50 protein-coding genes (2 of these 50 running past the window's edge) are annotated in these 57671 nt (G+C 39.1%); 6 read left to right on the forward strand and 44 right to left on the reverse strand.

The window, feature by feature from the left end; translation table 11 throughout:
* The 4 genes from ACVAMZ_RS05830 to budA form a co-directional block, all read right to left on the reverse strand.
* A protein-coding gene (locus ACVAMZ_RS05830; protein ID WP_036754586.1) for an ABC transporter ATP-binding protein crosses the window boundary here: on the reverse strand, nucleotides 1-1111 show its 5' portion. Its footprint begins 47 nt before the window's first position; 1111 of the gene's 1158 nt are visible here — the first part of the coding sequence; its start codon is at nucleotides 1109-1111; its stop codon lies off the left edge, out of view.
* A 134-nt stretch (nucleotides 1112-1245) separates the two neighbouring features.
* Complete coding sequence (gene murB / locus ACVAMZ_RS05835) at nucleotides 1246-2151, reverse strand: UDP-N-acetylmuramate dehydrogenase (protein ID WP_461684301.1); 906 nt, start codon at nucleotides 2149-2151, stop codon at nucleotides 1246-1248.
* Nucleotides 2152-2270: 119 nt separating this feature from the next.
* The gene (locus tag ACVAMZ_RS05840) at nucleotides 2271-3020 is read right to left on the reverse strand and encodes a YhfC family intramembrane metalloprotease (protein WP_461684302.1); all 750 of its coding nucleotides are present in this window, start codon (nucleotides 3018-3020) and stop codon (nucleotides 2271-2273) included.
* Between the two features lie 12 nt (nucleotides 3021-3032).
* Nucleotides 3033-3761 carry an acetolactate decarboxylase gene (gene budA, locus ACVAMZ_RS05845; protein ID WP_461684303.1) on the reverse strand — a complete coding sequence of 243 codons (729 nt, stop codon included), beginning with the start codon at nucleotides 3759-3761 and terminating at the stop codon, nucleotides 3033-3035.
* Nucleotides 3762-3894: 133 nt separating this feature from the next.
* On the opposite strand from budA, the gene ACVAMZ_RS05850 reads away from it, so the two are divergent.
* Nucleotides 3895-5223: an aminotransferase-like domain-containing protein gene (locus ACVAMZ_RS05850; RefSeq protein WP_461684304.1), complete on the forward strand. Its 1329-nt coding sequence runs from the start codon at nucleotides 3895-3897 to the stop codon at nucleotides 5221-5223.
* Nucleotides 5224-5341: 118 nt separating this feature from the next.
* On the opposite strand, the gene ACVAMZ_RS05855 is transcribed toward ACVAMZ_RS05850, so the two are convergent.
* From ACVAMZ_RS05855 to ACVAMZ_RS05975, 25 genes are all read right to left on the reverse strand, one after another.
* Complete coding sequence (locus tag ACVAMZ_RS05855; RefSeq protein ID WP_254804356.1) at nucleotides 5342-6157, reverse strand: ABC transporter substrate-binding protein; 816 nt, start codon at nucleotides 6155-6157, stop codon at nucleotides 5342-5344.
* 157 nt (nucleotides 6158-6314) lie between these two features.
* On the reverse strand, nucleotides 6315-6968 hold the full coding sequence (gene phoU, locus ACVAMZ_RS05860; RefSeq protein WP_414268321.1) for a phosphate signaling complex protein PhoU: 654 nt from the start codon (nucleotides 6966-6968) through the stop codon (nucleotides 6315-6317).
* Nucleotides 6969-6978: 10 nt separating this feature from the next.
* Nucleotides 6979-7737, reverse strand: coding sequence for a phosphate ABC transporter ATP-binding protein PstB (gene pstB, locus ACVAMZ_RS05865; RefSeq protein ID WP_461684305.1), 759 nt, complete (start codon nucleotides 7735-7737; stop codon nucleotides 6979-6981).
* 12 nt (nucleotides 7738-7749) lie between these two features.
* A complete protein-coding gene (pstB, locus tag ACVAMZ_RS05870) occupies nucleotides 7750-8553 on the reverse strand; it encodes a phosphate ABC transporter ATP-binding protein PstB (protein ID WP_461684306.1) in 804 nt (267 codons plus the stop codon).
* A gap of 10 nt (nucleotides 8554-8563) precedes the next feature.
* A complete protein-coding gene (gene pstA / locus ACVAMZ_RS05875) occupies nucleotides 8564-9448 on the reverse strand; it encodes a phosphate ABC transporter permease PstA (RefSeq protein WP_461684307.1) in 885 nt (294 codons plus the stop codon).
* Nucleotides 9438-10355 (reverse strand): phosphate ABC transporter permease subunit PstC, encoded by a 918-nt coding sequence (gene pstC, locus ACVAMZ_RS05880; RefSeq protein ID WP_461684308.1) that lies wholly within the window; start codon nucleotides 10353-10355, stop codon nucleotides 9438-9440. The genes pstA and pstC overlap by 11 nt, the downstream gene beginning before the upstream one ends.
* On the reverse strand, nucleotides 10355-11233 hold the full coding sequence (locus ACVAMZ_RS05885; protein WP_461684309.1) for a phosphate ABC transporter substrate-binding protein PstS: 879 nt from the start codon (nucleotides 11231-11233) through the stop codon (nucleotides 10355-10357). The genes pstC and ACVAMZ_RS05885 overlap by 1 nt, the downstream gene beginning before the upstream one ends.
* 109 nt (nucleotides 11234-11342) lie before the next feature.
* Nucleotides 11343-12656 carry an RsmF rRNA methyltransferase first C-terminal domain-containing protein gene (locus tag ACVAMZ_RS05890; RefSeq protein WP_461684310.1) on the reverse strand — a complete coding sequence of 438 codons (1314 nt, stop codon included), beginning with the start codon at nucleotides 12654-12656 and terminating at the stop codon, nucleotides 11343-11345.
* Nucleotides 12657-12662: 6 nt separating this feature from the next.
* A complete protein-coding gene (locus ACVAMZ_RS05895) occupies nucleotides 12663-13430 on the reverse strand; it encodes an inositol monophosphatase family protein (RefSeq protein ID WP_461684311.1) in 768 nt (255 codons plus the stop codon).
* Entirely contained in the window at nucleotides 13420-13698 is a 279-nt protein-coding gene (locus ACVAMZ_RS05900) for a UPF0223 family protein (protein ID WP_004252549.1), read from the reverse strand. The genes ACVAMZ_RS05895 and ACVAMZ_RS05900 overlap by 11 nt, the downstream gene beginning before the upstream one ends.
* The gene (locus ACVAMZ_RS05905) at nucleotides 13699-14100 is read right to left on the reverse strand and encodes a Spx/MgsR family RNA polymerase-binding regulatory protein (protein ID WP_373115371.1); all 402 of its coding nucleotides are present in this window, start codon (nucleotides 14098-14100) and stop codon (nucleotides 13699-13701) included. It lies immediately after the preceding gene.
* Between the two features lie 146 nt (nucleotides 14101-14246).
* Nucleotides 14247-14870: a TIGR01906 family membrane protein gene (locus tag ACVAMZ_RS05910; protein ID WP_461684312.1), complete on the reverse strand. Its 624-nt coding sequence runs from the start codon at nucleotides 14868-14870 to the stop codon at nucleotides 14247-14249.
* Entirely contained in the window at nucleotides 14860-15633 is a 774-nt protein-coding gene (locus ACVAMZ_RS05915) for a TIGR01457 family HAD-type hydrolase (protein ID WP_414257231.1), read from the reverse strand. Before ACVAMZ_RS05915 ends, ACVAMZ_RS05910 begins: the two co-directional genes overlap by 11 nt.
* Nucleotides 15634-15643: 10 nt before the next feature.
* Complete coding sequence (locus ACVAMZ_RS05920) at nucleotides 15644-16381, reverse strand: acyl-ACP thioesterase domain-containing protein (RefSeq protein WP_461684313.1); 738 nt, start codon at nucleotides 16379-16381, stop codon at nucleotides 15644-15646.
* A 4-nt stretch (nucleotides 16382-16385) separates the two neighbouring features.
* Entirely contained in the window at nucleotides 16386-17516 is a 1131-nt protein-coding gene (gene hemW / locus ACVAMZ_RS05925) for a radical SAM family heme chaperone HemW (RefSeq protein WP_414277949.1), read from the reverse strand.
* Between the two features lie 85 nt (nucleotides 17517-17601).
* Entirely contained in the window at nucleotides 17602-17997 is a 396-nt protein-coding gene (locus ACVAMZ_RS05930; RefSeq protein ID WP_414277950.1) for a YtxH domain-containing protein, read from the reverse strand.
* A 14-nt stretch (nucleotides 17998-18011) separates the two neighbouring features.
* A complete protein-coding gene (locus ACVAMZ_RS05935; protein ID WP_414253492.1) occupies nucleotides 18012-18395 on the reverse strand; it encodes a DUF948 domain-containing protein in 384 nt (127 codons plus the stop codon).
* 1 nt (nucleotide 18396) lies between these two features.
* A complete protein-coding gene (gene lgt / locus ACVAMZ_RS05940; RefSeq protein WP_414277952.1) occupies nucleotides 18397-19185 on the reverse strand; it encodes a prolipoprotein diacylglyceryl transferase in 789 nt (262 codons plus the stop codon).
* Nucleotides 19178-20113: an HPr(Ser) kinase/phosphatase gene (hprK, locus tag ACVAMZ_RS05945; protein ID WP_074324899.1), complete on the reverse strand. Its 936-nt coding sequence runs from the start codon at nucleotides 20111-20113 to the stop codon at nucleotides 19178-19180. Before hprK ends, lgt begins: the two co-directional genes overlap by 8 nt.
* Before the next feature lie 190 nt (nucleotides 20114-20303).
* Nucleotides 20304-22142 (reverse strand): LPXTG cell wall anchor domain-containing protein, encoded by a 1839-nt coding sequence (locus ACVAMZ_RS05950; RefSeq protein WP_461684314.1) that lies wholly within the window; start codon nucleotides 22140-22142, stop codon nucleotides 20304-20306.
* A 244-nt stretch (nucleotides 22143-22386) separates the two neighbouring features.
* Nucleotides 22387-22563 carry a 30S ribosomal protein S21 gene (rpsU, locus tag ACVAMZ_RS05955; protein WP_000048054.1) on the reverse strand — a complete coding sequence of 59 codons (177 nt, stop codon included), beginning with the start codon at nucleotides 22561-22563 and terminating at the stop codon, nucleotides 22387-22389.
* 110 nt (nucleotides 22564-22673) lie between these two features.
* A complete protein-coding gene (locus ACVAMZ_RS05960; RefSeq protein WP_320693568.1) occupies nucleotides 22674-22997 on the reverse strand; it encodes a hypothetical protein in 324 nt (107 codons plus the stop codon).
* Nucleotides 22998-23029: 32 nt separating this feature from the next.
* Nucleotides 23030-23659 carry a class I SAM-dependent methyltransferase gene (locus ACVAMZ_RS05965; protein WP_049495523.1) on the reverse strand — a complete coding sequence of 210 codons (630 nt, stop codon included), beginning with the start codon at nucleotides 23657-23659 and terminating at the stop codon, nucleotides 23030-23032.
* Between the two features lie 101 nt (nucleotides 23660-23760).
* Entirely contained in the window at nucleotides 23761-24468 is a 708-nt protein-coding gene (locus ACVAMZ_RS05970; protein WP_049495524.1) for a glucosamine-6-phosphate deaminase, read from the reverse strand.
* 149 nt (nucleotides 24469-24617) lie between these two features.
* Entirely contained in the window at nucleotides 24618-27515 is a 2898-nt protein-coding gene (locus ACVAMZ_RS05975) for an LPXTG cell wall anchor domain-containing protein (RefSeq protein ID WP_461684315.1), read from the reverse strand.
* A 261-nt stretch (nucleotides 27516-27776) separates the two neighbouring features.
* On the opposite strand from ACVAMZ_RS05975, the gene ACVAMZ_RS05980 reads away from it, so the two are divergent.
* Nucleotides 27777-31889, forward strand: a complete 4113-nt coding sequence (locus tag ACVAMZ_RS05980) for a glycoside hydrolase family 66 protein (RefSeq protein ID WP_461684316.1) — start codon at nucleotides 27777-27779, stop codon at nucleotides 31887-31889.
* A gap of 146 nt (nucleotides 31890-32035) precedes the next feature.
* Here ACVAMZ_RS05980 and ACVAMZ_RS05985 read toward each other — a convergent pair whose 3' ends face one another.
* The 7 genes from ACVAMZ_RS05985 to ACVAMZ_RS06015 all read right to left on the reverse strand — a co-directional run bounded on the left by ACVAMZ_RS05985 (nucleotide 32036) and on the right by ACVAMZ_RS06015 (nucleotide 46580).
* Nucleotides 32036-38851, reverse strand: a complete 6816-nt coding sequence (locus ACVAMZ_RS05985) for an SspB-related isopeptide-forming adhesin (protein ID WP_461684317.1) — start codon at nucleotides 38849-38851, stop codon at nucleotides 32036-32038.
* 379 nt (nucleotides 38852-39230) lie between these two features.
* Entirely contained in the window at nucleotides 39231-42407 is a 3177-nt protein-coding gene (carB, locus tag ACVAMZ_RS05990) for a carbamoyl-phosphate synthase large subunit (RefSeq protein WP_461684318.1), read from the reverse strand.
* A 199-nt stretch (nucleotides 42408-42606) separates the two neighbouring features.
* A complete protein-coding gene (locus tag ACVAMZ_RS05995) occupies nucleotides 42607-43686 on the reverse strand; it encodes a carbamoyl phosphate synthase small subunit (RefSeq protein ID WP_461684319.1) in 1080 nt (359 codons plus the stop codon).
* Between the two features lie 34 nt (nucleotides 43687-43720).
* Nucleotides 43721-44659 (reverse strand): aspartate carbamoyltransferase catalytic subunit, encoded by a 939-nt coding sequence (locus ACVAMZ_RS06000; protein ID WP_461684320.1) that lies wholly within the window; start codon nucleotides 44657-44659, stop codon nucleotides 43721-43723.
* A gap of 17 nt (nucleotides 44660-44676) precedes the next feature.
* A complete protein-coding gene (pyrR, locus tag ACVAMZ_RS06005; RefSeq protein WP_004252509.1) occupies nucleotides 44677-45198 on the reverse strand; it encodes a bifunctional pyr operon transcriptional regulator/uracil phosphoribosyltransferase PyrR in 522 nt (173 codons plus the stop codon).
* Between the two features lie 209 nt (nucleotides 45199-45407).
* The gene (nth, locus tag ACVAMZ_RS06010) at nucleotides 45408-46037 is read right to left on the reverse strand and encodes an endonuclease III (RefSeq protein WP_254724336.1); all 630 of its coding nucleotides are present in this window, start codon (nucleotides 46035-46037) and stop codon (nucleotides 45408-45410) included.
* The gene (locus ACVAMZ_RS06015; RefSeq protein ID WP_461684321.1) at nucleotides 46038-46580 is read right to left on the reverse strand and encodes a YceD family protein; all 543 of its coding nucleotides are present in this window, start codon (nucleotides 46578-46580) and stop codon (nucleotides 46038-46040) included. It abuts the gene before it with no gap.
* Nucleotides 46581-46748: 168 nt separating this feature from the next.
* Between ACVAMZ_RS06015 and ACVAMZ_RS06020 the strand changes: the two genes are divergently transcribed.
* Both ACVAMZ_RS06020 and ACVAMZ_RS06025 read left to right on the forward strand, forming a co-directional pair.
* Nucleotides 46749-47078, forward strand: a complete 330-nt coding sequence (locus ACVAMZ_RS06020; RefSeq protein WP_195183638.1) for a helicase BlpT — start codon at nucleotides 46749-46751, stop codon at nucleotides 47076-47078.
* A gap of 242 nt (nucleotides 47079-47320) precedes the next feature.
* Nucleotides 47321-48880 carry an ATP-binding cassette domain-containing protein gene (locus tag ACVAMZ_RS06025; RefSeq protein ID WP_461684322.1) on the forward strand — a complete coding sequence of 520 codons (1560 nt, stop codon included), beginning with the start codon at nucleotides 47321-47323 and terminating at the stop codon, nucleotides 48878-48880.
* 42 nt (nucleotides 48881-48922) lie between these two features.
* Here the strand turns inward: ACVAMZ_RS06025 and htpX are convergent, their stop codons facing one another.
* Both htpX and ACVAMZ_RS06035 read right to left on the reverse strand, forming a co-directional pair.
* Entirely contained in the window at nucleotides 48923-49822 is a 900-nt protein-coding gene (gene htpX, locus ACVAMZ_RS06030; protein WP_461684323.1) for a zinc metalloprotease HtpX, read from the reverse strand.
* A 1-nt stretch (nucleotide 49823) separates the two neighbouring features.
* Entirely contained in the window at nucleotides 49824-50384 is a 561-nt protein-coding gene (locus tag ACVAMZ_RS06035; RefSeq protein WP_461684324.1) for a LemA family protein, read from the reverse strand.
* Between the two features lie 94 nt (nucleotides 50385-50478).
* On the opposite strand from ACVAMZ_RS06035, the gene rsmG reads away from it, so the two are divergent.
* Nucleotides 50479-51192 (forward strand): 16S rRNA (guanine(527)-N(7))-methyltransferase RsmG, encoded by a 714-nt coding sequence (rsmG, locus tag ACVAMZ_RS06040; RefSeq protein WP_461684325.1) that lies wholly within the window; start codon nucleotides 50479-50481, stop codon nucleotides 51190-51192.
* A 311-nt stretch (nucleotides 51193-51503) separates the two neighbouring features.
* Complete coding sequence (locus ACVAMZ_RS06045; protein WP_461684326.1) at nucleotides 51504-52787, forward strand: uracil-xanthine permease family protein; 1284 nt, start codon at nucleotides 51504-51506, stop codon at nucleotides 52785-52787.
* A gap of 43 nt (nucleotides 52788-52830) precedes the next feature.
* Here the strand turns inward: ACVAMZ_RS06045 and ACVAMZ_RS06050 are convergent, their stop codons facing one another.
* The 6 genes from ACVAMZ_RS06050 to ACVAMZ_RS06075 form a co-directional block, all read right to left on the reverse strand.
* Nucleotides 52831-53589 carry a CPBP family intramembrane glutamic endopeptidase gene (locus ACVAMZ_RS06050; protein ID WP_461684327.1) on the reverse strand — a complete coding sequence of 253 codons (759 nt, stop codon included), beginning with the start codon at nucleotides 53587-53589 and terminating at the stop codon, nucleotides 52831-52833.
* Nucleotides 53590-53701: 112 nt separating this feature from the next.
* A complete protein-coding gene (locus ACVAMZ_RS06055; protein WP_461684328.1) occupies nucleotides 53702-54613 on the reverse strand; it encodes a DMT family transporter in 912 nt (303 codons plus the stop codon).
* Nucleotides 54614-54622: 9 nt separating this feature from the next.
* Entirely contained in the window at nucleotides 54623-55555 is a 933-nt protein-coding gene (locus tag ACVAMZ_RS06060; RefSeq protein WP_461684329.1) for a serine hydrolase domain-containing protein, read from the reverse strand.
* Nucleotides 55552-56277: a CppA N-terminal domain-containing protein gene (locus ACVAMZ_RS06065; protein WP_461684330.1), complete on the reverse strand. Its 726-nt coding sequence runs from the start codon at nucleotides 56275-56277 to the stop codon at nucleotides 55552-55554. Before ACVAMZ_RS06065 ends, ACVAMZ_RS06060 begins: the two co-directional genes overlap by 4 nt.
* Before the next feature lie 148 nt (nucleotides 56278-56425).
* Nucleotides 56426-57244: an endonuclease/exonuclease/phosphatase family protein gene (locus tag ACVAMZ_RS06070; protein ID WP_461684331.1), complete on the reverse strand. Its 819-nt coding sequence runs from the start codon at nucleotides 57242-57244 to the stop codon at nucleotides 56426-56428.
* 51 nt (nucleotides 57245-57295) lie between these two features.
* Nucleotides 57296-57671: the 3' end of a PTS transporter subunit IIBC gene (locus ACVAMZ_RS06075; protein WP_461684332.1), read on the reverse strand. It continues 1811 nt past the right edge of the window; the window shows 376 of its 2187 coding nt (coding positions 1812-2187); the start codon falls outside the window, past its right edge; it ends in the stop codon at nucleotides 57296-57298.

The following is a 57671-nucleotide window of genomic DNA, read 5'->3' on the forward strand; positions in this document are numbered from 1 at the left end:
AACCTGCTTCATGCTCTTCGATTTCTACGTACTCTTCGATACGAGCATCGAACTCTTCTTCTGTTTCATTGAGACGCATGATGTGGATGTCTTCTGGTTCAAAGTCCAGACCGATTTCCTCACCAACGATGGCCTTACGAGTTGAGTGAATCATCCATTCATTCCCAAGTTCATCATAGGCGATAATCTCATAGTGAACCCCACGGAAGAGCTGAGTATCGACCTTAACTTGAAGCTTTCCTTCTTCTGGCAGAGTAATACGCAAGTCCTCTGGACGAATAACGACCTCGACCGGTTCATTTGGCTTCATCCCACCGTCGACCGCTTCAAATCGTTTGCCATTGAACTCGACCAAGTAGTCCTCAATCATGGTTCCTGGCAAGATATTTGATTCACCGATAAAGGTGGCTACAAAGTGATTGATAGGCTCGTCGTAGATGTCAACTGGTGTCCCAGACTGAACAATCTCACCGTCATTCATAACAAAAATCCAGTCGCTCATGGCCAAGGCTTCTTCCTGATCGTGAGTAACAAAGACAAAAGTGATGCCCAAGCGTTGTTGCAGTTCACGTAGTTCGTACTGCATGTCTGTCCGCAGTTTCAAGTCAAGTGCTGACAAGGGCTCATCCAAGAGTACCACTCGAGGCTGGTTGATAATCGCACGCGCAATAGCTACACGCTGACGTTGGCCTCCAGATAACCTACGGATAGAACGTTTTTCATAGCCTTCAAGCTGTACCATCTTGAGAACTTCTAAGACACGTTTTTCGATTTCTTTTTTATCGACCTTGCGCAATCGCAATGGAAAGGCAACATTTTCAAAGACATTCATGTGCGGGAACAAGGCGTAAGATTGGAAGACCGTGTGAACATCGCGCTTATTGGTCGGGATGTCATTGATACGAACACCGTCTAGCAAAATATCACCCGTCGTTGCATCCAGCAAACCTGCAATGATATTTAGGATGGTTGATTTTCCTGAACCAGAAGCTCCTAGCAGTGTATAAAATTTTCCTTCTTCCAACTCAAAGTTAATATCCTTGAGAACCTTAGTGTCACTATCTTCAAAAACTTTAGAAACGTTTCTGAATTCGATAATTGGTTTTTTCAATTCCTCTAAATTCCTTTTTCTTCGTAAATTAACAGATTGGGACCTTGTTAAATGCTAGCAATAACTGTAAGGAATTGACCCAAACCATATCTAGCGATAGAATCCCAATCTTTGTATAATGTTTAATAATAATGTTATTCGTGTTCACCCAAGATACGAACTTCTCGCTCTAAGGTAACACCTGAATGTTCTTTAACTTTTTCAATGACAGACTCAATTAAGTCTTCATAATCTCTTGCAGTCCCATCGGCTACATTAATCATAAAGCCTGCATGTTTTTCTGAGACTTCGACACCACCGATACGGTAGCCCTTCAAACCAGCTTCTGAAATCAATTGTCCTGCAAAATGCCCAACTGGACGTTTAAAGACAGAACCACATGATGGATATTCCAAGGGTTGTTTGAGTTCACGAAGGTGGGTCAAGCGGCCCATTTCTTGATTAATAATCTCATAATTCCCTGGAGATAGTGCAAATTTAGCTGATAAGACTACTGCTCCAGAATCTTGAATAGCTGAATGACGGTAACCAAAGGCCAAGTCCTTGGCTGATAAAGTCTCGATTTCCCCATCCTTGGTCAATACTTTGCAAGACTGCAAAATATGAGCAATCTCACCTCCATAAGCACCAGCATTCATAAAGACAGCTCCACCGACGCTTCCTGGAATGCCACAGGCAAACTCAAATCCTGTCAAACTATGGCGTAGAGCGATTCGAGTAGTCTCAATCAGGTTAGCTCCCGCTTCTGCTTCAATGGTGTAACCATCGACTGAAACATTGTTGAGCTTGTCACACATAATGACAAAGCCACGAATTCCGCCTTCTCGGACGATAATATTACTGGCATTTCCAAGAACCATCCATGGGATATTTTCTTGATTAGCAAACTTAACCACACGGGCCATCTCATAATGATTGCGAGGAAAAGCTAAGTAATCTGCCTTCCCTCCGACTTTGGTATAGGTATAAGTTTTCAATGGCTCATCGAATCGAATATCAATTCCTTCTAAGGTTTCTTTTAATTTATCTAATACAGTCATCTTTCTTATCCTTTAATAAAATTCATTCCATTATACCATTTTTAGCGATTTTTTTCGACGATTTGAAAAAGCTTTTTTATTCAGACAAGTAAAAAAGAGGTCAGACCTCTTTTGCATGATTATTTTTTATACAAGATAGTTTTTGTAAAGTATACAAATAGAACAACTTCCACTGCTAACAATCCTTCAACAAGAAGCGGATTTGAAATCCAACCAACCTGAGATAGACTTGGAGCCAAATCAAATAGGGCATGTAGACCATAGGCAGCTACTAGATAAATCCAATTCTTTTGACGGACTGCTTGATAAACCCAGAAAGAGAGACCAATTTGCATAACAAGAGCAAGCACACGTTCAACACCTAGTAAATAAACTTGCCATACAGATAGGGACTGAACTGTTTCAAGTGTGGTTTTTGGAAGGAGATTTGCTACATCGGGATTTGAAGACTCTAATAACGAAAAGAGAATCAAAAGACTAATCAAGCTACCCATTCCGAGGTAGAGCAATTCTAAGCCACCATGACCAAGTCCATAGGCGAGGGCATCCGAATCTTCCAAAGCTCTCTTCTTCTCTAACCATTTAAAGAAGACAAGTCGAGCCGTTTCTTCAAACAAAGCAGCCATACAGACCCCGTAAATCACATAGAGAAGGGGATTTTCCGTCATGAGTGGAACTGTCCCATCTTTTTGTGGATGAAGGACCAAAAGGTGAACAATTTTCTCAAGTACTTGAGATGAGACAAAAAATGCAACTGCCCCAAGTCCTAAAACTGAAAGGTTAATCTTGTACTTCTTTTTTGCGAACCAAATGGCAGCTATGAGAAATACAAATAAAGCTATCATTGTGATTATTACATGAATTTTCATACTTTTCTCCTTTTATTCAGCCTGATCGATATCTTTTTTCATCTCATCAACATTGAACTTAGCAAAGAGGTACTGACGATCCTGGACAGGGAAACGTTGATCCAACTGATCGACAGCTCCAACCTCTACGATTCCTTCCTTGATGACAAAGTCCATGACGTGACCACCAAAGGTTAGGTCATCTGAAATAAAATGCAAATGATAGCCTGCGACACTGACGCCATGGAAAATTTCAGGTGTCCAGAATCCAACGATAGTCCCAGAGACATTTTCGCAACTATATTCAGGCTGATGAGTCGCAACCTCAGCAAATTTCGTTTCGCTTGTCGATTTTGGAATCATGCGAACATGCATGTGTTTAAAATCACCATGAATCTTAATCGAACGGAAAAGATTTTCTCCATCATAGTAGGACTCAATACGTTTTTCTAGTTCATTATCAGTCATTTCAAAACGCTGGCGGAAAATAACTTCTGCCTGGTGGGGTACAACTGCTGCATAGGGAATCAGCGCGTCTGGTGAAACTTCAACGATTTCAGGCTTCTCACCTGAACCCTTAGCTTGATAGGCTTTACCATCTAAGACAATTAACTCCCCATCAATAGAGTCCAAGGTTCCTAGCCCTAAATCTCCATGTTCGAGTAACTCACCAACTGTCATGGTCCCGCCGTAAAGTCCTGCCATCAAAGCTCCCAAAGTATTGTATTGGAATAATTTAACTGGTTCTTGCACCTTTATCATCTCACTCTTCTTTGAAAATTTTACTTACTAAGTATATCACATTTCTTCTTAAAATTGAACGTTGGAAAGCCTTTTAACATTGCCAAACAACTAAAAAAAGGGTACAATGTAACAAAATCAAGAGAGGTCTGGAATGAAGCAAGAAAGTAAGTACGAACAAGTTGTTCACTATCTAAAAGAAGAGATTGAATCAGGAAAACTTCAAACAGGAAGTCGTCTACCTTCTATCCGAAAACTCAGTCAAGACTTCCACTGTAGTAAAGATACTGTGCAGCGTGCACTTTTGGAACTCCGATACGAGAAATACATTTACTCCAAACCTCAAAGTGGCTATTATGTTTTAGAACAACAAGCTAGCCACGAAGACCTCGTTATCTCGGTCAATGACGAACATGCTGCTGCCTATGATGATTTTCGTCTTTGTGTCAATGAAAGCTTAATCGGTCGAGAAAATTATCTCTACAACTACTATGAACACCAAGAGGGTTTAGAAGAATTACGAAAGTCTGTTCAGAAACTACTGTTTGACCAAGCTATCTATAGTAAACCCAATCAATTAGTCATGACAACTGGAACCCAGCAAGCACTGTTTATTCTTTCTCAAATTGACTTTCCAGGTAAGGGCCAAGAAATACTGGTCGAACAACCAACCTATCACAGAATGAACCAACTTCTGCTGGCTCAAAATCTTCCCTATCAAACCATTGAACGTCGCGTGGATGGCATTGACCTGAAAGAACTTGAGAAACATTTTAAAAGTGGTAACATTAAATTTTTCTACACCATTCCTCGATTCCACTATCCGCTGGGACATTCTTATTCTGAAGAGGAGAAACGTGCTATCCTTAATCTAGCAGCCAAATATCAAATTTATATCGTTGAAGATGATTATCTGGGGGATCTAGATCCTAAAATGGGACAAACCTTTCATTATTTGGACCAAAATGATTTGGTCATCTACATCAAGTCTTTTTCAACAAGTATTTTCCCCGCACTTCGAATCACTGCTCTCATACTTCCAAATCCTATTAAAGGGCCTTTTGTGGCCTATAAAAACATTCTGGACTATGATAACAACCTCATTATGCAAAAGGCTTTATCACTCTATATTGATAGTCAGCTTTTTGAAAAAAATAGAGTAGCGAGATTGGCACTGCAAGAGAAAAGTCAAGACTTCATTCATAAGCTATTAAAATCTTATCCCCTTTCCCTACCAAACTATCCTCTCCATGATGGGCTTTTGCTTGATCTCAGGAACTATCCTAAGATTGCAAGCCTCAAACATAGCTCTTTAAATCTAGACTTTTTCGAATCGTCCTACATAGAGACTTGCCCATATCAATTTGCTAAGGTTCCTTTAGAAAATCTTGAAACAACATTAAATTACTTAAAAACAGAGAGTGGGACAGAAATCGGTAATTCGTTAGAATTCGATTTCGTCGTCCCACCTCCGCACAGTTGAGTAAGGCTGTAAAAGCTGATGAAATCAGCGTAGTAGAGCCCACTCAACCACTGCGTCTTGCTTGATAATCCAATGACAATTGAGAGGCTAGGACTTTTGTCCCAGCCTCTGTTATTTTTTATTGCTCTACTTCTGTTAGCTTAGCAGCTTTTTCAAGATATGTTTGATAAGTACCGTCATCTTTCAGTTTTTGAATAACCTTATCAACTACTTCCTTCAAATCTGAGTTTCCTTTCTTGATAGCAACTGCATTTTCTTCGCCTTCTTTCATAGTTAAGCTTACTGTTGCGACAGCCAAGTCAGCATTTTTTGTTGCATAGCTGAGGGCTACTGGCTCGTCCATATGAACAGCATCAACCTTACCTGATTGAAGTTCATTAACAGCTTCACCCATATTTGTCAATGAAGTCAACTGCGCTTTAGGAAGTTGCTCTTTGACCATAGATTCAGGGACAGTTCCTTTTTGAGCTGCTATATTTGCACTTGCTAAAGAATCCAAATCTTTGTATTTTTCAAGATCAGTTTTTCTGATTAGGAAGCTAATTTTGTTTTCATAGTAAGGAATTGAGAAATCAAAGACTTCTTTTCTTTCTTCAGTTGCACTAATTCCCGCAATGGCCAAATCTGCTTTCCCTGTTTGAAGACTGGTCAAGACATTATCAAAACTCATGCTGGAAACTTCCAATTTCACCCCAAGTTCATCAGCGATAGCTTGTGCCATATCAATATCAGCACCGACGACTTGGTTCTTGCCATCCACAAGTGCTTGAAATTCAAATGGTGCATAGTCTGGGCTAGTTGCGACCACTAATTTACCTTTTTGTTTGATTGCCTCTACTGCAGACTGTGAGCTTGAGCTAGATGATTGGCAAGCAACTAAAAAGAAACTTGCAAGAAAACTACATAAGACAAATATCCATTTTTTTAATTTCATAAATAAACAACCTCTCTGTCAATTTTGTATAATTATAACTCAGCAAACCTTGTTTGTCAAGTATAAATTTAATATTTATTTATTTTTTCATTTTCTTAAACAAAAAAAGAAGCTTTTATTCATTATTCAACTCCTTTTTCTGTATATTTAATCAATTTTACAATTCTACAATTTTACCTGTTTCAAAGTAAACAACCCATTCACAGATATTTTTTGCATAGTCACCGATGCGCTCCAAGTATGAAATCACTTGGAAGTAATCACGACCTGTGACGATAGCATCTGGATTCTTTCTGATTTCTTCAGTTGCCAAATCACGAATATTTCCAAAGTAATGGTTGATTTTTTCATCCATGGTTGCAACTTCATAGGCCTTATCAACTGAACCGTTTAGGTAAAGTTCAAGGGTTGTTTCTACGAAATCTTTAACATCACGTCCCATTTTTTTGATTTCTTCTTCGACAGCTGGGATACGTTGTTCACCCTTCATACGAATGGTTGCCTCAGCAATGGATACTGCGTGGTCACCCATACGTTCCAAGTCTGAAACTGCCTTTAGAACTGTTAGAACTGTACGTAAGTCTTGTGATACTGGCTGTTGAAGGGCAATGATTTCAAATGATTTCTTTTCAAGTTTCAATTCGTATTCATTGACTTCTGCGTCTTGCTCGATGACTTCTTTAGCCAAGTCACGGTCATGGGTGACAAAAGCACGTACAGTACGATTGATTTGGGAAAGAACTTCTTGTCCCATAGCGTAGAATTGGTTATGCAATTTCTCTAAATCTTCTTCAAATTGAGATCGTAACATCTTTTTCTCCTTATCCAAATTTACCTGAAATGTAATCTTCTGTTTCCTTATGTTTTGGATAGAGGAACATTTCCTTGGTATCGTTAAATTCAATCAAATCTCCATTGAGGAAAAAGCCTGTTTTATCAGAGATTCGAGATGCTTGCTGCATGGAACGAGTAACCAATAGCATGGTGTACTTGTCCTTGAGACTATATAGGGTTTCTTCGATTTTCCCAGCTGAAATAGGGTCTAAGGCTGAGGTCGGCTCATCCAAAAGGATAATCTTTGGACTAGTCGCCAATACACGGGCTACACAAACACGTTGTTGTTGTCCACCTGAAAGTCCAATAGCTGAATCATGCAAGCGGTCCTTGACCTCATCCCAGATTGAAGCACGCTGTAAAGCTTTCTCCACAGCTTCATCCAAGACTTGCTTGTCTTTCTCTCCATTAATTCTTAGTCCATAAACAACATTTTCGTAGATAGACATTGGGAATGGATTGGGTTGTTGGAAAACCATCCCGATTTCCTTACGTAATTCAACCGTATCAGTACGAGGGCTATAGATATTGTGCCCATTATAAACCACTGATCCAGTTGTCGTCACTTCAGGATTTAAATCTCCCATACGATTGATAGCCTTGAGCAGTGTTGATTTCCCAGATCCAGAGGGACCGATAAGGGCTGTAATTTCCTTGGGTTGGAAAGATAAGGAAACACTATTCAAAGCCTTCTTTTTGTTGTAATAAACAGACAGGTCTTTAACCTGCAAAATCGGTTCTGTCATACTGTTTCCTTTCTAACCAAAGTGTCCAGTTACATAGTCATTGGTAGACTGTAGCTTCGCATTTTGGAAAATGTTTGACGTTTTATCGTACTCAATTAAATCACCTAAGTAGAAAAATCCAGTGTAGTCACTTGCACGCGCAGCCTGTTGCATACTGTGGGTCACGATGATGATGGTAAAGTCCTTCTTCAACTCAAGCATAGTTTCCTCTAGCTGAGCTGTCGCAATCGGATCCAAGGCTGATGCCGGCTCATCCATTAAGAGGATGTCTGGTTTTACAGAAATAGCACGCGCGATACAGAGACGTTGCTGCTGACCACCTGAAAGCATCAAGGCTGACTTATGGAGGTCATCTTTGACCTGGTCCCAGAGGGCAGCCTGGCGAAGAGAGGTTTCTACAATATCATCAAGGACCTTCTTGTCCTTAACTCCTGCACGTTCATGTGCAAAGGTGATGTTGCGGTAGATTGATTTAGCAAATGGGTTTGGACGTTGAAAAACCATTCCAATATGTTTACGCATTTCATAAACATTGATTTCAGGGCGGTTAACGTCGATTCCCTGATAGAGAATTTGTCCTGTAACCTTAGCAATATCAATGGTATCATTCATACGATTGAGACTGCGTAGGTAGGTTGATTTCCCAGATCCCGACGGACCAATCAAGGCCGTAATTTTATTTTTTTCGAATTGCATATCCACGCCCTTGATGGATTCATTTTTACCGTAGTAAACATGTAAATCCTTCGTAGAGAGGGCCACTTTTTCTTCTGGAAAAGTAATGATATGCCTTTCATCCCAATTATATTTTGACATGGCTTCTCCTTTAGGCTGCGGTTAATTTCTTATGTAGATAGCTTCCGAGTTTACGTGCTCCAAAGTTAAAGATCAAGATAAAGATGAGGAGCACCGCAGCAGAACCTGCTGAAACCAAAGTTCCATCAGGAATAGTTCCTTCACTATTGACTTTCCAGATATGGACAGCCAAGGTTTCTGCTTGACGGAAGATTGAGATTGGACTACTTACGCTGAGAACATTCCAGTTAGACCAGTCAAGAGCTGGTGCAGATTGACCTGCTGTATAGATAAGGGCTGCAGCTTCACCAAAGATACGACCTGATGCAAGCACGATCCCCGTTACAATACCAGGTAGAGCTTCAGGAATCACGACATGAAGGACAGTTTCCCAACGAGAAAGTCCCAGCGCCAAACCAGCTTCACGTTGCGTATGGTGAACGTGTTTCAAACTATCTTCAACGTTACGAGTCATCTGTGGAAGATTAAAGACGGTCAAAGCCAAGGCACCTGAAATAATAGAAAATCCATACTCGAACTGGACTACAAAGATGAGGTAACCAAAGAGTCCCACAACTACGGATGGGAGCGAAGACAAGATTTCAATACAAGTTCGTACAAAATTTGTAATCCGACCTTTTTTTGCATACTCTGCTAGGAAAATTCCAGCCCCCATTGATAAAGGGACTGAGATAAATAAAGTAATCACCAAAAGGAAAAAGGAATTATAGAGCTGAATCCCAATACCACCACCTGCTTGATAGGAGGATGATTTTCCAGTCAAGAATGACCAAGAAACATGAGGTAAGCCTCGAACCAAGATATAAAGAATCAAGGAAGCTAGAATGGCCACAATGATTCCTGCGATGGTGTAGAGGACAGCTGTTGCAAGTTTATCTAATTTCTTAGCGTGCATAGTTTTTCTTTCCTCTCTCTTTTGTAATCAATTTAATCACACTGTTAAAGGCCAAGCTCATCAAAAGCAATACTAAGGCCAGTGACCAAAGAACATTATTATCAACAGTTTCCATAACGGTATTACCGATTCCCATGGTCAAAACAGATGTCAGAGTCGCTGCTGGTGTCGTCAATGAAGTTGGAACAACTGCTGAGTTACCAACAACCATCTGAATAGCCAGGGCTTCACCGAAAGCACGCGCCATACCAAAGACTACAGCCGTAAAAATACCTGAACGAGCAGCCTTCAAGGTTACACGCCAGATGGTTTGCCAACGAGTCGCTCCCATTGCTAAACTTGCTTCACGGTAGTGACGAGGAACCGCACGTAGGCTATCTGTTGTCATGAAGGTTACAGTCGGCAAAATCATAACAAAGAGAACAAAAATTCCTGATAAAATACCGAAACCTGTTCCACCAAAGACAGTACGTACAAATGGTACCACGACCTGCAAACCGATAAATCCATAAACTACTGAAGGAATCCCAACTAAGAGTTCAATAGCAGGTTGCAAAATCTTAGCTCCTTTTGGAGACACTTCTGTCATAAAGACTGCTGCACCAATGGCAAATGGTGTTGCAATAAGAGCTGACAGGATGGTAACAATAAAGGAACCTAAAATCATTGGAAGGGCACCAAATTGTTTACCTGACGGATTCCAAGTTGCACCAAAAAGAAAATCAAAGATATTCACACCATTAACAAAGAAGGTGGACAAACCTTTTTGGGCTACAAAGATCAAAATCATTGCAACAATAATAACAATCAAAGAAAGGCAGGCAAAGGTTAGCCCTTTTCCTAATTTCTCAAGACGAGAGTTTTTTGAAGGAGAGAGCAATTTTTTTGATAATTCTTCTTGATTCATTATTGGCTCCCTTCTAGCGCTGTCACAGTACCTGCAGCATCTTTTTCAACCTTCATTTCCTTGACAGAAATATAGCCCATTCCTTTTACGATTCCATTCTGAGCTTCGTCTGAAATGACAAAGTTTAGGAATTCGGCAACCAATTCATTTGGCTCACCAAGTGTATACATATGTTCATAAGACCACAAAGGCCAGTTATTCGTTGTAACGTTTTCTGAGATTGGCTCATAACCATTGAGTTTGATGGTCCCAACAGAATCATCAACATAAGCAAAGGCAAGGTATGAAATAGCACCCGGTGTTTGGGAAACGATGGACTTCACCATACCGTTAGAATCCTGCTCCTGACTTTGAACCGCTGACTGACCATTCATAATCACACTGTCAAAAGTCGCACGAGAACCTGAGCTCGCAGCACGGTTGATAATAGAAATAGCTAAATCCTTACCGCCGACTTCCTTCCAATTAGTGATTTCTCCTGTAAAAATTTTGCGAAGTTGTTCTGTCGTAAGATTATCAACATCTACTTCTTTGTTGATGATAACAGCTATTCCCGCAACAGCTACCTTGTGGTCAACTAAGGCCGTAGCATTGATTCCGTCTTTTTCCTCGGCAAATACATCCGAGTTACCGACGTCTACTGCTCCAGACTGGACTTGAGACAGACCTGTACCTGAACCACCGCCTTGAACATTGACTGTTTTACCAACGTGTGCGGACGCAAATTCATCTGCTGCCGCCTCGACTAAAGGTTGAAGGGCAGTTGAACCGACAGCCGTCATAGACTCCCCACGATCAATCCAACTTGCGCATCCTGCTAGCGAACCAGCAAGTAAAAGAGTTGCAAGAGAGATGGTGAGTTTTTTAAATTTTTTCACTATTTGTCTCCTTGAAAATAATGATGAATAGCTTGAATTTTTGCCCTTATTTTCTATTGTTCTCAGGGAAAATCCATACTTCCACTATAACATAGAATACTGTTTTTGACTAGTTTTTCACCTTAAACCTCAAACCCTTAGGGAAATAATTCTTTAAGGTATTTCCGGTTACTTTTGCAAAACCTAGACCATTTCCACCAACCAAAACTTGGTACCAACCATTTGGCAGAGTTTCAGCTAATTGGACCGTTTCACCAGCCACATATTTGACAAAGTCTTCTTGATGAATTTCGATTCCTTGCTTGACTTGGCTTGGTTTTAAAGCTAGGCCAAGAGCAAAACTTGGTTCAAAACGTTTCTTCTTAAAAGTCCCGAGATGAAGACCATTACGAGCAATTCTAAGTTTTCCTAAATCTGGTAGGATTTCTGGCAAGAGATAAAGCTGGTCTCCGAAAACTTGTAGAACACCGGTCAGTTTTTCATTAAGATGTTTTTTCTCAAAATCCTGCCATAAAGAAATCTGTTCACGAGATAGATTGGATTTAGAAGGTTTGAACTTCCCAGCTTGATTTTGTCCCTTAAACTGAAGATGGGCCACGAACTGACCTTCTCCCTTAAAGAGATGAGGGTACATTCTAGCTGTCTCAGGTTGGTTGATTCCTTGTGTCATACCATTTATATGTTCTACTGGAATGAGTTCAAAGTCATAATTATCCATGAGCCAGTTAATGATTTCTTCGTTTTCTTCTGGCGCCCAGGTACAAGTAGAATAGACAAGTTGACCTCCTTCAGCCAACATTGTAACAGCATCTGCTAAAATCTCACGTTGTAAACTAGCGCACTGACTAGGATAATCGACACTCCAATAATCCATAGCGTCAGGTTGTTTACGAAACATCCCTTCTCCTGAGCAAGGTGCATCTAAAACGATCAGGTCAAAATAGCCTTTAAAAACCTTGGCTAAACGGTCTGCTGATTCATTGGTCACAACGACATTAGTCGCACCAAAACGTTCCATATTTTCAACTAAAATCTTTGACCGTTTGCTTGAAATCTCATTTGAAACAAGAAGACCGTCTCCTGCAAGATAGGAGGCCAGTTGAGTGGATTTCCCACCGGGAGCCGCTGCCAAGTCTAAGACCTTCATTCCAGGTTTTGGCTGAGCTATTTGAGCGACCATTTGTGCGGCAGGTTCTTGTGAATAGACCAAGCCAGTTACATGTTCTGGTGATTTTCCTGAAACCTTCCCATAGTAGCCCCAGGGTGTGTTAGGAATAGGGTCAGAGAAAGTGCCTTGGGCTTCTTTTAAGGGATTGCTGCGAAAGGCTGAGATGGCCTCATCATCAAAAGAGGCAAGAAAAGCTCTTGCCTCATCTTCCAATATTGTTTCGTATTTTTTTACAAATCCATCTGGAAATTGCATGTAGGTTTATTTCCTTTCATAGATATAGGATTGAATCTCATCTTTCATCTCGACTGGCACCATCATAACGGCCTGTCGTGTTTGAAAATCGACTTCCTCACCAGCAATCGTAAAAACCTTATAACCCAAACTCTCACCTAGGATACTTGCAGCCGCATAATCCCAAGGTTGTAAATAAGTGATATAAGTTAAAAGTCGACCTGATAGCACCTTGGCAAAACTAATAGCGGCGCTGCCATAAACTCGTGTTCCAAGTGCAGCATTTCCCAAATCCGCTAAGCCCCATTCGTTAGTCGCTAGCATTCTAGAATTACCAGACACCAAAAATTCTCTCAAGGGTTTCTTTTTAAAGAGTGGTAAAGGTTCGTCATTGCGACAGGGCGGGAAGTCTCCTCCACCATGGTAACAATCACCTTTCATGACATCATAAATAATACCAAACTTACCAATACCATCCTCAAAATAGGCCAGCATAACGGCAAAATCTTCACCTTGTGCTACGAAGTTGTTGGTTCCATCAATAGGATCAATAATCCATACAGAACCTTGTCCTACTGCTGCACGCATGCAGCCTTCTTCTGCACAAAATAGATCATCTGGATAGCGAGAACGGATTTTTTTAATAAGTAAGTCTTGAACTTCTTTATCTAACTTAGTTACCAAATCTGTAGGGGAAGACTTTCTCTCAACATGGAGATCTTCTTTCATATGCTGGAGAATGTATTCCCCAGCTTCCCTGACAATTTCTTTGGCAAATGTAAATTTATTTTCCAAGTGAAATCTTCCCTTCTCCTTTTTCTTTGGCCAACTGGACTGCACGGTAGAAAGAGTATCCACTAACTGATTCAAACTCACGTCCCAAACGTTTTTCTTCGCTCTTGCTAGGCACAACTGACTTGAATACCTTGTAGGAATCTAATAGTTTCTTAGCATCTACCTGTGTCTCATAGGCAGCTTCAACATCATTAAAAAAAGAAAGCACTGAAGCAAGTTCTTCAGTGCTCCACGACAAATCTAGTGGGTAACTATACTGTTTATTCATCTAATTAATACCAGCTCTTAATGTAGCTTCTTTCAATTCTTGCTTACGGTAACTACGAGGAAGAAACGCACGAATCTCATCTTCATTAAAGCCAATCTGCATACGTTTATCATCAATGATAATAGGACGACGCAAAAGACTAGGGTATTGCTCAATTAAACTAAGCAACTCCGTCACCGAGATACTTTCCACATCGATATTTAACTTTTGGAAAATTTTTGAACGAGTTGAAATGATGTCATCGGTACCGTTTTCGGTCAAGGAAAGAATTTGTTGCAACTCTTTTCTTGATAAAGGACTGGTCATAATATTGTGCTCTTGGAAAGGCACCTTATGATTATCTAGCCAGGCCTTTGCCTTACGACATGATGTACAACTCGGTGATAAAAATAGTGTAATCATGCTATTCTCTTCTTTGCATACTTTTCTCACTCTATTATACAAAAAAATAAAGCGCTTGACTAGTTATTTCCGTAAAAAAACCTATTTTTTCAAGAAAAATAGGTTTTTCGCACATTCTTTTAAAACATTTTTATGCATTTATTCTTTTAATTGCCTGTTTTTCGACTTTTAAGATACATAAATCCAAAAATCAATTCATACAAGCAGAAAAATAGGAGAAAGGCATGCAAGAAAAAATTCTCTGGTAGGATGAGAATAACTGAATCTTTTGCAGGATCAAAAAGCCAGGTATCATCACCTACAAATAGAATCTGATGAAACAAGGTAAAGAATTGTTCAAAACCAATGAAGACACCAACTAAACCAAGAACCAAAGGTAAAGACAGCATAATCAAGAGACCTCTACGATAAAGAGATAGAAAACCTTTTTGAATGACCTGTTTCCAAAAAAAATAGAAAATCGGCAGCGTTACGATTGCTACTCCTTGAGCCAGATGGAACAATCCCTTGACAACCGCAAAATGATGAATTCCTGAGGCAGACGAAGGAAAATCTGGCATTGCCAATACTTGACTCAATGGATTGGTCAAATAATTCATCAACACATTAAAGTTATGTTGGATGGTCTGAGATTGGAAAGGAATACGGCTGGTCAGATTTAACCAAGAAATCTCCAGAGGGTAAACCAACCAAGCTAGATAAATGGTCAATAAAATGGCAAGGGAGAGAAGAAAGAGAAGACTCCCACCAAAAGTAAACTTAGTTTTCATCGAAATTCCACTCCGCAAGACTTGAGAGGACATGGGTTGGGGCGATTGGTAAATCAGCTACTTCTTCAGGTTTTGTAAACCCTGTCGTCACCAAAAGGCTCGGAATCCCATTGTCAATACCCGCTCGAATATCAGTCAGATAATTGTCCCCGACCATGACAATTTCTTGACGCTCAAGTCCTAAGTGTTCAACAGCCTTATCCATAATAATAGCGTTTGGCTTCCCAATGTAAACTGCTTTTACGCGAGTTGCTGCTTCGAGAAGAGTAATCAGTGAACCAGCACCAGGCAAAAGACCACGTTCAGTTGGAATATTTAAATCTGGGTTAGTACCGATAAAGTGAGCACCTTTATGGATAGCTAGGGTTGCCGTAGCAAATTTTTCATAGTCTACTTGCCAGTCTAGACCAACAACCACATAGGCTGGATTTTCTTTATCTTCCACGTAGCCTGCTGCTTGAATCGCTTCCTTAAGCCCTGCTTCTCCGATGACATAGACTGTCTTTTCAAGTCCTAGATCATTCATATAATCAATAGTCGCTAAGGTTGCAGTATAGATAGTTGATACAGGTGTGTCGATGTTAAACTGATTGGCTAACATCTCTTGGACACTTTCAGGTGTACGAGTGGTATTATTTGTTACAAAAAGATAGGGAATCTCTCTCTTTTGTAACTCGTGAACAAAAGCTTCTCCTGCTGGTATTCTATCTTTTCCCTTATAAATTGTTCCGTCTAAATCGATTAAATAGCCTTTATAAGTCATATATTTCCTTCTAATCTTTTTTAATTTCTTGCCAAGTTATCTTTGCCTGAGCATTGATGTCGCCATCACTTGTGACTTGGTGATTACTTTCTAGTCCATTCAATTCGTAACTAGAAGTAATCATACCACCTGGTCGAACTTCCTTGACATATTTGAGGTTGATTTTTTTAGGGATATGGTTGGTCAGAAAATCTGCTCCCATAACCTCAAAGATCCAATCTAGGTATTTGCTGTTATTGACATGCCCATTCATATCCAAGTCGTAAAAACGAACATGATAGTCCTTGCTGATTGCTTCTTCTAGCTCTTGGTATTTTGGTCCACGGATCAGTTTTTTAGAAAATTCAGATTGATAAGGGGCAACAATTTCTGGTTCTACAGGGTGGACCTTACGACTCTCACGATCCATGAGGACAAAGGTAGCTACCATGTGGATGATTTCTTGACCAGTTTCATCGTAAATGGTAAATCGGCGATAGCAAAAAAGACGGTTATAAGTCAAGGCTTCTGTTTCAATCGTAATCTCCTCAGCAAAACGAGGCAAACGAACCACATCGATGTCATAATCTGTGATAATCCAGACTAGATTGTACTGTTCTAAAACATCCTTGTCACTTACTCCCAGTTCAATTGACTGCATTCCTGATACCTGCAAAGATAACAAAATCACATCTGGTAGCTTGATATGACCGTTCATGTCAGCCATATCGAAAGGAATTTTCATCTTCATTTGATAAGTTAAGCCCATAATTCTACTCCAATATAAATCTTTCTGCTACTGTATCTCCTAAAAAGAGACCTTTTTTTGTCATTCGTATTTGTTGACCTTCTACTTGTAAAAGACCTTGATGACATAAATCTCTTACAACTTGACCATATAAATTTTCAAAAGATGTGCCAAATTTTTCTTCGAATCTTGCTTTTGAAACTCCTGTCTTCTTGCGAAGTCCAAGAAACATCTCTTCTTCCATTTGTTCCCTTAGACTCAGGTGTTCCTCATTGATGCGAGCATTGCCTTCTTCTACTGCCTTTAGATAATGGCGGATTGGCCCATGGTTTTTATAGCGAACACCGTTTACATAGCCAGACGCACCTGCACCTATACCATAATACTCAGCATTATCCCAGTACATAAGATTGTGACGACTTTCAAAGCCAGGTTTTGAAAAATTTGAAATTTCATAATGCTCAAAACCAGCACGCTCTAATTCAGCAATGATATATTCGAACATTTCAGCTTCTACTTCTTCTTTAGGAAGTGGTAATTTCCCACGACGCATACGATTCATAAAGACCGTATGGTTTTCTAGAATCAAACTATAAAGGCTCATATGAGGTATATCAAGAGCGATGGCCTTGGCAACATTGTCCTTGACCTGGTCCATAGTCTGACTTGGAAGAGCGTAAATCAAGTCAATAGAAATATTATCAAATCCTGCTAACTTGAGACGGTCAATATTTTCATAAATATCTTTCTCCAAATGACTACGACCAATCTTTTTCAGCATTTTGTCATCAAAGGTCTGCACACCCAATGAAACACGATTAACTGCTGAATCTTTCAAAACTGCAATCTTATCCTCATCCAAATCACCGGGATTAGCCTCAATTGTTAATTCTTCTAAAACAGACAAATCCAGATTCTTAGTCAAACCATCCAGCAAAACTTCTAATTGAGAAGCGGACAAGGCTGTCGGTGTCCCACCTCCAATATAAAGAGTACGCAACTTCTGAATATCATAAGAATGAAATTCTTGCAGTAGATGTTCTAGATAGGTGTCTACTGGTTGATTTTTAATAAAGACCTTTGAAAAGTCACAATAATAACAGATTTGTGTACAAAATGGAATGTGCACGTAAGCTGATGTTGGTTTCTTCTGCATAGTATTTATTATACCACAAAGACTTCCCTCAAGAAAAAAATCACCATTCCTGATTCTTTAGAAAATCAAGAATAGTGATTCTATTTTAGTCTTCTTCGATTTCGATGACAATTTCTTGACCATCTTCTTGGTCTTCAACAACTACTTTTTCTTCCAATTGTTCCTTGAGATTATTCAAGGTCTCTTTTGAAGCTTCAGTAGCTTGTTGAGCTAAAGATTTAGATTTTTCAAGAACTGAATCCAAGGTAATTTCGCCTGATTCTATTTGTTCCTTTGTTTTAAGAACAAATTCTTTGGTTTGATCTTTGACATCAGTCAGCTTTTCGCAGACTTGTTCTTTAGCGTATTCAGGGTCTTCTTTTAGATCTTCAATAAAGTCTTGTGCTTGACTAGTCACACGTTTCCCTTTTTCACTTGTTAGGAATAAGGCAACTGCAACACCAGAAACGGTTCCTAAAAGGATTGATGATAATTTACCCATGAGTTATCTCCTTTTTATTTTTTAAAAAATTTACTTGCAATACGAACGGCAGATAAGCCTGCACTAGTCTTTAATGTTTTTGAACCTGCAGATGATGCTTTTTTACTCAAGACACGAGCCTGCTCATTTAAGTCAGAGACAGAAACAGAAAGGTCTGCAACAGCTGTAAAGAGTGGATCAATGGTTGCAACTTTGACATTGATATCATCAGCAAGAACATTGACCTTTGCAAGCAGTTCGTTTGTGTGATGTAGAGTGACATTCACATCTGAAGTTAGCGTTTTAACAGTATTTTCAGTTTCATCGATTACACGACCAACTTTTTGAAGGGTTATAATCAAATAAACTAAGAATACAACCAAGGCAATTGCCACAATGATATAAGCAACTTCTAACATTTTAATTCTCCTTTTTTACATTATAAAATGATGCTTTTTTCCGATTTTGATAAACGATAATATAAATACCAAGTCCAATTAATAGAACAGACAACCACTGAGATACTCGAAGTCCAAAGAACATGAGACTATCTGTACGCATACCCTCAATAATCATACGTCCAAAACCATACCAAATTAAGTAAAAGGCTGTTATATGACCACGACGAATACCATTTAATCGGCGTCTAAAAATAATAATTAATGCAAAACCAATCAGGTTCCAGATAGATTCGTATAGGAAGGTTGGTTGACGATAAGAACCATCAATATACATCTGGTTCTTAATAAAACCAGGTAAGTAATCAAGATTTTCAACGGCTGCTCCGTAGGCTTCTTGGTTAAAGAAATTCCCCCAACGTCCTAGACTCTGAGCAATCATAACGCTCGGAGCTGCAATATCCAAGAAATCCCAGGTATTGATTAATTTACGGTCTGCGAAAATATAAAGTACAATCGCTCCGGTAATTAGACCGCCGTAAATAGCAAGACCACCATTCCAGACAGCAAATATCTCCCCTAAATGTTGGCTATAATAGTCAAATTTAAAAATAACATAGTAAAGTCTCGCGCCGATGATTGACAAAGGGAAAGCCACTAAGATAAAGTCCAGAATATCTTCTGATAAGATTTTCTTTTTAGGAGCTTCTTTACTTGCCAAATATACCGCTAAGATAAGGCCTGAAACGATACAAAGTGCATACCATCTAATGGCAAATGGACCTATTTGAAAAGCAACTGGATCAATCATTTTGCACCTCGTTCTTTTCAATTAATTTCGTCAATCTTTCTTCAAACAGACGCGTCGCATCAAAGCCCATGTCTTTTGCACGATAATTCATAGCTGCCGCCTCGATAACAACAGAAATATTGCGCCCTGTTTTAACTGGGATGCGGATACGTGGAATGGTAACTCCAGAAACTTCTAGTTCTTCAGCATTATTTCCTAAGCGATCAAAGGTCTTATTTGTATCATAATTTTCCAAATAAACAGCTAGCTGAACTTGTGAAGAATCCTTAACGGCACTGGCACCGTATAGACTCATGACATCGATGATCCCTACTCCACGAATTTCGATCAGATGTTTCAAGATTTCAGCAGGTTCACCCCAGAGAGTCATTTCATCCTTAGAATAGATATCTACCCGATCGTCTGCTACCAAACGGTGACCACGTTTAACTAGTTCTAAACCTGTCTCACTCTTACCGATTCCACTATCACCTTGAATCAAAACACCCATACCATAGATATCCATTAGGACCCCATGTACACTTGTACGTTCCGCTAAACGTGAATCAAGATAGCTAGATAGTTCTCCAGACAAACGACTGGTTGCTGTACGACTAGTTAAAATCGCAATTTTACATTCTCTAGCAGCCTTCAACATTTCCTCTGGAACCACCAAACCACGGGCAACGATGACCGCAGGTGTTTCTGGTAGGAACATTTTTTTCAAAACAGTATAACGGTTGTGAGAAGACATACTGATCAGATAAGACCATTCCTTCATCCCCAACAATTGAATACGCTCTGGAGTATAGTAATCAAAATAGCCTGTCATTTCAAGACCAGGTCGCGTTATATCTGCAGTATTAATTTCCTTTTCAAGTAATTCAGGCTCCCCATAGACAATGTCTAATCTAAGCTTCTCAATTACTTCTTTTACTGAAACCGACATATATTTCTCCTTAAATCGAGTTCTCTTACTATTATATCAGATTGTCGGAATAAGTTTATATTTTTTACAGTCTTTACGCTATTTATTTGACTGATAATATTTGAACCATACAAAAAGGGACTAGACAATGAAATATTGCCTAATCCCTTCTAATTTTTTAACAGTTTAATTAAATCATAAATAATGGACTTTAGTTATCTTTTTTCTTTAAGCCCAATACTCCAAGACCAGCTACCAAGAGTGCTACACCTGTTGCAAACAATGATTCTTTAGAACCTGTATTTGGTAATTCTTTTTTAGGTTCAACTGTTGTAGACGTAGTCTCAGGTTTTGTTTCTTCAGTTGTTTTGCCTGAAGTTGTTTCTTCGCTTGATTTACCTGGAGTTGTCTCACCTGTTGTTGTAGTCGTTGTTGACTCAGCTGTTGTTGTAGTGGTTGTTGGCTCTTGGGTTGTTGTGGTTGTTGTAGTTTGCCCAACTGTCGTTGTAGTCGTGGTTGTTGTTGGCTCTTGGGTTGTTGTAGTCGTGGTTGTTGTTGGCTCTTCTGTTGTTGTCGTGGTAGTTGTAGTACTAGTTGTTGTCGTAGTTTGTTCAACTTTTTTATACCAGTGGATACGATTTCCTTCACGATCTTTTTCTGTTTTTACAAACTCATAACCATCAATAGTAGCTGGATCTTTCCAACCCTTATCCTGTGGTTTAAGATTTTCTTTTGTATCGATATCTTTGTAGTCTGTGACAAGCGTATCAAGAACTAATTGTGCACCTGCAGAGTCATTAATGATACGGTAAATATAGATACCCTTTGAATCTTTCCCATCAATAGTTGCCGTAGCTACTTTCGAAACATCATATTGCATTTTTTCAAGATCAATCTTAGATTTATCGATGATATTAATACGGTTTTGACCAACACCGAAGAATACACCTAATTCTTTTGGAACATCTCCTGAAATCATTTCCATTGTTATTTTCTTTTCAGAGATAGAAGTTACTTTGAATGTTGGCTCAACACCTGTCGGGAATACATATGCACCATATTTATTGACTTCATATGTACTATATACAGGCAAGATAAATCTTGAAGTAAAAGTATCTCCAACTTTGAGTGCAGTATCACCACTTGTTTTCCACTCAATTCCTGAAGCATCGTTGAATTCTAGTTCAACAGTTGAACCAACTTTCATACCTTCACTTCCACGAACTTGGAATTCTGTATATGTTTCATATGAACCATCAGCCTTGAACTTAATTGTATTTCCAGAAGGTGGCATGTTAATTGAGTTTGTATCGGTTGCAAATTGTTCTACTTTCGGAATATCTACTGTACTTGTCACAGAAGAAGACCCCACTTTAATCACTTGGTTTAAAGTGTAGTCTTTATTTGCGATTACAGCTCCATTATAAGCGTTATCTGATTTAATTTGGAACTTGACTTGTTTCAATACATCTGGTTTTTCAGCTTCAATAGCTTTCGTAAATGTAATTTTTAATGTCGCGCGTGTTGATTCCAATTGAGCTTGTCGCATTTGAGCTGTATCGTTTGAACCTTGACGTGCTTTATTGACGTTTTCAAACGAAACAATTGAAATTTTACCAATTGTCTTACCTTCGTAAGTGACATCCTTGCCATTTAGTTGATTTAAGACAGCGACGTTTTCTAATGTAACTGTAACATAGTCGCCTTCTTTCACATCATCATCTGTAATTGAAAAAGAAAGGTCTACATCTGTATAGTATTCATAATATTTAATGTCATGATTTTTTATAGTACCAGTCACTTGTGCATTTACTTCTTTAGCAGCACGTGCTGGAGTTTCTGTAGCTGTTGTTGCTTCTGCACTTGTTGCTGATTCAGCAGTTGTTGTCGCTTCTGCAACAGTTGTTGCTTCAGCACTTGTTGTAGAAATTTGCTCAGCTGTCGTTGTTTCTTCAGCAGTGATGATTTCTTGACTTTGAAGAGTGGCCAAAAGCACACCTGTAGACAATAAAGTGATTAATAATTTTCCAAACCTTTTCTGGTTTTTCATCCCCATTTACCTCCGTGTAAAATTACACTATTTCAGCATAATTTTACTCTATTTTTCAATTAAAATCAACTAAAACGAATGATTATTTTAAATGCCAAATAAAAGTAAATAGAGTTATAATATTCAGTTATTACACCCTTAAGTTTGATTTTTATCCAATTCCTAAATAATCATTGAAACATGTAAAATTATTCGGGTCTTAAGAATACAAAAAAGACTAGACAAGTCTAGCCTTTCACTTCAATTAGAATTTTTTACGTTTACGAGCTGCTTCTGATTTACGTTTACGTTTTACAGAAGGTTTTTCATAGAATTCACGTTTGCGTGTTTCTTGAAGAGTACCAGCTTTAGTAACCGCACGTTTGAAACGACGAAGTGCATCGTCAAGAGATTCATTCTTACGTACTACTGTTTTAGACATTTTTTTCACTCCCTTCAAGTTCAAGATCTATTCTATTTTACATGCATAATGAATAAATGTCAAGGGGAAGCCTACATTTATTCCTATTTTCCAGTTTATTAATTACTTTCTTACCTATACTTTATCAAATCATACAACTTTGTTACTGCTTGTTCAAAAGATTCAATATATTCCCAATATTCATCAGGAAGATTTGAAATCTTACTCAAGTCATTGCTATCAAAATGATATACCAGATGACGAAGAATTTGATTTTCAATAAAATGCAAATCCCTCAGCTGATCTATACTAATAGAATCGATCTTTTCTACGTAGTGACATAAATCAGCCAGCGACTGCCTATCAAATACTTTTTCCTCGTGTAAATAATAGAGAAAGCTTTGGTTTTCAGCCTTTTTATTATCTTCTATCAAATTCCTATTCTTCGTATTCATTCTGATTCCTCCTGTAAAAGATTTTAAAAAAGCTACTTTTTAACAAATCCTTTACGAATTTTATAAAGGATCCACGATCCCTTTCTTTGACTAGTTACGAGCTCAAAGCCTACTGATAACAAGAATCGTCTAAATGCTTCTTCGCTTTGAACCTCTGGTAAAAAGTAAGATAACTTGTTATATTCACAAGCCAGTAAGAGCATCCCGTCTGATTTGAGTATTCTTCGAATTTCCATAAAAGAAGCCTCTAGATTCTGCCAATGAAAATGAGTTTGAAAGGCTGTGATTAAATCAACACTTTCATCAGAAAAACCTGTCTCCCTAACGTCTCTTCGTTCAAAATTTAGATTAGTCATCTCTATCTGTTTGGCTTGAGCTATTGCGGTATCTGAAATATCGATTCCAGTTATAGTACTTTGCGGAAAAGTTTCTTTCAGTAGGATGGTTGAACGGCCGTTCCCAACTCCTACATCTAAGATTACAGGGTAAAATGTCCTATCCAGATGACGAATTGCCCATACAAACATGGGGAGATAGGCTCTATTCCACAATTTCATCATTCGTTTTCCTAGAATACCTGAAGGGTTCTTTGATTGCTGAATGAGACGATAAAACAGTAACATTAAAAGTAAAAAACAAATAAAACCGATTATATAAATCAAAGTTCGAACCTCCTTTATATAGCTATATTATACCACTTTAGCAGGATAGTGAACATTTGAAGTAAAAAACCACTCACTACAAAGAGCAAGTGGTTGTGAATTTATTTTTCAAGCAGGCTGAGTGCTCCAGCATCCGCAATAATAGTTACATCTGGATGGTTCTGCAAACTACTTGCTGGAAGACTTTCAGTAACTGGACCTTCAACAGTTCCAGCGATAGCTTCTGCTTTTGACTCTCCATAAGCAAATAGAAGGATAGACTTAGCGTCTAAAATGTTCTTAATGCCCATTGAGATAGCTTGTGTTGGTACATCTTCAATCTTATCAAAGAAGCGAGCATTTGCTTCAATAGTAGACTGATCAAGATCTACAAGGTGTGTTTGACTATCAAATGGAGTTCCTGGCTCATTAAATCCAATATGTCCATTTCGGCCAATTCCCAAGATTTGTAAATCTACTGGATGATCTGCAAGAATTTGATTATAACGTTCTACTTCTTCTTCTGCATTATCTTTTACACCACGCGGTAAAAAGCTTTCTTTGAATGGCTTTTTATTGAATAGATTTTCTTGCATAAAGTAACGATAAGATTGTGGGTTATCTCCATCAAGACCTACATATTCATCCAAGTTAACACTTGTAAGATTTGAAAAATCAAGGTCACTCTTAACGATTTCTCCATAAAACTCAAGTGGACTGCTACCTGTCGCAAGTCCTAATGTTTGAGCACCGTTTGCTAACTTTTCTTTTAAAATTTCAAAAGCTACTTTTCCACCTTCTTCAGGATTTTTTACTTGAATAACTTTCATAATTGTTCCTCCATATTTCTTTATTTCATTATATGGTATAGACCAATTTTTGTCAAGTGAAAACGGTTTAATATTTTAAATTTTATAGGAGAATGTTAAAAAAAAGAGAAGACTAAACTAGTCTTCTCTTTTTAAATTGTCAGAATGAATTAGTCTTCTTTTTTCTTTCTTGACAAAGCATAACCGGCAGTAGCTAAACCAATAAGTGCTGAATAAGTCATGAATGATTGTTCAACTGAACCAGTATTTGGCAATGATTTCTTAGATGATTCTGGTTTTGGTTCTGGCTTAGGCTCTGGTTTTGGTTCTGGCTTAGGCTCTGGTTTTGGTTCTGGCTTAGGCTCTGGTTTTGGTTCTGGCTTAGGCTCTGGTTTTGGTTCTGGCTTAGGCTCTGGTTTTGGTTCTGGCTTAGGCTCTGGTTTTGGTTCTGGCTTAGGCTCTGGTTTTGGTTCTGGCTTAGGCTCTGGTTTTGGTTCTGGCTTAGGCTCTGGTTTTGGTTCTGGCTTAGGCTCTGGTTTTGGTTCTGGCTTAGGCTCTGGTTTTGGTTCTGGCTTAGGCTCTGGTTTTGGTTCTGGCTTAGGCTCTGGTTTAGGCTCTGGTTTTGGTTCTGGCTTAGGCTCTGGTTTTGGTTCTGGCTTAGGCTCTGGTTTTGGTTCTGGCTTAGGCTCTGGCTTAGGTTGTGGTTTTTCATTTTCCTTGATAAGCACAACATTTTTATTCCATTCAACAACTGGTTTTTCTGTTTCTTTCTTAACAGGATCCTTCAGCAACTCAGGTGCTTCCGGTTTAACCGGTTCACTTGGTAAGACAGGTACAGTTTTATATTCTGGTTCTGTCGGTGGAACTGGTTTTTCTTTAACAGTTGGTACTTCTGTCAATTCTGGTTTTTCAGGTTTAACTGGAGGTGTTGGTTCTGTCGGTTTAACTGGCTCTTCACCTGGATCTTGAGGGAAGCCAACGTTTGAGTTGATAGAGAACCAATAGATAGTTGCTTCGCCTGTTGCGTTAGCACCTTTTGCTGTAAATTCAAGATGACCATCTTTCAAAATAACAGCAGCACCACCATAGTAAAGGTAAGGGCTCGTAGGATCATCCCAACCCTTAGTTTGACTTGAAGAGTCTGCATTAAATGTAGCACCTTGATCCATGTATTGGTTTTGTTCTTTAGCAGATACTTCTTTTGTAGATGAATCTTGGTCTACACTTGAATTTGGAAGTTTAATAAACTCTTTGTCACCAATGTTTACAGACTCAACGTGAGGAGTATCTTGGTGTTTCATTTTTGGTGTGTATCTCAAAACACCTGATGTAGCGTCTACAGTGTAAGAACCGATAACATCTGATTTATCACCAAATGTGTAATCTTCAGTACCAACTGAGTGACCATTTCCGCCACCAGATGCGTTCACTGTTGTAGCATCAACTGTTGTTTCTTCAGTTACTTTGAAGGCATCATCAACCCATGTTGCTTTTTGAGCAACAATTTTCAAAGGATTATCAGCATTGATATCAACTTCTGCACTACCGAAGTCAGCTTTACCGCTTTTCACAACAACGTTTGCACCATCGAGTTTTGGTTCAGTTCCATCTGAATATGGATCCCAAGTTCCACGAACTGTATTGCCTTCGCTATCTTTAGCTTCAACAACTAGAGGACGAGGTTTGTCATTTTCAACATAAGATGCACCATTCCAGTGGTTAAGTGAGTTAAGGGCAAGGATTGCATTGTGTTGTGACAAATCAATTAATTGGTCATTTTCATCGTAAAACTCAATGTCAACACCAACAGTTACTGGGTTTTCAGTATCTGTTGAGCTACCAATTGTCATTGTAACTGCTGGATCGTTATAAATTTGAACGATTCCTTTTCCATCTGATGATGGAAGGCTCTTCACTTCGTATTTATAAACAACTTTTGCAATACGTTTTTCTTCGCTACCTTTTACAATTTTAGCTTGAGTAAGTCCTGTGTATGTCACATCAAATTTGTCTCCGACTTTTACAACTCCCCACTCAATTTCATTGTTGGCATATGGATTTGTAGTTGTCAAATCAGAATCTTGAAGATTCTTTGTTTCATACATTTTTGTAGCTTTCCCATCGCCGTACATACGAGAATGACCTTCTTTTGTCAAGTAAGTTGTTAATCCAGTTGTTTGGTGTGTGATTTTAGTTGTTTCGCCATCAGCAAGTTCTTCAGAGAGGAATGTCAAATCTTGTTTGTATTTCTCAGGATTTCCACCACGCTCTGCAACCATCTTATTGAAGGCATCTTTAGCATCATCGTATTGTGCTTTTTTCTTGTTGTAAATTTCAAGTTCAATCAAGTAAGCAGCTTGCGCTTCATCATAAACAGCTTTTTTAGTCTTGTATTCAGCTAATTTAGCTTCATAATCTGCTTGAGCTAATTTATTACTTTCAGTAGCTTCTTGATTTGCTTTTACAGATGCATTATATGCTGCAAGAGCTGTGTTATATTCTTCAAGCGCTTTTTCATAAGCAACACGTGCTTCTTCATTACTTTTTTCTACTGCTGTTTTTTCTGCTGTTTTTTCAGTCAATTCTTTTTCGTAAGCAGTAAGTTTTTCGTTGTAAGCTGCAAGCTCTTTATCGTAGTTTGCTTGTGTAGCAGCATTTTTAGCATCAACTTCAGCTTTTTCTTTTTCGTAAGCTTCTTGATTTGCTGCCACTTCAGCTTTATAATCAGCTACAGTTTTATTAATATCAGTAACTTGTTTTTCGTAATCTTTAGCAGCAGCTTCCTCAGAATCTTGCTTTTTAGTCTCAGTTTCTTTAACTTCAAGACCTTCATTTGTGGCAGCAGTTTTAGCTTCTTCCAACTTCTCTGGAGCCGCAACTTCTTTTGTTTCTTCTCCAGCTACTGTTGTAGTTGAAGTAACAGGTGTAGTTGCTGATGAAGTTTCATCGGCAGATACTGTAGCAATACCTGCAACAGCAATCACTGTTGCAACTGCAACAGAACCAAAGGCAACTGAGGTTTTTCTCAAGGCATATTTAATCGTTTTATTATTCTTTAACGATGACATGACAAACTCCTTTTTAAATGGTTTTTTTATGCTTCTCAAGCAAAAAGAATTTTTGTTCTTCGAAGTCAGAAAAATCGTAACAAAAATAATTTAAAAAGTCAAGTATTTTTATATATTTTTTTCAAACTTTTTTCACTTTATTTTTAGGGGTTTTTTTAGGGGTTTTTCATTTTGATTTCAAAAAATTTACGTTTTTGTTGACATTTTCCTATGATATGTCGTATAATTTCAACTAACAAAATTTAATGATTGGGGGATATAATGAAATCTTCAAATAACTTTTCTCAAGAAAAAGGTCACGGCTATTTCCGTAAGCGGAATAAAGTACTTGTATCTATGATTACGGTCTTTGGTTCTTTAATGTTAAGTTCTGTTGCTATGGCAGATGAAGTTGCTTCAACTACAACTTTATCTACAAACGTAACTACATCAAGTCAACCAGCCACTAGTACTGAGACCACTAGTGAGCAACCTACTACAACAACTAGTGAGGAAACCCCAAAGACTTCTTCAAGCGAAGAGACATCAACTTTGCCTCAAACTTCAAGTACAACTGAACCCACAACGGCTAGTACTTCATCTACAACAAGCACTTATAACACTCCAAAAATCCAAAACGATGTAACATTTAACAAGGCTACATATAAAAGTGGTGAGGATGTTAGCATCTCAATCAATAATCCTAACGTAACTTCATCTGATTTGACAGTATCTCATTTAGACAAAGTCATTTATGAGTTGAAGAATGCTCCAGGAAATTCACTTGTCATTCCAAACTCTGTCTTCTCTCCAAATTCTGGTTATCTCATTGACATCATTGGAAAGAATGCTGATGGAAAACAAGAACTTCACAAAGTAGCTGGTCTATCAGTCGAAGATGATTGGACTGTATATCCACGTTATGGTGTTGTTGCAGGTTCAAAAGACAATCACAATTCAATCACAAAAGATCAAGTAGAAGGATATAAAAATAGTATTGACCAATTGGCCAATATGCACATCAATAACTACTTCTTCTATGACGTTTATAATACACCTGCAAACCCATTCCCAGCTAATGTTGAACGATTCACTCAAGATTGGGCTACTTTCTTGATTCCGAAAGATGAAACAGATCCCGAAAAACGTAAAACATACTTACCGGTTATTGACACAGAAGCTGTAAAAGAGTTGGTTTCTCATGTCCATTCAACTGGTGCTAAAGCTATGCTTTATAATATGATTTACGCTGTGTCTCTTGATGAAAAAATCCCAGACCAAGTAAAAAGTGCGATCGTACGCAACTTGCAAGATCACTTCAACTTTGGAAAGACTGGTGATATTACAGCAACAGACATCCAACAATTTCTAGATCCAGGAGATCCAAACTGGCAAAACTTTATCATCAATGTGATGTTAAAAGCCATGAAAGAAGGCGGCTTCGATGGTTGGCAAGGAGACACTATGGGGACTAACTTGGTTGAAAAAGTTAACGAACCTGGAAAAGCTTTCTCTTTAAGTGAAAACTATCCAAAACTAGCCGCAGCTGCAACAGAGGCCCTCAAAAAAGAAGGCTATGACTTCATGATCAACGATATCTCTACTGGAGATGCTGATCGATTAGGAAAAACCAATGTCTCTGCACCTTACGCGGAAGTTTGGGGAGATAGCATCGCCTATGATTCTACCTACCAAGCCTTAACACGCTTGACTGAGCGTATGCGAGATTTATACAACGGAAAATCTCCAATTATCGCTGCTTATACACACCGTGAACAACATGCAGCAAAACTCAGCAAAGACAATGAATTACTAACAGATGCAATTATTGCAGCAAGTGGAGGTTATCATATGACCACTGCTGCTCTCAATACATCTCAAGATGAAAAAGGTTTTGGTGTTATTCAGGCTGAATGGTACCTCAATCAAAACTTACCAGTCAATGCTGATTTTGCGAATGCAGAATTCAACTACCAAGAATTCATCGTTGCTTATCAGGAACTCCTTCGTGGGCGCGAAACCTTAGCACATGATACTCGTCGTATTGGAGACAATACAAATGTTCTTGTAAATGGTAACTTTATCGGTTCTAATCTTGATAATTCAGATGGTGTTCGACCAGGCACTGTCTATACCATCACAAAAGAAACTAAAACTGGTGACCGAATTGCTCATTTAATTAATTTAGTTGGAATTACTGAAAACAAATGGAATAGTGCTGTTAATTCCACTACCAAACTGACTAACATCCAAGCCTTTGTTCCACTTGGAAAAATCACAAAAGATCAGGCCGAACATGCGAATATCTATTGGGCTACCCCAGATGCTGTAGAAGGAAAGTATAATATTAAACTTCGTGAAACTACTGCCAACGTATATTACGATAGCGGTGCGGGACAATGGATGGCTGCAATTGATGTTCCTAGCCTTGATGTGTGGGATATGCTCTATGTCAAACTCAATGAGGTTGCCCGTGTAATTTATCAAGATGAAACTGGTAAAGAACTGGAACGTTCAAAAGACTTTGTTGGTCATACTGGTGAAAAAATTGACTACTCAACAAAAGATACGATTGCTAAATATTTGAAGCAAGGTTATAAACTAGTTGAGAACGAATTTGATAAAAATGGACAAGCAAAATTTGACCGAGATGCTTCAAACATTAATGGTGATGGCGTACAAGAATTCATTGTTCGCTTTGCTCCAAAAATCGTAGATTTTTCTGAGACACAGCCAATTCAAGTTGGTCAAGTTGTTCCAGGAGATACTGATGGCAGCCTCTATCCAACTCCTAAAGCTCCAAATGGAAAATCTATTAGTGATCTCAATCATTTATCTGAAACAGTGACTCGTACCATCACATATGTGATTGAAGATAAGAATGGACACAATCGTCAAGAAGCTGGCATCACTTCAAAAACAGATAGTTTAAGCTTTAGCCGCAAAGGAACTATCAATTTGGTAACTGGAGAAACTACACTTGAAGATTGGGAACCTAAAGACGGCACTACTTTCGCAGATTATGAAAATCCAGTCAAAAATGGATATGTTGTGGTATCTGAGGAATCAAATGCAACAATCACTCCTGATCTTAAGAAATCTGGAACTCACACTGGAATCCTAGCTGAATCAGATGACATTTCTGATATTGTTGTCTACCGACCAGTCGGTGTTTATACAATTAGTTATGCATCAGGAAAAGAACCATCAAATGCTATTAAAGAGATTCCATATTTAAATGATTCTTCTAATCCAACTGCTATTTCAGCGCCAACTGCAACTTTACCATATATTGAAGGGTTAGAACCAAAAGATGCAACTGGAAAAATCTTAACCTTTGTAGATCCACTTGATGAAACTAAGGGTTACCTTCTTCCGACTGCAACTTCTGCTACTAATGATACATCAATTACTTATACAATTTCTCAAGGATCAGTGACGGTACAATTCCTCATTATAGGTAGTGATACCGAATTACAAGACTCTCAAACAGTTTCTGAAAACGCAGACTTTGGTACGAACTATACTACAGATGCACCAAAAGTAATTACAAAAGACGGTCTAGTCTATAATTTAGTTAGTCATCGTGAGGGTTCTGCTGATGTTTCAGGAACAGTATCTAAGGGAAATAAAACAGTAATTTATGACTACAAACTTGCTTTAGGAAATGTAATAGCACGATTTGTCCTTCAAAACACCACAACTGAATTGCAACCAGCTATCGTTATTGCTTCAAATGCAGATAACGGTTCTGCCTACATTGCTGTTGCACCGGACGAAATTTCTTATAATGGTCAAACATACGAACGTATTAGCAGTGCACAACAATCAGGCCAAGTCGGAGTAGGAACTACAGATCTGATTTTTGAATACAAAGTCAAAGAATTACCAACTCCTCAACCTCAACCTCAACCTCAACCTCAACCTAAACCTAAACCTCAACCTCAACCTCAGCCTAAACCTCAACCTCAGCCTAAACCTCAACCTCAACCTCAACCTCAACCTCAGCCTAAACCTCAGCCTAAACCTCAGCCTAAACCTCAACCTCAACCTCAACCTCAGCCTAAACCTCAGCCTAAACCTCAGCCTAAACCTCAACCTCAACCTCAACCTCAGCCTAAACCTCAGCCTAAACCTCAGCCTAAACCTCAACCTCAACCTCAACCTCAGCCTAAACCTCAAACTCAAACTCAAACTCAAGTTCAACCTCAAACTCAAGTTCAAGTTCAAGGTTCTGAACGCCAAAAAGAGTCAATACAATCAGAAAGAACTTTGATTAAACCTGGTAGTCAGCTACCTGCAACAGGAGAGCAAAATTCCCAATTAGCATATCTTGGATTTGCTTTTCTCACTGGATTTGCAGGTCTTGTCGGTTATAAAAAGAAACAAGATTAAACTACTATAATTTTAAAAACCCAAGGAATAAGTCCTCGGGTTTTTTTAAGAAAATAACAAAGAGGCCTTGCTCTTACGAGCAAAGCCTCTTCATTTTAGAGCTAAAATTGCTATTTCAATACCAAAATATTGATCTTATCTCAATCTTAGTCTTCACGTCTTTTTGGTTTTGCAATTAAACCAAGACCTACTAGACCAAGTGCTGCACCTAGAGCCACTAATCCAACTTTAGATTGCTCACCAGTATTTGGCAACTCACGACCTTTAGGTTTTTCCGGAGTTGGTGGTGCTACCGGCGTTGGCGGCGTTGGTGGTGTTGGCGGTGTTGGCGGTGTTGGCGGCGTTGGCGGCGTTGGCGGTGTTGGCGGTGTTGGCGGCGTTGGCGGCGTTGGCGGTGTTGGCGGCGTTGGCGGCGTTGGCGGCGTTGGTGGTGTTGGTGGTGTTGGTGGTGTTGGTGGTGTTGGTGGTGTTGGTGGTGTTGGTGGTGTTACCTTGTTGTTAAACTCAGTATCTTCAGGCATTTGTGAAGTAAGGGTCAACACTTTACCATCCTTAGTTACAGTAACTCCAACAGTCGCTACCATCTTATCGTACTCAACTCCAGCCTCTGTACCTTTCGCTTCTTCTACATGATAAATATAAGTACCTTCTTGACCACGTTTGAATTCAAGAGCTGAGAACTTGATCTTACCTTCAGCATCATTGCTTACGGTTTCAATCACGTTACCATCTTTGTCCTTCAATACGAAGCTGAATTCACCAGCTTTCAACGCACGACCTTCTAATTTCTTCGTGAAGTTGAATTCAACTTTCACTGGAATATTAACAACACGTTTTTCAGTTGGTTTTTCTGGTTTTTCAACTGATTTCTTAGTTGGATCATATTGGTGAACAATTTGAGAAGCTGTATTTTCAATATCTACACCTTCCTTAGCAGTATCCTTGATTCGTGCAAGAATATCAAACTTGTAGTAGCGACCAAAGGCAAGCTTAGTAGTGTCAATTACTTGTGTATCGTCTACGTCTCCAAGCGACTTAGTCAAATCAGCTTTAGATGTAGCAGTAATGACGCCATCCACAATTGAGATATCAAACTTAGCTGTTACATCTTCACCAGTTACTGAATCGTAAGCTTTAATATCAGCTACATTAACATCCAAGTTTTCACTGTCATATTTATCTGTAATTCCAACAGATTGAATATTGTGAGCTTCTGTAAATTTAGTTGTATCCAACCATACTTGGTAAACTACCTTATCACCTTTATGGAGTGTTTGAGTATTGATATTTTGCGCTTCATTATTATCAACTTTGTCCGCATATGGATCTTTGTTGGTATCAGCTACTTTATCAGTCAACTCTTTATCATCATCCAGAAGTTTAGTTCCAGTAATGTCAAATTTCTCTTCGTTAAGAATATATTTTTCTGGGTTAAACTCAGGAGTTTCTGGTGGAGTCACAGTGTTATTGAACTCTTTATCTGGAGCGTCAGTTAGTTTCTTCACAAGTGCTTTAGCTGTACCGTCGTATTTAACTTCTACTGTGATTTCAGCCTTCATGGTATCGTAAGTGACTGTAGCGTCAGTACCTTTAACTTCTTCTACAGTATACTTATGAGTTCCAACTTGGGCTTTAGTGAATTCAAGTTTAGCGAATTTCACCTTACCATCTTTGTCGTTCTGAACTGTTTCGATTTCAGTACCTTTAGAGTCTTTCAATACGAAGCTGAACTCACCAGCTTTCAATTCACGGCCTTCGAGTTTCTTAGTGAAGTTGAATTCGATGTCGATCGGTACAGAGTTGACACGTTTTTCAGTTGGTTTTTCTGGTTTTTCAACTTTCTTCGTAGTTGGATTGTAGTAGTTTACAATTTGCGCTGCTGTATTTTCGATGTCTACTCCACCTTCAACGTCTGTTTTAACAGTGGCTGGGATATCGAATTTATAGTAGCGACCAAACTCGAATTTAGTTGTGTCGATGATTTGTGTATCGTCTGCGTCTCCAAGTGACTTCGTGAAGCCAGCTTTAAGCGTTGCGGTCATAACACCAGCTTCAACTGTGATGTCGAACTTATCAGTCACATCCGAACCAGTTACTGAATCGTAAGCCTTGATAGCTGAAGAGGCTACATTAACCTTCGTTTCATCGAAGTCATCAGAAATACTTACTGATTGGATGTTATCCTTGTTGTTAGCGTCGAACTTAGTTGTATCAAGCCATACTTGGTAAACCAATTTAGCGCCACGTTTCACAGTCTTAGTATTCAAGTTTTCTGCTTCGTTGTTTGAAGTTCCATCTACATATGGATTTGTATTTGTTTCACCATATTTATCAGTCAACTCAGAATCATCATCAAGAAGCTTGTCGCCTGTGATGTCGTATTTCTCTTTAGTTACAACGTATTTCTCTGGTTGGAACTTAGGCTCTTCTGGAGGAGTCACAGTGTTGTTAAACTCTTTATCGGCAATATCTCCGACCTTAGCAACTAAAGCTTTAGCCGTACCATCATGAGAAACAGTGACTGTTACAACAGCTTTCATATTGTCATATGTAACAGTTGAGTCTGTACCAGCAACTTCTACTACTTTGTAACGGTAAACACCGATATCATTGTTTGTGTACTTAAGGCTAGTGAATTTAACCTTACCATCCTTATCATTGGTTGCTGTTTCAAGAACATTGAATTCATCATCGTCTAACAATTGGAAAGTAAACTCGTTGGCTTTCAATTGACGACCTGCAAGAGCTTTCTTGAAGTCAAGTTCAATTTGAATTGGTACGTTGTTTACACGTTTTTCAGTTGGTTTTTCAGGTTTTTTAACTTTCTTAGTTGTTGGGTTGTAGTAGTTGACTACTTGAGCCGCAGTATTTTCGATATCTACTCCGCCAGGAACATCAGCTTTCACTGTTGTTGGGATGTCGAACTTGTAGTAACGTCCGAAGGCGAACTTAGTTGTATCGATCACTTTAGTGTTTTCTGCATCGCCAAGTGACTTCGTGAAGCCAGCTTTAAGTGTCGCAGTAATCACACCGTTGTTCACAGTTATATCGAATTTATCAGTTACTTCTGCTCCTGTTACTGAGTCATAAGCTTTGATCTTAGTAGAATCAAGTTCTAACTTAGTTTCATCGAAGTCATCAGAAATACTTACTGATTGGATGTTGTCCTTGTTAGCTGCGTCAAACTTAGTAGTATCCAACCATACTTGGTAAACCAATTTAGCGCCACGTTCAACTGTCTTAGTATTCAAGTTTTCCACATCATTATTGATGGTATTGTCCGCATATGGGTTCACATTGGTATCCGCGTACTTATCTGCCAACTCTTTGTCATCATCAAGAAGCTTGTCGCCTGTGATATCGTATTTCTCTTTAGAAACAACGTATTTCTCTGGTTGGAACTTAGGTTCTTCCGGTGGAGTTACAGTATTATTGAACTCTTTATCTGGAGCGTCAGTAACAGTTGCTACAATTGCCTTAGCAGTACCATCATAGGCTACCTTCACTGTAACTGTTGCAACCATATCGTCGTAAGTTACTGTTGTATCAGTACCTGCAACTTCTGAAACAGTATAAGTGTAGGTCTTGCCAAGATCATCTTTACCAAACTTAAGTTTCTTAAAGGTAATCTTACCTTCTGCATCATTCTTAACAGTTTCAACTGCAACATTGTCTTTCTTAAGAACAAAGCTAAATTCACCAGCAGCTAGAGTACGGCCTTCCAACTTCTTAGTAAACTTGAGATCAACTGTAATTGGTACAGTATTTACACGTTTTTGAGTTGGTTTTTCAGGTGTTTCTACTGATTTGCTTACTGGATTGTAGACGTGAACGATTTGGTTGGCTTTATTTTCAATATCAGCCCCTGCCTTAACTGTGGCTTTAACAGTGGCTGGGATATCGAATTTATAGTAGCGACCAAATTCAAATTTAGTTGTGTCTATAACTTGAGTATTATCCACATCACCTAAAGACTTGTTCATAGAAGCCTTAGAAGTTGCTGTAATAACGCCATTTTCAACTTTAATATCAAACTTAGCAGTTACATCTTGGCCAGTTACACTGTCATATGCTTTAATATCAGCAGCATTAACTGTTACTTTTTCAGCATCATAAGTATCAGAGATTCCAACAGATTGGATATTGTTCTTATCTGAGAAGTTTTTAGTATCCAACCATACTTGGTAAACTAATTTATCGCCACGTTCAACTGTCTTAGTATTGATATTTTCTGCTTCGTTATTAGTAGTTTTATCAGCATACGGATTAGCATTGGTTTCTGTATACTCATTAGTCAATTCATTGTCATCATCGACTAATTTTGTACCAGTGATGTCATACTTTTCTTTATTCAGTACAAATTTTTCTGGTTGGAATACAGGTGTTTCTGGAGGAGTTATTTTATTGTTAAACTCTTTATCTTCCGTTCCATCTGTTGATTCTCCATTTTCATTCACACCATCTGCTGAGCTGACATTTGTTACTGTTGTTAGGGTATGTCCATTTTTTGCAACTTCCACAGTAAGCGTTGCTTTCATGGTGTCATAAGTCATTCCTAATTCTTTAGTAGCTGGGATAACCTCTTCTACTGTATAAGTATGGGTACCAACTTTTGTATTATCGAATGATAATTCTGAGAACGTAACAGTTCCGTCTTCTTTATTCTTAACAGTTTCAACTTCTTCACCTGCTGCATTCTTAAGGACGAAGCTAAATTCACCTTCCTTAAGTTTACGACCTGCGAGTTTCTTCGTAAAATCAAACTTAGTAACTACTGGTGAAACTACATAGTTGTTAAAGATTTTATCATTAGCATCTGCACTAAATCCACCTTCAGAACTATACTTAACGGTAGCTTCGAGATCACCCAATGCATTTTTTTCAGTTACCGTAACTGTCATTGTAACTGTCATCGCATCGTAGTCAACGTTTGCATCAGAACCTTTTAACTCTGTAATCTTATATTTATAGGTACCAGGATTGCTAAATGATAATTCACTAAATGTAACCTTGCCATTTTTGTTTGTAACTGTTTCTTCATGTTTATCTGGAGTACTCTTTTCTTCTGTTAACTTGAAGCTGAATTCTCCATCTGTTAATACACGTCCAGCAAGCTCTTTTTCGAATTCTGGTGTAACTTTTGCTGGTTCGCGTTTTACATAGTAGTAGACCGGTTGTCTATGTGGCGTCAAAGTGTTAAGCAAGTCAACGTTTGTACCGATACCATTTACTCCACGAACCAATTGTTCGTTTGGAGAAAGGTGCCCAATGTTATCTCCCAGGAATGGAACGAATACAGTCTTCTTAGGCGTGTAGCCAGCAGCTTTTTGGAAATCAAATGTAACTTCTTTACCATTTGGATAATTCACACCTTTTGAATCAGTGAAAGGAATAGTATAAAGTGGAGACTTTTTAACTACCAAATCTTCGGTATTTACTTTTCCTGGTTTAATCGGCTTGGTTTCTGCAAGCAACATGTAACCGTCAGTACTTAGTGAACCATCAGAACGTTTGCTTTGTTGTTTTGGATCAAGAAGATAAACACGAACAACTACAGATCCGTCTTCTCCTACGATTTCTTTAATACGCTTAATTCCTGCACGCTCAGCATCCATGAATTTCGTACCAACTTTGTAAGGACGACTTACATAACCAGTTGTAGTATCTGGATCTGCTGATTGATAGAGCTTATAGCCGTCAAATTGGCGCACACCTGAAGCAGTAAAATGTTGCCCTTCCATAGCTTTAGTCGTATATTTAGCTAAGTCTACTTCATTTCCATTTGGCTCATAATCCTGAACAGTTGCATCTGTCTTATTAGCATGAAATGTAGCATTGTTTTTATCAACTACTCTGTAGTAGGTTGTCTTTTCAACAAAGCTAGGAATTTTACTATTTGTATCAGTAATTGTACGACCATTATAAGCTGGTTCTACAACATTGATAATATCTGTTGATGTACGAGCTGCATAAACAGCATCGAATAATTTTTGTTCGTCAGGTGTAAGTTGGTGTCCTGGAGCTACTAAAGCTTGGATACTTGCTCCAACTTCATATCCATATTGTAAGAATGGTTGAGCAGGTTCAGCCTTACTAGCAGGTGTCCCTTTATCGTAGTCTACTTGATAAGTTAACTCGCCATTAGATGCAGTAGCTGTCGTAGTGAATTTTTGAACTCCACTTGTTGCTGTAATAGTTCTAGTTTCTACTACATTACCAGTGTTTTTATCAATTAATTCTACAGTAGTATCAGTAGAATCATCAAATCTCTTGTAAGCACGTGTGTAGTAGTTTGTATGATACCGTTCGTTAAAGCGAGTAAGGTCTACGATGCTATAAGTGTAGACATCACCTTCTTTAGCAGAATAACCAGACGGTACTGTTTGAGAGCTAACAGTTGCACCATTTGCATCTTTGATTGTTGGAGTTACTTTTTCCCCATCTTTTAAGTAAGTACTTACCTCTACTGGGTTAGAATTGTGATCTCCAGAAACTGCATCTTCCGTAGTCGCACGACGGTTACGAACTTTAGGTTTATTTGACTCATCTGTAGCTGGTTTTGATTCAGTTGCTGCTGGTTTTGATTCTTCAGTGTTTTCTGCTTTATTAGCTTCTCCTTCAGCAACTTCTGGTTTAGCAGACTCTTCCACTTTGGCAGTTTCTTCTGTAGCTGGTTTTGATTCAGTTACTGCTGGTGTAGCTTCTTCTGCTTTGTTTCCTTCAGCAAGCTCAGTTGTTGCAACATTTTCTACAATATTCTGTTCCTTTTTAGAGGAACCCTCGCTACTATCCTTTTTCACCAACTCTGTTTTTTCTTCAGAACTTGGTTGTGTAGGAAGTTCAGAAGCTTTTACCGTACCTCCATTTGCTAACATAAAACTAAGAGTTGTTCCCAAAAATACGGATGCAACACCTACCTTATATTTCCTCAAAGAAAAACGTTGTTGTTCCTTTCTTATCATTTTGATAAGTTCTCCTTTTATATTATTTTACTATTAGCAGAGGAATTATACCATATTTGAATCTAAAATACAATATTTTTCTCTAACTTTAGCCCTTATATCATACCATAACTCTGACCTAACTTCAAATAATTATGTGCACCTGAAATCGTTTACTTTATTATATTTTAGGTCTTTTTAACACCCTATGATTTATTATATATACTTATATGTAAATGCGCATTATCCAGAGTTATGTCTATTTTTTTTAAATCAATTAATTTAAAATTATACTATTTTTATATATTTAATTAGGTCCAGATTTTGCATTTAATTATTTGTGAAAAATGATAGCAACGTTTTCATCAAAAAAAAGATTCTCTTCCGAGAATCTTTTTTATCAGATAGCCTCTGTAACAAAGCTTCTGCTTTCTAATACTTTTAGCATAGCATCCGCTGTATCCAAAGCTGTAAAGAGAGGAACTCCATGTTCAATAGCTGAACGGCGAATTTGTTCTCCGTCCTCATCTGCTGTCCGTTTGGTACCGACGGTATTGATGATTGCTTGAATTTTTCCTTTGCGGACGTAGCTTGGGATATCGTGTTCATCATGACCGATTTTACCAACAAGTTGAGTCTGTAATCCATGACTTGCAAAGAACTCCGCTGTTCCTGCAGTTGCAAGGATTCCGTAGCCAATATTTTGGAAACGACGCGCTAAATCTAAAGCTTCTTCTTTTGCATCGTCTGCGATGGTAAAGACAACGTTCCCAAAGGTTGGCAAGTGGAGGTATGAAGCTTCAAAAGCTTTATAGAGGGCTTTTTCAAGAGTGGTATCAGACCCCATAACTTCCCCTGTTGACTTCATTTCAGGACCAAGAAGGCTGTCTACCTTAGCTAGTTTGGTAAAGGAGAAGACTGGTGCCTTGATATGAACGCGACTACTTTCTGGGTAAAGTCCATCTTGGTAACCAAGTTCTTCGAGACTTTGACCAAGAATCAACTTAGTCGCTACCTGTGCCATAGGGATATTGGTTACTTTTGATAGGAATGGAACAGTACGGCTGGCACGTGGATTGACCTCAATAACGTAGACTTTCTCATCCTTGATGACAAACTGAATGTTCATCATACCAAGACAGTTGAGGCCAATTGCAAGACGTTTAGTATAGTCTGCGATGGTTTCTTGAACCTTTTGAGACAAGGTTTGTGGAGGATAAACAGCCATGGAGTCACCTGAGTGGACACCAGCACGTTCGATATGCTCCATGATACCAGGAATAAGGACATTTTGTCCATCTGAGATAGCATCAACTTCACATTCTTGTCCAACGATATAAGAGTCGACAAGAACTGGATGGTCTGGACTTGCCTTAACCGCAGTACGCATGTAAGAACGAAGATCATCTTCATTCTCAACGATCTCCATAGCACGTCCACCCAAGACATATGAAGGACGAACAAGGACTGGGAAACCAATCTTGCGAGCTGCAAGCACTGCTTCTTCTTCGTTTGTTGCAGTCTGTCCAGGAGGCTGTGGAATATCCAAGTCTTTGAGGGCTTGTTCGAAGAGGTCACGGTCTTCGGCACGGTCTAGGTCAGCAACCTGCGTACCAAGGATAGTCACACCTGCCTTAGCCAATGGCTCTGCAAGGTTAATAGCTGTTTGACCACCAAACTGAACGATAACGCCTTTTGGTTGCTCAAGGTCAATGACATTCATGACATCTTCAAATGTCAATGGTTCAAAGTAAAGTTTATCCGATACAGAGAAGTCGGTTGAAACGGTCTCTGGGTTCGAGTTCATAATGATGGCTTCGTAGCCAGCAGCTTGAATCGCCTTAACTGAGTGAACAGTCGCATAGTCAAACTCAACCCCTTGACCGATACGGATTGGACCTGAACCTAGGACCAGTACAGATTCCTTTTCAGACTTGATCGATTCATTTTCCCAACCATAGGTTGAATAGAAGTAAGGAGTTTCTGATTCAAATTCTGCCGCACAAGTATCAACCATCTTGTAAACTGGGACAATTTTGTTTTCCAAACGTAGTTGGCGAACTTGATCAGCTGTAGTATTCCAGAGTTCAGCAATCTTACGGTCTGAAAAACCATTGAGTTTTGCCGTTTTCAAGACATCGACATCCTGAGGATGTGCGCCCAATTCTTGTTCAATCTCAAAGATATGCAAGAGTTTATCAAGGTAGAAAATATCAATCTTAGTCAAGTCAGCAATCTCTTCTGGTGTATAACCACGACGAATAGCTTCTGATACGTAGAAGAGACGGTCATCTTGAGCCTTGACAACTTTTTCAATCAAGGCATCATCTGAAACATTTGCAAGCTCAGGCATTTCATTGTGATGGACACCAATTTCTAGAGAGCGACAAGCTTTAAGGAGAGATTCCTCGATGTTTCGACCGATGGCCATGACTTCTCCAGTCGCCTTCATCTGGGTACCAAGACGACGTTCCCCTTTTTCAAACTTGTCAAATGGGAAACGTGGAATCTTAGCCACCACATAGTCAAGTGCTGGTTCAAACATGGCATAAGTTGAACCTGTAACAGGGTTAATAACTTCATCCAAGGTCAACCCTACAGCAATCTTAGCAGCCAATTTAGCAATTGGATAACCTGTTGCCTTAGAGGCAAGAGCTGAAGAACGAGATACACGAGGATTTACTTCGATGACATAGTACTTAAAGCTGTGTGGATCAAGAGCAAGCTGAACGTTACATCCGCCTTCAATCTTGAGAGCGCGGATAATGCTTAAGCTAGCATCACGAAGCATTTGGTTTTCATAGTCGGACATGGTTTGCGCAGGGGCAAATACGATGGAATCCCCTGTATGAATCCCGACTGGGTCAAAGTTTTCCATGTTACATACAACAAGGGCATTGTCAGCCGAGTCACGCATGACTTCGTATTCGATTTCCTTAAAACCAGCAATCGAACGCTCAATCAAACATTGGGTAACAGGTGACAACTTCAAACCATTTTCAGCGATTTCACGCAATTCTTCCTCGTTGGCACACATACCACCACCAGTACCACCTAGGGTAAAGGCTGGACGGACGATCACTGGGTAGCCAATAGTTGTTGCAAAGGCAACTGCTCCCTCAACTGTGTTTACAATTTCTGATTCTGGAATTGGTTGCTTGAGTTCTTCCATCAATTGTTTAAAGAGATCTCGGTCCTCCGCTTGGTCGATGGCTGACAGTTTAGTCCCGAGAAGTTCTACTCCGAGCTCATCTAAGATACCATTTTTAGACAATTCCATGGCCATATTAAGCCCTGTTTGCCCTCCAAGAGTTGGAAGCAAAGCATCTGGACGTTCCTTACGGAGAATACGAGTCACAAACTCAAGTGTAATCGGTTCGATGTAGACCTTGTCTGCAATCTCTTTATCTGTCATGATGGTTGCAGGATTTGAGTTAACCAAGACAACCTCATACCCCTCTTCTTTCAAAGACAAGCAGGCCTGGGTTCCAGCATAGTCAAACTCAGCAGCCTGACCAATAATAATCGGACCAGAACCAATCACCATAATTTTTTGAATATCAGTACGTTTAGGCATAGTTTATGATACAAAGCCCGTCAAGAACACAGTGAAAATAAGAAACTTGGTGCAGACGCCTTCAGCGTCAAATCAATGTTTATCTTTTCACACAGTTCTTAGGGCGTGTTCACTTCCGCGAACAATGTATCTTCTCCTTTCTATTCGGCAACTCTCTGATTGCCATTAAATAAATTCTCCGACGATTTCTCACTCGTCTTTAGTTTGCTTGTTTGAAAGATTCCATCATCTCGATGAACTCATCAAATAGATAACTTGCATCATGTGGTCCAGGAGCTGCGTCTGGGTGGAATTGTACAGAGAAACCTGGTAGATATCTGTGACGTACGCCTTCAACTGACTTGTCATTGATTTCTTCATGGGTGATGATTAAGTGCTCTGGTAAATCCTCACGGCTAACTGCATAACCATGATTTTGACTTGTGAAGTCCACGCGCCCAGTTGCAATTTCACGTACTGCGTGGTTGAAACCACGGTGACCAAACTTCATTTTATAGGTCTTAGCACCATTTGCCATCGCAAAGAGCTGATGCCCCATACAGATACCAAAGATTGGAATTTTCCCGAGAATACCACGGATCATCTCAAGAGCTTCTGGTACATCTTCTGGATTTCCAGGACCATTTGACAACATAACTCCGTCAGGGTTTAAATGCAAGATTTCCTCAGCCGTAGTTGTGTATGGAACTACAGTCACGTTACAATCACGTTTAGATAGCTCTCGTAAAATAGAGTGTTTAAGGCCGAAGTCTACTAAAACAACGCTCAAACCAACTCCTGGAGCCGGATAAGCAGTCTTTGTAGAAACTTGTCTGATATTATCAGTCGGTAAGACAGTTGCTTGAAGTTGATCTGCAATGTGATCCATACTATCGCCAACATGTGTAAGAGTCGCTCTCATGGTACCATGTTTACGAATAATCTTTGTAAGAGCTCGAGTGTCAATGCCTGAAATTCCAGGAATTTTCTTAGCCTTCAAGAATTCGTCCAGCGTCATTTGGTTTCGCCAGTTGCTGGCTCTACGAGCCTCTTCGAAAACCACAACTCCCTTACAAGTAGGACTGATAGACTCGTAGTCATCACGGTTAACTCCATAATTCCCTACTAGTGGATACGTGAAGGTCAAGATTTGTCCATTATAAGATTGGTCTGTAATGGATTCTTGATATCCTGTCATCCCTGTGTTAAAGACGATTTCCCCTGTTACATCAATATCTGCACCGAAGGCCTTTCCTTCAAAAACTGTGCCATCTTCTAAAACTAGAAGTCTTTTTGTCATATTTTCACCTCTCGTGGACGCTCACTGGCGTCTTTTAACGTTTTGTGTCTTCTTTGGCTTTTCTACTTGCCAATACGGATTCTAAAATAGCCATTCTTACAAATACACCGTTGGTCATCTGCTGAACAATACGTGATTTTGGTGCTTCAACAAGATGATCGGCAATTTCCACATCCCGATTCACAGGAGCCGGATGCATAATGATTGCTTCTTCTTTTAAGCGATTATAGCGTTCTTGGTTCAAGCCATGTTGAGCATGATACTCTTCTTTTGAGAAGACTGCTCCACTTTCGTGGCGTTCATGTTGAACTCGAAGCAACATCAGAACATCCACCTGGTCAACAATCTCGTCAATAGTTACAAACTGACCATAATCTGCAAATTCTTGACTTCTCCATTCCTCAGGTCCTGCAAAGTAAAGTTCAGCACCTAAACGTTTCAAAATCTGCATATTGGACTTGGCAACACGTGAATGGTCCAAGTCACCAGCAATGGCAACCTTGAGCCCTTCAAAACGGCCAAATTCTTCGTAAATTGTCATCAAATCAAGCAGACTCTGACTAGGATGTTGCCCTGAGCCATCACCACCATTGATAATCGATGTCATAATGGTTGGGCTCGCAATCAATTCCCTGTAATAATCAACCTCTGGGTGCCGAATAACACAGATATCTACACCAAGTGCAGACAAGGTCAAGATTGTGTCATAGAGTGTCTCACCCTTGTTTACAGAGCTTGTATTCACATCAAAGTCAAGTCGTTCCAATCCCAGTTTAATCTCTGCAACTTCGAAGGATTTATGCGTTCTTGTCGAATTTTCAAAGAAAAGGTTGGAAACAATGGGATGGTCTTCGTAGGGCAACTGGGCTCCATTTTTAAACTCAATCCCTCGTTTAATCAATTTTATAACCTGATCTACAGTGAGATCTTCCATGGACACCACATGTTTGAGTGCTTGTTGATTTTCTGACATGGCTACTCCTTTAGCTTTTAAGCTTCTTCAGTAATCAAAACTCTATCTTGGCCATCAAGTTCTGTCATCTCAACGATGATTTCTTCAGAACGACTAGTTGGAATATTTTTCCCAACGTAATCTGGACGAATTGGCAATTCTCTGTGTCCACGGTCCACTAGTACTGCAAGACTCACACGGGCAGGGCGACCATGTCCGACAATGTTATCGATAGCGGCACGAATTGTACGACCTGTGTAAAGAACATCATCCACCAAGATAACTTCGCGGTCTGTCACATCAACAGAAATCAAGGAAGTATCTTCACCACTTTTGACATCGTCACGGTAAGGTTTGGTATCTAATTCTACAACGGGAACAGAGATATTTTCCAATTGTTCCAAGCGTTCTTGGATGCGGTGGGCGATAAAGACACCGCGTGTTTTAATTCCCGCTAAAATGATTTTATTCAAATCTTTGTTGCGTTCGATAATCTCATAAGTGATACGCGTAATTGCTCGCTTGACGGTTAATTCGTCTACAACTTCTTTTGTCTTCATGACAAACCTCCAAAAAGAAAAGTCTCCTTAGACAAGGAGACTTGAGAATGTATCATTAAGCGAGCCATACTGGAAACAGCATAGACTTACCCTTCTACTTTATCGAGCTCCTTGCCTGCCTCACGGGACAGGTTTAAAGGAATATTTTATTGTCCTTACTATATCACAAAGGCCAGTTCAAAGCAAGTAAAAACATTCAATGTTTGACCTTATAATGAACTAAAATCATACAATTGTGGATAGTGTTCGCATTCTGGATTTTTCGGATGGCAGATAGCACGACCAAAGTAAATCATGGCCTGATGCGCCGCCAACCACTTTTCTGGTGGCAAGACATCCATGACACGTTTTTCAACTTCAAGTGGAGTTGCTGATTTTTTAACAATATCATGGTGTTTGCAAATGCGCTCCACATGGGTATCTACCGCAAAAGCTGGAATTCCAAAGCCCACACTCATGACTACATTAGCTGTTTTACGCCCAACTCCCGCCAAACTTTCTAATTCTTCTCTAGTCTGAGGAACTTGACCATCAAAATCTTCTAATAACTGTTGCGCACATTTTTTAAGAAATTTTGCTTTATTTCGATACAGACCTAAACGAGAAATATGTTTTGCAATTTCACTCTCACTTGCGTCCGCCATGGCTTGAGGCGTAGGGAAGGCTTCAAAAAGAGCTGGTGTCGCCTTGTTTACTGCCGCATCTGTCGTCTGAGCAGACAACATAACTGCAACTAAGAGTTCAAAATGATTGCGAAAATCTAGACTTGGTTTTGCATCTGGAAAAAGAGCTATGATTTCCTCAATGACATGACGGGCACGTTTCTTGGATAAAACCATCTATTCGTCTCCATCAAACAGCCCTTGTAAACCTGCAAAAGGACTACTTTCTTCTTTTTTGACTGCTTGTTGAGCTTGATAATCTTCCTCAGACATAATTTGCCAGTCATTGCCAGAAACAAATCCCTGGCCAGCTTCTTCCTCAGCTGTTAAGACCTTGATTGGAATATTTAACAAGATATTATCTGAAACACTTTCAGCCAGGTCGATTTCACCATTTTCGATAGGTAAAACCAAGTCATCATCAAGAACTTCTTGGTCCAGTTGATTGGTAGCACCTTCCATAAAGACTTCTGTCACTGGATAAGACTCTGCTAACTCAACAGGTTCCATACTACGACTAGAAGCAAGAACGATGGTATAAGACAGTTGGTAATCTAGGAAAAACATACGGTCTTCATACTGAACCTTTCCAACTGCGACAATATCTTTGACATCTAAAATTTCTTGGTTACGCTCACGTAAGTCAGCTGACAAGTCTAGAGTTTGCTCAAAATACAAACCCTCAGGCTGCTTACGAACTTCTTGAATATTTAATTTCATACTTCCTCCATAAAGATTTACTTCCTTGATTATACCATGAAAGGGGGTCAAGTAAAGCCTCTAAACTTTTAAAACATCTTTCTGTATTTTTTGATATATTCATTATGACAAATTTATTTTTTGTGCTATACTATAGGCATCAATACATGAGCAAAGGAGGACGCTCATATGGAAGACAAAGCTCTTTTAACGGAAGCTTATCAACTCGTTTCACAATTAAACCAAACAATACAAAGTTGTAAACAGGGATTGCCAGATGATCTACGCTTACAGCAAAATATAGACGAAATTCTCAGAGCACTTAAAAAAGCTGAGAAAGTAGACAACGCCATCTTAATTGAACTGGAAACTTTTTACCAACGGACTAGTCTTTTGATTGGACTTGGTAGTCTAAAACTAAACGACCAGGCTCGCACTGCTTGGCGAAACTATGATAAGTTTCACTACGATCACGTTAAACATACGTTGACACTCTATGGACCTGTTTTTGGTCTTTAAAAATAGAGGATTTTATGGCTTAATCTTGACAAATTTTCACAAAAAGAGTATGATGATTGCAACAATATTCGGAGGTAAGGGAGACATGAACAACTAAGTCTATCAAATAAAGAACCTTTATTTAGTAGATCTTGTTTCTGTCTCTTTTTTGTGTGCTCTTTTTCTGCTGGATTTTCAGCCCTTTTTAAAGAGTTTTTTTGACATAGGCGATTAGCTCTACTAGATAAAGTAGAGCTTTTTTTATGCAATATGAACATTCTAGAAAGGGCAATAATATGATAAAAATCAATCATCTGACCATTACACAAAACAAAGATTTAAGAGACCTTGTTTCCGATTTAAACATTACCATCCAAGACGGAGAAAAGATCGCTATTATAGGCGAAGAAGGAAATGGAAAATCAATCTTACTTAAAACTTTAATGGGAGAAGCATTACCTGATTTCACTATCAGGGGCGAAATCCAGTCTGACCTTCAGTCCCTGGCCTACATTCCCCAATATCTCCCTGAAGAACTGAAGAAAAAATCTCTACAGGACTACTTCTTTTTAGAGTCTACAGATTTGGACTACAGCATTCTCTATTGCTTGTCTGATGAATTACATTTTGACAGCAGTCGTTTTGCAAGCGACCAAGAAATTGGTAGCCTCTCGGGGGGCGAAGCTTTGAAAATTCAGCTCATCCATGAATTTGCCAAACCCTTTGAGATTTTATTTTTAGATGAACCTTCAAATGACCTGGATATAGAGATGGTTGATTGGCTAAAAAAACAGATTCAAAAGATGAGGCAAACCGTTATTTTCATTTCTCATGATGAAGATTTTCTCTCTCAAACAGCAGACACCATTATCCACTTGCGACTGATAAAGCACCGGAAAGAAGCGGAAACGCTAGTAGAGCATTTAGACTACGATAGCTATAGTGACCAGAGAAAGGCTAATTTTACCAGACAAAGCCAGCAAGCTGCCAATGACCAACGAGTCTATGAAAAAACCATGGAAAAGCATCGTCGAGTCAAGCAAAATGTCGAAACTGCCTTGCGAAATACTAAAAATGATGTTGCTGGGCGACTATTAGCTAAAAAGATGAAAAATGTTCTTTCTCAAGAAAAACGCTACGAAAAAGCAGCTCAGTCCATGACTCAAAAGCCACTTGAAGAGGAACAAATCCAACTTTTCTTTTCAGATATAGAGCCATTAGCGGCTTCAAAAGTCTTAGTTCGACTAGAAAATGAGACTTTATCTATTGGCCAACGAATTCTGTCTCAAGGGCTACAATTAACTGTCCGTGGTCATGATAAAATAGGCATTATCGGTCCCAATGGCGTTGGCAAATCCACTCTTTTAGCAAAGTTACATCAACTACTAAGCAGCAAAAGAGAGATTTCGCTTGGTTTTATGCCACAAGATTACCAAGAAACATTGCAATTGGATCTATCCCCAGTAGAATTTCTCAGCCAAACTGGACACAAGGAGGAAATACAGAAAATCCAATCTCACTTAGCCAGTCTTAATTTCAGCTATCCAGAGATGCACCACCAAATCCACTCCTTATCTGGAGGTCAACAGGGTAAACTCCTTCTTTTGAATTTAGTTCTGCGAAAACCAAACTTTCTCCTTCTGGATGAACCCACACGAAATTTTTCTCCAACTTCTCAACCAGAAATCAGAAAACTCTTTGCCAATTATTCTGGTGGTCTGGTTACTGTTTCGCACGATCGACGTTTCTTAAAAGAAGTCTGTACGAGTATCTATAGTCTGACAGAGCATGGTTTAGAAGTAGTTGATTTACAAGATCTTTAACTTTTGGAAATAAAACATCCAGAGAAAACCTCTGGATGTTTTTTACATATGTTTCAAACGCTCAATCCGTTCTGAAATAGGTGGATGCGTATAAAATAGTTTTTTCAAGAAACCTGGTTTTTGAGGATCATTGATATAAAGCGCACTACTAGCATCATCCACATGATGAGTCATTGGTTGACTATTTTCTAGCTTAAGGAGAGCATTGATCATCCCTTGAGGATTGCGTGTTAATTCCACACTTGAAGCATCCGCTAAAAATTCTCGTTGGCGAGAAATAGCTAATTGCACTAAAGTTGCTGCAAGAGGTGCCAGAACAATTGCTAGGAGAGAAATAACTAACATAATCACTTCAAGTCCTCCATTGTCACGGTCACTATTTCTTCTACTACGGGATGCTCCACCCCACCACATCATACGACCAGCCATACTCGATAAAAGGGTAATGGCACTGGCAAGAGCAACAGCAATGGTAGAGATTCGAATATCTAAGTTGCGAATATGACTAACTTCATGCCCGATTACAGCTTCTAATTCCTCACGATTCATGATCTCTAGAAGTCCTGACGTAGCAGCAACAGCAGCATTTTGAGGATTCGAACCTGTGGCGAAAGCATTCAAACCCGGGTCATCAATTACATAAACTCGTGGCATAGGAATTTGCGCCACCATAGCCATATCCTCAACAACATGATAGAGAACAGGTTCTTCATTCCTGTCAACTTCACGCGCACCATTCATACTCATGACAATCTCTGTAGATTGAAAAATCATGGTCAAGGCATAGATGAAACCGATAATCATGGCTATAGTCACGCCCCCAAATCCTGAGTTCATGAAAAGATATCCAACTGCATAACCTACAATAGCTAACAAAAGAAAGAAAATAATTAATAAAACCCAAGTTTTGCGTTTATTACTAGCGATTTGTTTGTACAGCATCTTAGTCACCTAAACCACTAAAATCAACTCTAGGAACAGCCTTTTCTTCTTCTGGAGTCTGAAGGAAATCTGCTGCCTTGAAGCCAAAGATAGCCGCAACCAGATTACTTGGGAAAGTTTCTAATTTAACATTGTAGTTGCTAACGACACTATTATAAAGTTGGCGAGAATATGATATTTTGTTTTCTGTGTTAGTCAGTTCTTCTTGTAAGTGAGCAAAGTTGCCACTAGCCTTCAAGTCAGGATAGTTCTCTGCAACCGCAAAGATACCAGATATCTGACGAGTCAGTGCATCACTAGCTTTCATGGCTTCTGCAGGTGTAGTTGCTGCAGCTACTTGTCTACGGAGTTCAGTCACCTTTTCAAGAGTAGAACTTTCGTATTTAGCATAACCTTTAACTGTTTCAATTAAGTTTGGTAAGAGATCATTTCGACGCTTCAACTGAACATCGATCTGACTCCAAGCTTCCTTGGTCTGCATACGTCCTCTAACTAGGCTGTTATAACTAATAACCACAAAGAAAACAAGAAGAGTAGAAATTCCAAAAATAATCCAAGACATAGTAGGATTCCTTTCTCATTTAAGATTAGTACCAGTATATCAAATTTCCATATTTTTGTGGTAAAATAAGATGACATAAAAGAAGGATAGAACTATGAAACCAGAAACATTTTACACATTACTTGACCAACAAAATATTATTCTTACTGACCAGCAAAAATTTCAATTTGAGCGCTATTTCGAACTCTTAGTCGAGTGGAACGAAAAAATCAACCTGACTGCAATTACAGAAAAGGAAGAGGTTTATCTTAAGCACTTTTATGATTCTATCGCTCCTATCCTACAAGGGTTGATAGAAAACCAAGAAATTAAGTTACTGGATATTGGCGCTGGTGCAGGTTTCCCAAGTCTCCCTATGAAGATTCTCTACCCTCAGCTAGATGTGACCATCATTGATTCACTCAATAAGCGCATTAACTTCCTTCAGCTTCTGGCTGAGGAGCTTAATCTAGAAGGTGTTCATTTCTACCATGGACGTGCCGAAGACTTTGCCCAAGACAAGCATTTCCGTGCCCAATTCGACATTGTTACAGCTCGTGCAGTTGCTCGCATGCAAGTTCTCTCAGAGTTAACCATTCCCTACCTTAAAGTTGGTGGAAAACTTTTGGCACTTAAGGCCAGTAATGCCCCTGAGGAATTGACAGAAGCAAAAAATGCTCTCAACCTTCTCTTTAGCAAGGTCGAAAACAACCTTAGCTATACACTTCCAAATGGAGACCCCCGCTACATTACCATTGTTGAAAAGAAAAAGGAAACTCCAAACAAATATCCACGTAAGGCTGGCATGCCCAACAAACGACCACTTTAAGCATTTTTAAAAAGATACCTAAAAAATCAGCCTCGCGTCTTTATTTCCTTGCTCTGGAAAAAATGATTTACAAAATCATGCCTCACTTTTTTGTTTCTTGGCTCGGGAAAAATTCGTTTACAAGACGAATTTTTTCTGCTATACTATCTTAAGCAAAGGTTTTTAATGTCATCCCGTGAGGTGACGAAGACGCAGAAATATATGAAATTCTTTAAGAATGAGATAATTCTCTTTTTGAAGAAGTCTTACTCTGAGAGCCTATTGCTGTAAAATAATGGGCTCTTTTTTGATGCCCAAAAAGTGAGGTATTTATGAAACAAGAATCAACTGTTGATTTGTTACTCGACGTTGACCAACGTCCTTCTTTTGGTAAGGGAATCCTACTCAGTTTCCAGCACGTGTTTGCCATGTTTGGTGCAACCATCTTGGTACCATTGATTTTGGGAATGCCTGTATCTGTTGCCCTCTTCGCTTCAGGGGTTGGTACCCTCATCTATATGTTTGCAACAGGTTTTAGAGTTCCTGTTTATCTTGGTTCTTCTTTCGCCTTTATTACAGCCATGTCACTTGCCATGAAAGAAATGGGGGGTGATGTATCTGCTGCTCAGACAGGGGTTATCCTAACTGGTTTTGTTTATGTCCTTGTTGCTGCAAGTGTTCGCTTCGCAGGTACAAAATGGATTGATAAACTCTTGCCTCCAATCATTATTGGTCCTATGATTATCGTTATCGGTCTTGGGCTTGCTGGTTCTGCCGTAACCAATGCTGGTCTTGTAGCTGACGGCAACTGGAAAAATGCTCTTGTAGCTGTGGTTACCTTCCTCATCGCTGCCTTTATCAATACAAAAGGAAAAGGTTTCCTTCGTATCATTCCTTTCCTCTTTGCAATTATTGGTGGATATCTCTTCGCGCTAGCACTTGGCTTAGTTGACTTCACTCCTGTTCTTCAAGCTAACTGGTTTGAAATTCCAGGCTTCTACCTACCATTTAGCACAGGTGGTGCCTTCAAAGAATACAACCTTTACTTCGGTCCAGAGACGATTGCAATCTTACCAATCGCGATCGTAACAATCTCAGAACACATTGGAGACCACACGGTCTTGAGCCAAATCTGTGGCCGTCAATTCTTGAAAGAACCAGGTCTTCACCGTACCCTTCTTGGTGACGGTATCGCAACATCTGTATCTGCCTTCCTTGGTGGTCCTGCTAATACTACCTACGGTGAAAATACAGGGGTGATCGGTATGACTCGTATCGCTTCTGTCTCAGTTATCCGTAACGCAGCCTTTATCGCAATTGCCCTAAGTTTCCTTGGAAAATTCACTGCTTTGATTTCTACAATCCCTAGCGCCGTACTTGGTGGTATGTCAATCCTTCTTTACGGGGTTATCGCCAGCAACGGTTTGAAAGTCTTGATCAAAGAGCGCGTTGACTTTGGACAAATGCGTAACCTTATCATTGCAAGTGCAATGCTCGTGCTTGGACTTGGTGGAGCAATCCTTAAACTTGGTCCAGTTACACTTTCAGGTACTGCCCTATCAGCAATGACAGGTATCCTTTTAAACTTAATCTTGCCATACGAAAATAAAGACTAAAAGCCTTCATAAAAAAATCCACTCAAATGAGTGGATTTTTTGCTTAAGTTCTCCAAGTAATCAAGAGGTACAAGAGACTTGAACCAAACATATCTGCAAGAGCATGCATGAGAAAGAATGGCAGTAAATTCTTGACTACATACTTGTACAAGAAATAATAGAATAGTCCGTAAACAAGACCAATAACCAAGGCCCAGAGTAATCCTTGGTAGGTATGGAAAGAAATCCGTATGATTACCGAGTATACTAGAACCAGCCACTGATGCTTTTCTTTTACTGAAGTCAGTAATCCCAAGAAGAAAAATTCTTCGTAAAAACCATTTAGAAGAGCATAACCAATGGCCATTGGCGTTAAGGCCATGAATTTTCTAATGATTTCCATGGGATCTATAAAAGGAATCAACTGAGGATTAAAATAATTGTACTCACCACTAAGGGTTGTTACAATATCTCCAAAAATACCAACAATAGCAAAGATAAGGGGAACCCAGATGAAAACAGACCAGGAAAAGCGTATAGGAAGTTGTTTAAAATCATAATTTCGAATCAAGAGATAAAGGAAAGTAATCCCTAACATCATCAATTGAAAAGTAAAATTACTAGAATAAGCTGCGCCATCACTTGCTACATTTGTTGTAGTTTCCGCAACACTAGCAAGAGTTGAAGGTGATAAACTCTCCATAAATTGTTGAGTAGAACGGATGATAAACTCTCCAAACATTAAAACAGTAATGATGAAGATGTCGAACCATTTTAAGTATCTTAAAGGTTTAGCTGGATGAATACTTTGTATAAAATTCATATTTCCTCCGTTTAGCTTATTTTTGTAACTTTATTATAAACTTTCAATCTTAAAATTATATAAATTAATGCAGAACATAAAAAAACAACCTCTTTATAAGGTTGTTCTGTCTTTAAATAGACTTATGTTTCTTTTCTAGCGTTAAATCCTTTAAAGAAATAATGGTCACGGCCAGTAAAATCATTGCCATACCAAGAAAATCTACAGGATAAAAAATATCTCCCATAATCATGAAGGCAAAAAACACCGCAGAGATTGGCTCAATCGAGGCCAGAAGACTAGATTTGACTGGTCCAACCATACTGGCTCCCTTGAGAAAAGCTGTGTAAGCAAAAACCGTTCCAATAAGAATAATTCCAGCAAAGGCTAGAAAAATATCAAATGACATAGGAATTCTAGCGCCGATAATTCCAGTAAATGGAACTGCTACCAACCCAGATATGGTCATACCGACACCAATAACCAGAATGCTCCCCCACTTTTGAATGAGCTTAATGGGTACAATGATATAAAGAGCATAGGTTAAAGCAGAAAACAATCCCCAAAAGAGACCTGCTGGTGTCATAGAGAGCTGATCCAACTGACCATGAGTCGCAATTAAAAAGGTTCCACCTATTGCTAAAATCATAGAAAGGATTTCGGCTATAGTAGGTGCTACCCTATCCTTTATACATGTGTAAGCCAAGATTCCAACAGGACAGACATATTGAAGCACCGTCGCTGTACCTGCATTTGTCTCCTGAATAGCCGATAAATAAGCCAATTGATTCAGAAAGAGGCCAAATAAAGAAAATAAGAAGAGAGAAAAGAGACTTGATTTATCTTTTAAAAAAGCTAGAAATTGCTCTTTGGACTTCATATACGATAAAAGAACTAAGAGGAGACCTGCGATTATTAAACGGATATTAGTTAGGACTAGAGCCGATATCCCATGAACCATTAGGTACTGACCACTGGTCCCAGACAAGCCCCAAGCAATACCAGCAATCACTGTAAAAAGAGTTCCTTTAAGAGCTTTTGACATACTTCCTCCCTAGTCTGCTTCACGGATCAAATCCATAATCTGATTACGGTCAATGATCCACTGGGCACGCTGGTCTTTTTCGTAGGTTCTATTGGACAAGAAAATCACAGCTTCCTGCTTCTTACGATTCCACATGATAAAGGTTCCAGTATAGCCTGTATGGTCTAGCCAATCACCTTCAAGATTCCAGGCCAAGGATCGTTCCTTATCACTCAAATCTGAAAAATTCTGGCTTAATCCTGCAGCAAAATCATCCTGTAAATAATGCTCTAGGAAGATTTTCAAATCCTTCACAGTTGAAAACAAGCCTGCACTCCCGGCATGTCTACCTAGTAAACGAGCCTTGGGATCATGCACCACTCCTGCCTTCTGTCCACGAACTGTAGGGACAGCACTGCTAACTGTTCCAAATTGAGTTCCCTTCATCTTCCATGGATCTAAAACTTGCTCTTGTAAAATCTGGTCTAAGTCCTTCTCAAAGTATTTCTCTAAGAGAAAACCGAGTAAGAGAAAGTGCACATCTGAGTAAAGAAAAGCTCTCTTCTCTCGGCGATTCAAATGAAACATGGCTTCTCTTAGTTGGTCCGCTGAGAGCTGATCTCTGTTAGGGATATAAGGATCCAAATCCGTCGCATGCGTTAGCAATTGTCGAATGGTGATGTCTGGATAATCCGCCTCTGGAAGATAGGTCTTTATGGAGTCATCAAGCTCAATCTTGCCTTGCTTCCACAAAGAGGTTAAGACGGTTCCTACGCCAACAACCTTACTCACACTAGCCAAATCATAGACCAAACCCTCACGAGTTTTTTCAGCTGTTTCTGGATTGGCCACTCCCAGGTACCAGTCAGACCAAACACCATCCTGATAATACGCAAAAGAGGCACCAGGATAAATCCCTGCCTCAATTTGTTGCTCTATTTTTTGAATGATTTCTTGTTTCATACTTCTTCAAACCACAATTCAATATTGTTGGTATCCTTGGTTAGGAAAAACTTTTCAGACTTTGGTACAAAGTAGCCTACAGTTTCAAAACGTTGACGAAGATTAGCTAAGTCAAGTGTTTGTACTTGGAATTTCAACATAGACAAGTCCCAAGTTACATTATTGTCAACCAGCAAATCACTACCTTGGGCTTGTTTAAAAGCTAGCCCATTTTCGATTTCCTCTTTTTCAAGGAGGCTTGTCGTCTCTTCAGGCAAGTTAATCTCCACTGAAATATCAAATGCTGTCAAATACTGCAGTTTTTCATCTTTTGAAAAAGCGACTGTTTCATCAACCTTTTTCAAGTCTTTGATATCATCTTCTGCATGGATAAGGACTAGGTCCCCTTCTGGTGAAAGGACTTCAAAAGCATACCCTTTGGTCCCTTTGTATAATTGAGGGATTTTATCCATTCTAGCAAGTAGTGCTTCAATCTCAGATGGATTCTCTACTTTTACAATCAATCTAGCTAATTTTTTGGTCCCTTCAACTTTCCGAGTTCTCATACTTGGTGATTCTTCTAAAACTAATTTCTCAACACCCGATTGATCACCGAGTGATAGGAAAGCTGACTCTTCTAATAAGGGTTTCATACCTAAGGTCTGGATATAAAACAATTCATTTAATCTTCTATTATTTACCTTTAGCGTCGGGATCATACGCACAATTTGATTTACATTCATAAATTCCTCCAACACTTTTTATTTTAAAGGATTTTATTCTATTTTACAAGTTATTCAACTAAAAACTTTAACTATATTAACCCCTTGAATCAGTAACCCCCCTTCATTATCAAAAGGGGGGCTTGGTTTATTTTAGTAAAATTCTTGCTTAGTTCTTCCAAGTAAGTATTGCTTTAAGACCATAGTGATCACTAACTTGTGGACTTTTCTGGCCATCAAAAACTACTTGTAAGTTTTCTACCTCTATATCCTTTGTAGTAAAGACATAATCTATTCTTAGAGGTTCACTGTTACCCTTCCAACCATCAATTTCAGGAGGAACAGTATAGCTACCACTTCTGTCTTTTGCAACTTCAAATGCATCTTGTAAGTCTAGTGGACTGGCAAGAATAGCTTGGTAACCCTCTTGACCTGCAGGATTATTGAAATCACCAGCTAACAAGAGAGTCTTGTTCAATTCTTTCAGAACTGCTTCAAAGCGTGCCCACTCCTCTTGGAAACCTTTATTCCACCAAGAAAGATGCACACTCGCAACTGCAAGCTCTTTGCCTTCCACTACTGTTTCAGCTAATGCAACTCGACGAGTGTGATAATCAGTTGGATCATCTACATCAGAAACCAAAATTTCACGCGCCTCAATTGGTGTTTTAGATAGAATGGCCACACCCTCATGATAACGGTCATAACCGATATGATTATAAGCCCAAGTCCAATAATATTTGTGACCTTTTTCAGCTAGTTTCTCTACCAAAAGACGCACATAATGGTCTTGATGAATGGGTTCTGCTGAAGGTAAAGGATGATATAGCGGACCCGCTTCTACTTGTGTTGAAGTGATTTCTTGGTTGATTTCTTGAAAACAAATCAAATCATAGCTGTTTTCAAGGATATCTTGTAACAAGAGCCGAAATTTTTCTTCAGGTTCTTTTTCCATCCAACTATGAGTATTGAGTGTTAAAAACTTCATACTTTTCTCCTATAAACAAGAGGTTGGAAATAGATTCCAACCCCTAATCGATTACAATTCTACTTTTGCAACTGCTGTTTTAGCTGCAAGAGTTCCTGTTTGTTCTAATGTTACTGATTTAATAGCATCACCATTTGTAAAGACAACTACAGTTGTAGTTTCACGACCTGCTGCTTGAATAGCACCAAGGTCAGCTTTAACTAAGAGATCACCTGCAGCTACTGCTTGCCCTTCTGAAACCTTCACATCGAATGGTTTTCCTTCAAGACTTACTGTGTCCAAACCAATGTGAACAAGAACTTCAAGACCATCTGCAGTCACAAGACCAAGAGCATGTTTAGTTGGAAAGATACTTGATACCGTACCTGAAACTGGAGATACAATGTTTCCATTTGATGGTTCCACTGCAAATCCATCACCCATCATT

This window comes from Streptococcus sp. KHUD_017 (assembly GCF_054861245.1).

Excerpts from the sequence above, each read along its gene's own strand:
- ACVAMZ_RS05950 (WP_461684314.1), bottom strand. The coding sequence starts at position 22,142 with ATGAAAAACCAGAAAAGGTTTGGAAAATTATTAATCACTTTATTGTCT.
- pstA (WP_461684307.1), bottom strand. The coding sequence starts at position 9,448 with ATGCACGCTAAGAAATTAGATAAACTTGCAACAGCTGTCCTCTACACC.
- nth (WP_254724336.1), bottom strand. The coding sequence starts at position 46,037 with ATGGTTTTATCCAAGAAACGTGCCCGTCATGTCATTGAGGAAATCATA.
- rsmG (WP_461684325.1), top strand. The coding sequence starts at position 50,479 with ATGAAACCAGAAACATTTTACACATTACTTGACCAACAAAATATTATT.
- ACVAMZ_RS05980 (WP_461684316.1), top strand. The coding sequence starts at position 27,777 with ATGAAATCTTCAAATAACTTTTCTCAAGAAAAAGGTCACGGCTATTTC.
- ACVAMZ_RS06015 (WP_461684321.1), bottom strand. The coding sequence starts at position 46,580 with ATGAAATTAAATATTCAAGAAGTTCGTAAGCAGCCTGAGGGTTTGTAT.
- carB (WP_461684318.1), bottom strand. The coding sequence starts at position 42,407 with ATGCCTAAACGTACTGATATTCAAAAAATTATGGTGATTGGTTCTGGT.
- ACVAMZ_RS05915 (WP_414257231.1), bottom strand. The coding sequence starts at position 15,633 with ATGACTTATAAAGGCTATTTAATCGATTTAGACGGAACAATTTATAAG.
- ACVAMZ_RS05910 (WP_461684312.1), bottom strand. The coding sequence starts at position 14,870 with ATGAAAACTAAGTTTACTTTTGGTGGGAGTCTTCTCTTTCTTCTCTCC.
- ACVAMZ_RS05960 (WP_320693568.1), bottom strand. The coding sequence starts at position 22,997 with ATGAATACGAAGAATAGGAATTTGATAGAAGATAATAAAAAGGCTGAA.
- budA (WP_461684303.1), bottom strand. The coding sequence starts at position 3,761 with ATGATAAAGGTGCAAGAACCAGTTAAATTATTCCAATACAATACTTTG.
- pstB (WP_461684306.1), bottom strand. The coding sequence starts at position 8,553 with ATGTCAAAATATAATTGGGATGAAAGGCATATCATTACTTTTCCAGAA.
- phoU (WP_414268321.1), bottom strand. The coding sequence starts at position 6,968 with ATGTTACGATCTCAATTTGAAGAAGATTTAGAGAAATTGCATAACCAA.
- lgt (WP_414277952.1), bottom strand. The coding sequence starts at position 19,185 with ATGATTGATCCAGTTGCTTTTCAAATAGGTCCATTTGCCATTAGATGG.
- ACVAMZ_RS06025 (WP_461684322.1), top strand. The coding sequence starts at position 47,321 with ATGCAATATGAACATTCTAGAAAGGGCAATAATATGATAAAAATCAAT.
- ACVAMZ_RS05930 (WP_414277950.1), bottom strand. The coding sequence starts at position 17,997 with ATGGGTAAATTATCATCAATCCTTTTAGGAACCGTTTCTGGTGTTGCA.
- ACVAMZ_RS05975 (WP_461684315.1), bottom strand. The coding sequence starts at position 27,515 with ATGTCATCGTTAAAGAATAATAAAACGATTAAATATGCCTTGAGAAAA.
- pstC (WP_461684308.1), bottom strand. The coding sequence starts at position 10,355 with ATGAATCAAGAAGAATTATCAAAAAAATTGCTCTCTCCTTCAAAAAAC.
- ACVAMZ_RS06055 (WP_461684328.1), bottom strand. The coding sequence starts at position 54,613 with ATGTCAAAAGCTCTTAAAGGAACTCTTTTTACAGTGATTGCTGGTATT.
- ACVAMZ_RS05840 (WP_461684302.1), bottom strand. The coding sequence starts at position 3,020 with ATGAAAATTCATGTAATAATCACAATGATAGCTTTATTTGTATTTCTC.
- ACVAMZ_RS05970 (WP_049495524.1), bottom strand. The coding sequence starts at position 24,468 with ATGAAAGTTATTCAAGTAAAAAATCCTGAAGAAGGTGGAAAAGTAGCT.
- pstB (WP_461684305.1), bottom strand. The coding sequence starts at position 7,737 with ATGACAGAACCGATTTTGCAGGTTAAAGACCTGTCTGTTTATTACAAC.
- ACVAMZ_RS06050 (WP_461684327.1), bottom strand. The coding sequence starts at position 53,589 with ATGAATTTTATACAAAGTATTCATCCAGCTAAACCTTTAAGATACTTA.
- hemW (WP_414277949.1), bottom strand. The coding sequence starts at position 17,516 with ATGCAGAAGAAACCAACATCAGCTTACGTGCACATTCCATTTTGTACA.
- pyrR (WP_004252509.1), bottom strand. The coding sequence starts at position 45,198 with ATGAAGACAAAAGAAGTTGTAGACGAATTAACCGTCAAGCGAGCAATT.
- ACVAMZ_RS05905 (WP_373115371.1), bottom strand. The coding sequence starts at position 14,100 with ATGATTACACTATTTTTATCACCGAGTTGTACATCATGTCGTAAGGCA.
- ACVAMZ_RS05890 (WP_461684310.1), bottom strand. The coding sequence starts at position 12,656 with ATGCAATTTCCAGATGGATTTGTAAAAAAATACGAAACAATATTGGAA.
- htpX (WP_461684323.1), bottom strand. The coding sequence starts at position 49,822 with ATGCTGTACAAACAAATCGCTAGTAATAAACGCAAAACTTGGGTTTTA.
- ACVAMZ_RS06070 (WP_461684331.1), bottom strand. The coding sequence starts at position 57,244 with ATGAAGTTTTTAACACTCAATACTCATAGTTGGATGGAAAAAGAACCT.
- murB (WP_461684301.1), bottom strand. The coding sequence starts at position 2,151 with ATGACTGTATTAGATAAATTAAAAGAAACCTTAGAAGGAATTGATATT.
- ACVAMZ_RS06045 (WP_461684326.1), top strand. The coding sequence starts at position 51,504 with ATGAAACAAGAATCAACTGTTGATTTGTTACTCGACGTTGACCAACGT.
- ACVAMZ_RS05995 (WP_461684319.1), bottom strand. The coding sequence starts at position 43,686 with ATGACAAAAAGACTTCTAGTTTTAGAAGATGGCACAGTTTTTGAAGGA.
- ACVAMZ_RS06060 (WP_461684329.1), bottom strand. The coding sequence starts at position 55,555 with ATGAAACAAGAAATCATTCAAAAAATAGAGCAACAAATTGAGGCAGGG.
- hprK (WP_074324899.1), bottom strand. The coding sequence starts at position 20,113 with ATGTCGGTTTCAGTAAAAGAAGTAATTGAGAAGCTTAGATTAGACATT.
- ACVAMZ_RS06020 (WP_195183638.1), top strand. The coding sequence starts at position 46,749 with ATGGAAGACAAAGCTCTTTTAACGGAAGCTTATCAACTCGTTTCACAA.
- ACVAMZ_RS05985 (WP_461684317.1), bottom strand. The coding sequence starts at position 38,851 with ATGATAAGAAAGGAACAACAACGTTTTTCTTTGAGGAAATATAAGGTA.
- rpsU (WP_000048054.1), bottom strand. The coding sequence starts at position 22,563 with ATGTCTAAAACAGTAGTACGTAAGAATGAATCTCTTGACGATGCACTT.
- ACVAMZ_RS06065 (WP_461684330.1), bottom strand. The coding sequence starts at position 56,277 with ATGAATGTAAATCAAATTGTGCGTATGATCCCGACGCTAAAGGTAAAT.
- ACVAMZ_RS05920 (WP_461684313.1), bottom strand. The coding sequence starts at position 16,381 with ATGGGCTTAACTTATCAAATGAAGATGAAAATTCCTTTCGATATGGCT.
- ACVAMZ_RS05850 (WP_461684304.1), top strand. The coding sequence starts at position 3,895 with ATGAAGCAAGAAAGTAAGTACGAACAAGTTGTTCACTATCTAAAAGAA.
- ACVAMZ_RS05855 (WP_254804356.1), bottom strand. The coding sequence starts at position 6,157 with ATGAAATTAAAAAAATGGATATTTGTCTTATGTAGTTTTCTTGCAAGT.
- ACVAMZ_RS05935 (WP_414253492.1), bottom strand. The coding sequence starts at position 18,395 with ATGTTAGAAGTTGCTTATATCATTGTGGCAATTGCCTTGGTTGTATTC.
- ACVAMZ_RS06035 (WP_461684324.1), bottom strand. The coding sequence starts at position 50,384 with ATGTCTTGGATTATTTTTGGAATTTCTACTCTTCTTGTTTTCTTTGTG.
- ACVAMZ_RS06000 (WP_461684320.1), bottom strand. The coding sequence starts at position 44,659 with ATGTCAGAAAATCAACAAGCACTCAAACATGTGGTGTCCATGGAAGAT.
- ACVAMZ_RS05900 (WP_004252549.1), bottom strand. The coding sequence starts at position 13,698 with ATGAATAAACAGTATAGTTACCCACTAGATTTGTCGTGGAGCACTGAA.